Source organism: Methylobacterium nonmethylotrophicum (assembly GCF_004745635.1).
Lineage (GTDB): Bacteria > Pseudomonadota > Alphaproteobacteria > Rhizobiales > Beijerinckiaceae > Methylobacterium > Methylobacterium nonmethylotrophicum.
Map to the genome: position 1 here is coordinate 1 of NZ_SRLB01000008.1, position 55,892 is coordinate 55,892.

At 70.2% G+C, this 55,892-nt stretch carries 53 protein-coding genes (1 of these 53 running past the window's edge); 34 read left to right on the plus strand and 19 right to left on the minus strand.

Annotated elements, in window-relative coordinates; genetic code table 11:
- Positions 1-296: 296 nt before the first annotated feature.
- The 8 genes from thiL to EU555_RS12050 form a co-directional block, all read right to left on the minus strand.
- On the minus strand, positions 297-1,355 hold the full coding sequence (gene thiL / locus EU555_RS12015; protein ID WP_167858522.1) for a thiamine-phosphate kinase: 1,059 nt from the start codon (positions 1,353-1,355) through the stop codon (positions 297-299).
- Positions 1,345-2,532: a phosphotransferase gene (locus EU555_RS12020; RefSeq protein WP_135414889.1), complete on the minus strand. Its 1,188-nt coding sequence runs from the start codon at positions 2,530-2,532 to the stop codon at positions 1,345-1,347. The genes thiL and EU555_RS12020 overlap by 11 nt, the downstream gene beginning before the upstream one ends.
- A complete protein-coding gene (locus EU555_RS12025; protein ID WP_135414890.1) occupies positions 2,529-3,443 on the minus strand; it encodes a hypothetical protein in 915 nt (304 codons plus the stop codon). The genes EU555_RS12020 and EU555_RS12025 overlap by 4 nt, the downstream gene beginning before the upstream one ends.
- A gap of 299 nt (positions 3,444-3,742) precedes the next feature.
- On the minus strand, positions 3,743-4,786 hold the full coding sequence (locus tag EU555_RS12030) for an HD-GYP domain-containing protein (RefSeq protein ID WP_135414891.1): 1,044 nt from the start codon (positions 4,784-4,786) through the stop codon (positions 3,743-3,745).
- 173 nt (positions 4,787-4,959) lie between these two features.
- Entirely contained in the window at positions 4,960-5,394 is a 435-nt protein-coding gene (locus EU555_RS12035) for an RrF2 family transcriptional regulator (protein ID WP_245524288.1), read from the minus strand.
- 100 nt (positions 5,395-5,494) lie between these two features.
- Complete coding sequence (gene dut / locus EU555_RS12040; protein WP_135414893.1) at positions 5,495-5,974, minus strand: dUTP diphosphatase; 480 nt, start codon at positions 5,972-5,974, stop codon at positions 5,495-5,497.
- A gap of 25 nt (positions 5,975-5,999) precedes the next feature.
- Complete coding sequence (locus tag EU555_RS12045) at positions 6,000-6,869, minus strand: aldolase/citrate lyase family protein (RefSeq protein WP_135414894.1); 870 nt, start codon at positions 6,867-6,869, stop codon at positions 6,000-6,002.
- An 87-nt stretch (positions 6,870-6,956) separates the two neighbouring features.
- Positions 6,957-7,571, minus strand: coding sequence for a GntR family transcriptional regulator (locus tag EU555_RS12050; protein ID WP_245524270.1), 615 nt, complete (start codon positions 7,569-7,571; stop codon positions 6,957-6,959).
- A 148-nt stretch (positions 7,572-7,719) separates the two neighbouring features.
- Between EU555_RS12050 and EU555_RS12055 the strand changes: the two genes are divergently transcribed.
- From EU555_RS12055 to EU555_RS12070, 4 genes are read left to right on the plus strand one after another with little or no spacing between them, the layout of a single operon-like run.
- Positions 7,720-9,039 carry an MFS transporter gene (locus tag EU555_RS12055; RefSeq protein WP_135414895.1) on the plus strand — a complete coding sequence of 440 codons (1,320 nt, stop codon included), beginning with the start codon at positions 7,720-7,722 and terminating at the stop codon, positions 9,037-9,039.
- A gap of 14 nt (positions 9,040-9,053) precedes the next feature.
- The gene (locus tag EU555_RS12060) at positions 9,054-9,734 is read left to right on the plus strand and encodes a DUF2848 domain-containing protein (protein WP_135414896.1); all 681 of its coding nucleotides are present in this window, start codon (positions 9,054-9,056) and stop codon (positions 9,732-9,734) included.
- Between the two features lie 16 nt (positions 9,735-9,750).
- Complete coding sequence (locus EU555_RS12065) at positions 9,751-10,605, plus strand: hypothetical protein (RefSeq protein ID WP_245524271.1); 855 nt, start codon at positions 9,751-9,753, stop codon at positions 10,603-10,605.
- Positions 10,602-11,909 carry an amidase gene (locus EU555_RS12070; protein ID WP_135414898.1) on the plus strand — a complete coding sequence of 436 codons (1,308 nt, stop codon included), beginning with the start codon at positions 10,602-10,604 and terminating at the stop codon, positions 11,907-11,909. The genes EU555_RS12065 and EU555_RS12070 overlap by 4 nt, the downstream gene beginning before the upstream one ends.
- A gap of 235 nt (positions 11,910-12,144) precedes the next feature.
- Here the strand turns inward: EU555_RS12070 and EU555_RS12075 are convergent, their stop codons facing one another.
- Positions 12,145-12,330, minus strand: a complete 186-nt coding sequence (locus tag EU555_RS12075) for a DUF3606 domain-containing protein (RefSeq protein WP_135414899.1) — start codon at positions 12,328-12,330, stop codon at positions 12,145-12,147.
- A 213-nt stretch (positions 12,331-12,543) separates the two neighbouring features.
- On the opposite strand from EU555_RS12075, the gene EU555_RS12080 reads away from it, so the two are divergent.
- Complete coding sequence (locus EU555_RS12080; RefSeq protein ID WP_135414900.1) at positions 12,544-13,659, plus strand: asparaginase; 1,116 nt, start codon at positions 12,544-12,546, stop codon at positions 13,657-13,659.
- Between the two features lie 7 nt (positions 13,660-13,666).
- Here EU555_RS12080 and EU555_RS12085 read toward each other — a convergent pair whose 3' ends face one another.
- Positions 13,667-13,993: a hypothetical protein gene (locus tag EU555_RS12085; protein WP_245524272.1), complete on the minus strand. Its 327-nt coding sequence runs from the start codon at positions 13,991-13,993 to the stop codon at positions 13,667-13,669.
- A 102-nt stretch (positions 13,994-14,095) separates the two neighbouring features.
- Here EU555_RS12085 and EU555_RS12090 point away from each other — a divergent pair, with 102 nt between their 5' ends.
- Entirely contained in the window at positions 14,096-14,998 is a 903-nt protein-coding gene (locus EU555_RS12090; RefSeq protein WP_135414901.1) for a GGDEF domain-containing response regulator, read from the plus strand.
- Positions 14,999-15,068: 70 nt separating this feature from the next.
- Here EU555_RS12090 and EU555_RS12095 read toward each other — a convergent pair whose 3' ends face one another.
- The gene (locus EU555_RS12095; protein ID WP_135414902.1) at positions 15,069-15,848 is read right to left on the minus strand and encodes a helix-turn-helix transcriptional regulator; all 780 of its coding nucleotides are present in this window, start codon (positions 15,846-15,848) and stop codon (positions 15,069-15,071) included.
- A 103-nt stretch (positions 15,849-15,951) separates the two neighbouring features.
- On the opposite strand from EU555_RS12095, the gene EU555_RS12100 reads away from it, so the two are divergent.
- Together EU555_RS12100 and EU555_RS12105 are read left to right on the plus strand one after the other, a co-directional pair.
- The gene (locus EU555_RS12100; protein ID WP_135414903.1) at positions 15,952-17,067 is read left to right on the plus strand and encodes an alcohol dehydrogenase catalytic domain-containing protein; all 1,116 of its coding nucleotides are present in this window, start codon (positions 15,952-15,954) and stop codon (positions 17,065-17,067) included.
- A gap of 374 nt (positions 17,068-17,441) precedes the next feature.
- Complete coding sequence (locus EU555_RS12105) at positions 17,442-18,104, plus strand: response regulator transcription factor (protein WP_135414904.1); 663 nt, start codon at positions 17,442-17,444, stop codon at positions 18,102-18,104.
- A 15-nt stretch (positions 18,105-18,119) separates the two neighbouring features.
- Here EU555_RS12105 and EU555_RS12110 read toward each other — a convergent pair whose 3' ends face one another.
- Positions 18,120-19,349 carry a DNA topoisomerase IB gene (locus EU555_RS12110; protein ID WP_135414905.1) on the minus strand — a complete coding sequence of 410 codons (1,230 nt, stop codon included), beginning with the start codon at positions 19,347-19,349 and terminating at the stop codon, positions 18,120-18,122.
- 147 nt (positions 19,350-19,496) lie between these two features.
- Between EU555_RS12110 and EU555_RS12115 the strand changes: the two genes are divergently transcribed.
- The 4 genes from EU555_RS12115 (at position 19,497) to EU555_RS12125 (ending at position 22,612) form a co-directional block, all read left to right on the plus strand.
- Positions 19,497-20,663: a glycosyltransferase gene (locus EU555_RS12115; RefSeq protein WP_245524273.1), complete on the plus strand. Its 1,167-nt coding sequence runs from the start codon at positions 19,497-19,499 to the stop codon at positions 20,661-20,663.
- Complete coding sequence (locus tag EU555_RS12120; protein ID WP_135414906.1) at positions 20,663-21,310, plus strand: class I SAM-dependent methyltransferase; 648 nt, start codon at positions 20,663-20,665, stop codon at positions 21,308-21,310. Before EU555_RS12115 ends, EU555_RS12120 begins: the two co-directional genes overlap by 1 nt.
- An 87-nt stretch (positions 21,311-21,397) precedes the next feature.
- Positions 21,398-21,553: a hypothetical protein gene (locus tag EU555_RS36115; protein WP_167858520.1), complete on the plus strand. Its 156-nt coding sequence runs from the start codon at positions 21,398-21,400 to the stop codon at positions 21,551-21,553.
- Between the two features lie 48 nt (positions 21,554-21,601).
- On the plus strand, positions 21,602-22,612 hold the full coding sequence (locus tag EU555_RS12125) for an ABC transporter substrate-binding protein (protein ID WP_135414907.1): 1,011 nt from the start codon (positions 21,602-21,604) through the stop codon (positions 22,610-22,612).
- 232 nt (positions 22,613-22,844) lie between these two features.
- On the opposite strand, the gene EU555_RS12130 is transcribed toward EU555_RS12125, so the two are convergent.
- The 5 genes from EU555_RS12130 to EU555_RS12150 all read right to left on the minus strand — a co-directional run bounded on the left by EU555_RS12130 (position 22,845) and on the right by EU555_RS12150 (position 28,321).
- Positions 22,845-23,687, minus strand: a complete 843-nt coding sequence (locus EU555_RS12130; protein ID WP_135414908.1) for an ABC transporter permease — start codon at positions 23,685-23,687, stop codon at positions 22,845-22,847.
- On the minus strand, positions 23,684-24,607 hold the full coding sequence (locus EU555_RS12135) for an ABC transporter permease (protein ID WP_425375110.1): 924 nt from the start codon (positions 24,605-24,607) through the stop codon (positions 23,684-23,686). The genes EU555_RS12130 and EU555_RS12135 overlap by 4 nt, the downstream gene beginning before the upstream one ends.
- Positions 24,604-25,689 carry an ABC transporter ATP-binding protein gene (locus EU555_RS12140; RefSeq protein ID WP_135414909.1) on the minus strand — a complete coding sequence of 362 codons (1,086 nt, stop codon included), beginning with the start codon at positions 25,687-25,689 and terminating at the stop codon, positions 24,604-24,606. The genes EU555_RS12135 and EU555_RS12140 overlap by 4 nt, the downstream gene beginning before the upstream one ends.
- Positions 25,690-25,740: 51 nt before the next feature.
- Positions 25,741-26,916, minus strand: a complete 1,176-nt coding sequence (locus tag EU555_RS12145) for an ABC transporter substrate-binding protein (protein ID WP_135414910.1) — start codon at positions 26,914-26,916, stop codon at positions 25,741-25,743.
- 235 nt (positions 26,917-27,151) lie between these two features.
- Complete coding sequence (locus EU555_RS12150; RefSeq protein ID WP_167858523.1) at positions 27,152-28,321, minus strand: patatin-like phospholipase family protein; 1,170 nt, start codon at positions 28,319-28,321, stop codon at positions 27,152-27,154.
- Between the two features lie 348 nt (positions 28,322-28,669).
- Between EU555_RS12150 and ispG the strand changes: the two genes are divergently transcribed.
- The 5 genes from ispG to EU555_RS12175 all read left to right on the plus strand — a co-directional run bounded on the left by ispG (position 28,670) and on the right by EU555_RS12175 (position 34,298).
- A complete protein-coding gene (ispG, locus tag EU555_RS12155) occupies positions 28,670-29,986 on the plus strand; it encodes a flavodoxin-dependent (E)-4-hydroxy-3-methylbut-2-enyl-diphosphate synthase (RefSeq protein ID WP_135414912.1) in 1,317 nt (438 codons plus the stop codon).
- A gap of 196 nt (positions 29,987-30,182) precedes the next feature.
- Positions 30,183-32,153 carry a potassium transporter Kup gene (locus EU555_RS12160; RefSeq protein WP_135414913.1) on the plus strand — a complete coding sequence of 657 codons (1,971 nt, stop codon included), beginning with the start codon at positions 30,183-30,185 and terminating at the stop codon, positions 32,151-32,153.
- Between the two features lie 7 nt (positions 32,154-32,160).
- The gene (gene coaBC / locus EU555_RS12165; protein WP_135414914.1) at positions 32,161-33,381 is read left to right on the plus strand and encodes a bifunctional phosphopantothenoylcysteine decarboxylase/phosphopantothenate--cysteine ligase CoaBC; all 1,221 of its coding nucleotides are present in this window, start codon (positions 32,161-32,163) and stop codon (positions 33,379-33,381) included.
- 100 nt (positions 33,382-33,481) lie between these two features.
- The gene (locus EU555_RS12170) at positions 33,482-33,688 is read left to right on the plus strand and encodes a hypothetical protein (protein WP_135414915.1); all 207 of its coding nucleotides are present in this window, start codon (positions 33,482-33,484) and stop codon (positions 33,686-33,688) included.
- Between the two features lie 124 nt (positions 33,689-33,812).
- Entirely contained in the window at positions 33,813-34,298 is a 486-nt protein-coding gene (locus EU555_RS12175) for a DUF3429 domain-containing protein (RefSeq protein ID WP_135414916.1), read from the plus strand.
- Between the two features lie 34 nt (positions 34,299-34,332).
- Here the strand turns inward: EU555_RS12175 and EU555_RS12180 are convergent, their stop codons facing one another.
- Positions 34,333-36,228 (minus strand): sigma 54-interacting transcriptional regulator, encoded by a 1,896-nt coding sequence (locus EU555_RS12180; RefSeq protein WP_135414917.1) that lies wholly within the window; start codon positions 36,226-36,228, stop codon positions 34,333-34,335.
- 208 nt (positions 36,229-36,436) lie between these two features.
- On the opposite strand from EU555_RS12180, the gene EU555_RS12185 reads away from it, so the two are divergent.
- From EU555_RS12185 to cynS, 4 genes are read left to right on the plus strand one after another with little or no spacing between them, the layout of a single operon-like run.
- Positions 36,437-37,804 (plus strand): CmpA/NrtA family ABC transporter substrate-binding protein, encoded by a 1,368-nt coding sequence (locus tag EU555_RS12185; RefSeq protein ID WP_135414918.1) that lies wholly within the window; start codon positions 36,437-36,439, stop codon positions 37,802-37,804.
- 4 nt (positions 37,805-37,808) lie between these two features.
- The gene (ntrB, locus tag EU555_RS12190) at positions 37,809-38,657 is read left to right on the plus strand and encodes a nitrate ABC transporter permease (RefSeq protein WP_135414919.1); all 849 of its coding nucleotides are present in this window, start codon (positions 37,809-37,811) and stop codon (positions 38,655-38,657) included.
- Positions 38,658-38,662: 5 nt separating this feature from the next.
- Positions 38,663-39,619, plus strand: coding sequence for an ABC transporter ATP-binding protein (locus EU555_RS12195; RefSeq protein ID WP_205820894.1), 957 nt, complete (start codon positions 38,663-38,665; stop codon positions 39,617-39,619).
- A gap of 48 nt (positions 39,620-39,667) precedes the next feature.
- A complete protein-coding gene (gene cynS, locus EU555_RS12200) occupies positions 39,668-40,156 on the plus strand; it encodes a cyanase (RefSeq protein ID WP_135414921.1) in 489 nt (162 codons plus the stop codon).
- A 350-nt stretch (positions 40,157-40,506) separates the two neighbouring features.
- Here the strand turns inward: cynS and EU555_RS12205 are convergent, their stop codons facing one another.
- The gene (locus EU555_RS12205) at positions 40,507-41,160 is read right to left on the minus strand and encodes a glutathione S-transferase family protein (protein ID WP_135414922.1); all 654 of its coding nucleotides are present in this window, start codon (positions 41,158-41,160) and stop codon (positions 40,507-40,509) included.
- A gap of 255 nt (positions 41,161-41,415) precedes the next feature.
- Here EU555_RS12205 and EU555_RS12210 point away from each other — a divergent pair, with 255 nt between their 5' ends.
- The 13 genes from EU555_RS12210 to EU555_RS12270 form a co-directional block, all read left to right on the plus strand.
- A complete protein-coding gene (locus tag EU555_RS12210) occupies positions 41,416-42,465 on the plus strand; it encodes a 30S ribosomal protein S2 (protein WP_135414923.1) in 1,050 nt (349 codons plus the stop codon).
- Between the two features lie 147 nt (positions 42,466-42,612).
- Complete coding sequence (tsf, locus tag EU555_RS12215; RefSeq protein ID WP_135414924.1) at positions 42,613-43,536, plus strand: translation elongation factor Ts; 924 nt, start codon at positions 42,613-42,615, stop codon at positions 43,534-43,536.
- Between the two features lie 221 nt (positions 43,537-43,757).
- On the plus strand, positions 43,758-44,531 hold the full coding sequence (gene pyrH / locus EU555_RS12220; RefSeq protein ID WP_135414925.1) for a UMP kinase: 774 nt from the start codon (positions 43,758-43,760) through the stop codon (positions 44,529-44,531).
- Positions 44,532-44,671: 140 nt separating this feature from the next.
- Positions 44,672-45,235 carry a ribosome recycling factor gene (gene frr, locus EU555_RS12225; protein WP_135414926.1) on the plus strand — a complete coding sequence of 188 codons (564 nt, stop codon included), beginning with the start codon at positions 44,672-44,674 and terminating at the stop codon, positions 45,233-45,235.
- A 91-nt stretch (positions 45,236-45,326) separates the two neighbouring features.
- The gene (locus EU555_RS12230; RefSeq protein ID WP_135414927.1) at positions 45,327-46,154 is read left to right on the plus strand and encodes an isoprenyl transferase; all 828 of its coding nucleotides are present in this window, start codon (positions 45,327-45,329) and stop codon (positions 46,152-46,154) included.
- A gap of 23 nt (positions 46,155-46,177) precedes the next feature.
- A complete protein-coding gene (locus EU555_RS12235; RefSeq protein WP_135414928.1) occupies positions 46,178-47,035 on the plus strand; it encodes a phosphatidate cytidylyltransferase in 858 nt (285 codons plus the stop codon).
- Entirely contained in the window at positions 47,032-48,195 is a 1,164-nt protein-coding gene (gene dxr / locus EU555_RS12240; RefSeq protein WP_135414929.1) for a 1-deoxy-D-xylulose-5-phosphate reductoisomerase, read from the plus strand. The genes EU555_RS12235 and dxr overlap by 4 nt, the downstream gene beginning before the upstream one ends.
- A 130-nt stretch (positions 48,196-48,325) precedes the next feature.
- Positions 48,326-49,486, plus strand: coding sequence for an RIP metalloprotease RseP (gene rseP, locus EU555_RS12245; RefSeq protein ID WP_135414930.1), 1,161 nt, complete (start codon positions 48,326-48,328; stop codon positions 49,484-49,486).
- 332 nt (positions 49,487-49,818) lie between these two features.
- The gene (gene bamA / locus EU555_RS12250) at positions 49,819-52,356 is read left to right on the plus strand and encodes an outer membrane protein assembly factor BamA (RefSeq protein WP_135414931.1); all 2,538 of its coding nucleotides are present in this window, start codon (positions 49,819-49,821) and stop codon (positions 52,354-52,356) included.
- 151 nt (positions 52,357-52,507) lie between these two features.
- Positions 52,508-53,563, plus strand: a complete 1,056-nt coding sequence (gene lpxD / locus EU555_RS12255) for a UDP-3-O-(3-hydroxymyristoyl)glucosamine N-acyltransferase (RefSeq protein ID WP_135414932.1) — start codon at positions 52,508-52,510, stop codon at positions 53,561-53,563.
- A 151-nt stretch (positions 53,564-53,714) separates the two neighbouring features.
- A complete protein-coding gene (fabZ, locus tag EU555_RS12260; protein ID WP_425339871.1) occupies positions 53,715-54,170 on the plus strand; it encodes a 3-hydroxyacyl-ACP dehydratase FabZ in 456 nt (151 codons plus the stop codon).
- Positions 54,167-55,000, plus strand: coding sequence for an acyl-ACP--UDP-N-acetylglucosamine O-acyltransferase (lpxA, locus tag EU555_RS12265; RefSeq protein ID WP_135414933.1), 834 nt, complete (start codon positions 54,167-54,169; stop codon positions 54,998-55,000). The genes fabZ and lpxA overlap by 4 nt, the downstream gene beginning before the upstream one ends.
- 13 nt (positions 55,001-55,013) lie before the next feature.
- Positions 55,014-55,892, plus strand: the 5' portion of a protein-coding gene (locus EU555_RS12270; RefSeq protein ID WP_135415113.1) for an LpxI family protein. Its footprint extends 15 nt past the window's final position; 879 of the gene's 894 nt are visible here — the first part of the coding sequence; it begins with the start codon at positions 55,014-55,016; its stop codon lies beyond the right edge, outside the window.

Here is a 55,892-nt window from a genome sequence, read left to right on the forward strand (position 1 = left end):
CATGCCCCGTCTCCCGCTCCCGTCGTCAGGAGCAGGGAATCACGCCCTCGCCGCGCGTGCAATTTGCAAGGAAACCCGCTGACCCACGCCAAGCCCTTGCACACGCGAAGACGTGTGCATAACCAATCCGCGCGATCTTCCAACGATTTAGCCGTTCTTCACGGCCGACTAATTCTGTGGCATAGATGCGATTTCTAGGATACCAGAATTAACTTGGCGCCAACTTTTCTGCCAAACGGTATAATATCAGGTTTTGTTCCATTAGAATTTTTGCTGTATATTCATAATAAAATTTGTCATTTCGATGAATACATCGATGTAACAATATCCATTGCCGATCCGGAGAAATGCTGCCAGCCTTTGGTGGATATTTTTTCGATTTTATTGTTACGTTTCAAAACTACCTCGGGCGGCCCATCTTCTACTGTTCCGAATAGATGGACGCCAAGCTCACTTATTGCTGCATGACCAGTGATTGTTCCGACTAATTCCAAATCGAGACCAATGCCAAAAATAATTGTTTCGATGGGACATTTTATAAGTTCGGACACTTTTCGCACGGTCGGATGGATTGGTATCATATCATAGTCTATAACAATTTTAACTTGTGATGCTTGAACTAACTCTACGAGAGACTGATATAGTCCATCTGTTATATCCATACAAGAGGTGCAATCGCCTGACGCTGAAAGTTTCTGCCCAATGTCGATCTTCGCAATCGGTTTTATTAACTTGGATTTAAGCCATTCTTCTTCCGCAGGTTCAAGAGATAAACCCTGGCGCTTAGCTACTCCAAAGTAAGCCAAAGCAGCGCCAAAGCCGCCAACATTGCCGGTAACGAATAGTCTATCACCTACTTTTGCACCACTTCTCTTTATTTCGCGCCCTGATTCGATCGAACCAAAAGCTGTCGCCGAAAGGCAAATCGCGGAAGCCCAGCCTGTATCTCCCCCTACTACGGGAGTGTCCCATTCAGCTCCCCCAGCTACAAAGCCTTCGAAAAACGACCATAGATATGAAAGACTAAAATCATTCGGAAGAGCAAGTGTAGAAAGCAAGCCGAGTGGCTTTGCGCCCATTGCGCCCACGTCGCTTAGATTGACCATGGCCAAATATCGCCCATGATGGAAGGGATCCATTAATCCAAATTGGATCGATAGCAGATCCTCAGGAATTTTATCGCTGGATATAACTAGATGCTGGCCTGGAGGAAAATTAACAACAGCTGCGTCGTCGCCTACACCAACACGCAGCCGCGCGCTTTTGCTAAGTGGCGCGATAATTTCACGAATTATTCTCTTCTCACCCCAGTCTGAGACAGTCAGAGTGGCATCTTCGAGTTCTTTAGGGCGCATTTGATTTGAATCCACGCTCGACAAGAAACTGACCCATCTGTGCCAACGCAAGAGCGCAATTAGCAAATGGGTATCGTTCGATCCTCATCAATCCATATAACACAAGCGCTTGACATGCAATATAATCACAAATGTCAAAATTCGTTCCACAAGCTACCGCAGCGTGCTGTCTAATTCTTTGAGTTATTTTTGCACAACGTTCGATGTGAGCAATAGTTTCATTATCGACCGACAATACTATCAACTTAGCTTTAAGTTCGGAAATATCATCTTCTTCTAAATGCATAAAAGTATTATTTATATGATAGTTCGCCTCCCAGCTCAAATATTTAGGCAACATCAGGAAACGAATCGAACATTCCATAACAAGAAAGTCTTTTAAAACATGAGAAGACGGTCTACACCACGTAAAATCAAGCAGGTGCGGATTTCCTCTGATATCCAATACTACGTTAGAAGGATGAAGATCTCCGTGAACAACCGAAAGCGGCAGCATTCTTCTTGTTGCAAGTAATTCCTTAACTTTTATAAGAGGATTTTTAAATTTATAACCAAAAATATGGATTTCTGCTTCGGCATGCATATTTCCCAAGAAACATCGAAGCATTGGCTCGGTTACATTTTTTCTTATATACCACTCGTACTCTTCTCCCAATATGCGGCCCTCAACTGAGGTGGCAGCAAGCGCTCGCCCGCAACAACTTTTGTAAATGCCGTCGATGATTGAAAGAACTTCGTCGTGAGATTTAAAGTAGAACGCATCACTTCCTGGTGTTGCATCTGGGTTTTCTGATTTTGCAAATAAAAGATCTTTTAACTCTGTAACAGAGGGCAACCGCCCGTCGGCGCTGGCCGCACCAATTAAAGGAATCGCAATCATTCCTTCTGTATCATTTCTGACGTCGAAGGTGCGTTGGCCAGCGTCTTCATAATAATTGAAGGCAATTTTGAGACCTTCTATCTCTCGTTCGATGCCCCTGTTAGTATGTATCTTTCCAACATGCGGCCGCGAATTTTCACCGCTTGGAAAGAACATGAATACTTTTGCGCCAGAAAATCCTATGCGACCAAGCTGTTGGACAATAACATCATCGGAAAATGGCATATCTTCCAGACACTGCGCAAATAACTTCTCTTCTTCAGGTGAGAAGAAGCGCACAACAAAGCGATGCGTCATGGTATAGTCGCCGCCTGTTTCCAAGTGAGCATAGTTGCTGTCATGTCCTTCCAGCCAAACATTTTTTTCCAATCCCAAACGTCACGGCCCTGTTGAATGCAAATATATTTCCTTACAATTTGTGAAGGTATGTTTGTGCGATGCCATATGTAGCTCCCGTACCGATTTGAGTGGATAGCAAGATACTCATGATTTGAATATTGAATATGAGGCCATGGATTATATGCACTATATTCGCCCAGATCGCCAGATATGTCATTTATCAAGCGCAAAAAATCTAACTCTTGATCTGGAAACAAATGGAAATGAGCCCTTGTCACGCCGCATGCAAGCGAGTCAAAAAATGGCGACATTCCGTGCTCGAATAATATTGACTCGCCAAAAACCACTTGATGATTATTTATCATCGCGGTAATTTCATTTTCTGACCCAGGATACTTTAATATCAGAGATGAAATATTATTTACATATTCTCTACTAAAAACTACACAATGACCCAAGCTAAGAGGAGATAAAGTCGGCAATAAGCTCAATTTGCTTGATTCAATTAGAATCCGTCTGCAAAAGCCAGTTTTTTCGACGACGCTATTTGGTGCATCTCCGGTTGCAAGCTCACGCTCAATGTCTGCGCCAAGCGCCTGGAACGCGTCTGACGCTTCAGAAAGCAACACCATTTCTTGTCTCTTTGATAACAGATTCATCACCGGAGCCCCGGTCGGTGTTAGATCCAGCGCCTGATTGCACTGGATGCACGGGTTCGCTTCCATAACATGCGGACGATGGTGAGGGATGGCAAGAGAGATGCCGGGAATGAGAACGTCGCCGACACCATGCGACACCAGCGGGCGTTGGAAATATACTGACCGCCAGCCCACTACCTGCGCCCAGACGACACCGGACCCGGGCGCCATTGTGCCAGCCTATGGCGGTTCGTTGTACGAGTAAAAAGGCCGGATGCCTCATCTTGACGTGGTCGGCATGCACTGGCGGGCAGAGCGCGTGGCCTAGGCATCCCGAGCCCACCAGCGACCTTCGCGGCGCTCGCTGGTAATGTCGCGCGCCATGCCGGGCCGATGTACGTGTGCTTCGTCGGCGACAGGCAAGCCCTCCCCAACCGGGCGGCTTCCACGGCAGCCGGATTGCCGCGCAGATCAGCGGCCCGTTCAAGGGCGGCCCCGGCACAATAGGGTGGTGGGCGCTACCGCACCCCTCACGCCGCCCGATCCGCCGGCCGCTCCTCCACCAGCGCCACGACATCGTCCCACCGCGACAGGAAGGCCGCGACGCAGTCCGGGTCGAACTGGGCGCCGGACTGCTCCTCGAGGAAGCGCCGCGCCCGCTCGAGCGGCCAGCCCGGCTTGTAGACCCGCGCCGAGATCAGGGCGTCGAACACGTCGGCCACCGCCGTGATGCGGCCGGGCAGCGGGATCTCGGTGCCCTTGAGGCCTTGCGGGTAGCCGGCGCCGTCCCAGCGCTCGTGATGGGTGAGCGCGATCTCGGCGGCGAGGCGCAGGAGGCGGGACGGGCTGTCGTGGAGCAATTGGTAGCCGCGGAGCGCATGCTGCATCATCTCGAACCGCTCGGGCTCGGTGAGCGGCCCGGGCTTGCGCAGGATCGAGTCGGCGACGCCGATCTTGCCGATGTCGTGCATGGTCGAGGCCAGCGCGATGTCGTTGCCCTCCTCCTCCGACAGGCCGAGCCCATCCGCGATGGCGAGCACGCAGCCCGCCACCCGGGTCAGGTGGTCGCCGGCCTGGTCGTCGCGGAACTCGGCGGCCAGCATCAGCCGGCGGATGATCTCGCGCTCGCGCTCCTGGCTCTCGGCGGCCGCCCGCTCGACCTCGCGGGCGAGCGTCCGGGCCTGGCTCTCGACGGCGCCCTGCGCGCGGGCGAGCGCGATCAGGTTGCGGCCGCGCAAAGCCAGGTCCGAGGCGTCGAGCGGGGGCAGGACCACGTCGGTGGCGCCGGCCTCGAGCGCCCGGCGGCGGGTTTCCGCCGGGTCGTCGTCGGCGATGAGCAGGATCGCCGTGTGGGCGAGGTGCGGCCGCAGGCGCAGGGCGCGGATCAGCGCGACCGCATCGAGGCCGGGCCGGTCCTCGACCACCACGAGATCCGCGGCGCCGCGCGCGAGGGCGGCGAGCGCCTGGCTCCCCTCGGCCAGCGCCAGGGCCGGCGCCGCGAACAGCCGTGTCAGCCCGCCGGGATCGGGCCGGGCCGTGACGACCACGACGGCGGGATCGGCTGCGTTGGTCATGGTCCCGGCGATTCCTTTCCGCGCCCGATGATGCCTCAAACTGCCGCAATTTGATAAAGCGTTCTTTAAGCTTCGGTGCGGCGGGGCGGATCCGGAGCCCGTCCGCCGATCCGACGCAACATGCTGAGACGGCAACGATTTCTTCCCGGTCCCTGCGTACCGGGCGAGCGTGCCTAGATGGTGAAATCCGGGCCGGCCCGTGGGCCGGCGACCTGGGCGGCCTCGGCGCGCCCGCAGAGATCCTCCACCGTTACCGCATCGAGCGCCGCAAGATACGCCCCCGCCGCCTCCGCCACCAGGGGCGCGACCACGAGGCCGGCCAAGCCGGTGCCGGCCGAGCCGGTGACGGCCGAGCCGCCGTCGGCGGGATCGGGAGCCGCCGCGGCGCCCGGCCCCAGGACCGCCCGGGCGATGTCACCGGCGCTGATGCGCCGGCGCTCGCGGGCGAGCTCGTAGCCGCCATGCGGCCCGCGCAGGCCCTTGAGCAGGCCGTGATGCACCAGCGCCTGAAGCACCGCCTCGAGGTGCCGGGGCGGCAGGGCGTGGCGCGCCGCGAGCGCCTTGGCGCTCACCGGCTGGGGCCGCGCGTGGAGCGCGATGTCGACCATGGCGGCGAGCGCCAGGGCGAGGCGCGGCGGCGCCAGCGCCGAGGCCGGCTCGGGCCGGCGCGGGGAGGCCGGGGCTGGCGCGCGCGCGTCCAAGCGCGCGTCAGCCCCGGCCGGTGGAGCCGAAGCCGCCAGCACCGCGGCCGGCGGCTTGCGCATCCGGAAAGGCCTCGACGACCCGCAGGGACGGCCGCCCCACCCGGGTGAACACGGCTTGCGCGATGCGCTCGCCCGGCGCGATCCTGAGGGGCACGCTCCCCGGCGGGTTGCGGTTCCAGGCCGAGATCATCAGCGGGCCCTCGTAATCCGCGTCGATCACCCCGACGGTGTTGCCGAGGACGAGCCCCTCCCGGTGGCCGAGGCCCGAGCGCGGATAGACCATCGCGCACCAGCCGGGATCCCGGATCGCCAGGGCGAAGCCGGCCGGGATCAGGACCGGCGGTGCTTGCGGCGCCAGCTCCAGGGTCTCGTCGAGGCAGGCATGGAGGTCGAGCCCGGCGGCGAGCGCCGAGCCCCAGCGCGGAAACCCCCAGCCGGGCAGGCGGGGATCGAGGATCCGCACCGCGACGTCGAGGCCGCTCATGGCCTGTGTCCCGCGTCGAGGCCGCTCATGGCCTGTGTCCCGGGCGGGCCGCCACCGCCTCCGCGAGGCCGACGAGCCGGCGCGCCTCGTCGGCCTCCCGCCGCAGCACCGTACGGCCGAGATGGGCGACCCCCGCCTGGCCCCGTCCCGCCGGCGCGTCGAAGGCCGCGACGAGCGCCCGCGCGGCGGCGAGCGCGTCGGCATCGGGGGCGAAGGCCGCTTCGGCCCGGCGCGCGCCGGCCGGCGAGGCCACGACGGCCCCGTCGAAGCCGAGGCCGCGGGCGCGGCCGATGTCGAGGCGGTCGGCGGGGTCGAGGAGCACGTCGAGGTCGTGGGCGCGGGCGGCCGCCAGCGCCGTGGCGAGCCAGGCGAGGAGCGGCCCGGCCTCCGGCGCGCCCGGCGGCAGCCGGCCCTCGCGGGCGAGCGCGCCGGCATCGACCACCAGGCAGGCCAGCCGCGCGTCGACGTCGCGCACCGCGCTCGCCACCGCCTCGGCCGCCAGGATCCCGAGCGGCGTGTCGAGGCCGGCCCAGAGCCGGACTCGCTCCGGGGCGTGGAGGCGGCGCAGGCGGCTGCCGATCCCGGCCAGGTCCTCCGGCTCCTCGACCCGCGGCACCAGCACGGCGTCGGGGCCGCCTTCCGCCACCGCCGCGAGGTCGGCCTCGCCCCAGGGCGTGTCGAGGCCGTTGACCCGCACCACCACCTCGGCGGCGGCGAAGCCGCCCTGCGTCAGCCAGGCGGCGAGACGGGCGCGCCCCGCCTCCTTGTCGGCGGGAGGGAGCGAATCGGCGAGGTCGAGGATCAGGGCGTCGGCGGGCTCGGACCGCGCCCCCGCGAGGGCGGTCGCGGTGGCCGGCACCAGGAGGGCACTGCGGCGGGGGCGGATGTCGGTCATCGGTCGCGTGACTCCCCGGATGGCGGCGCATCTATGCCCCGGGGAGGGGCGGCATGGCTATAGGGCGCGTGCGGCCTCGCGCGCGCCTCAGCCGAGCCGCGACGCCAGGGTGCGGGCGAAGGACTCTATGTGGGCGCTCATCGCCGCCGCCGCCGCGTCCGGGTCGCGCCGCCGCAAGGCGTCGCGGATCACCGCATGCTCCTCGGCCACCTCGGCGAGGTGGTGGCCGGTGGCGAGCGACAGGGCCCAGAACCGCACCGAGCGGCCATGCAGCCCGGCCAGCACCTCGGCGAGCACCCGGTTGCCGGAAGCCTCGGCGATGAGCGCGTGGAAGCGGCGGTCCGCCTCGAGGATCGCATCGAGACCGTCCGGCCGGGCCGCCAGCACGGCGTCGAGCTGCGCCAGCGCCTCGGACCCGATCCGCCCGGCGGCGAGCGCGGCGCAGGGCGGCTCGGTCAGGCGGCGCACCTCGATCAGGTGGGCGAACTCGTCCATCGAGAGCGGCTGCACCAGCACGCCCTTGCGGGGCAGGATCCGCACCAGCCCCTCGTGCATCAGTCGGTGCAGGGCCTGGTTCACCGGCGTGCGGCCTAAGCCCAGCTCGGCGCAGAGGCCGGCCTCGTTCAGGGCGTCGCCGGGCTTCAGCCGCAGGGAGACGATGTCGTCCTTCAGCCGCCGGTAGGCGCGCTCGTTCTGCGACAAGGCTGGGCCCGAACCTGCTCGCGCTTCCGCCACCGAGACCGCTCCGCTCACTCGAGTTCCCTCTAGCACGGCTTGTGAAATATCACAGGCATGGTACTTGCAGAACCACACGCCGAAGCGGCCGCGAGCGGACCGCGGGAGAAGAGCGATGACGAGGGTGGACGAGGTGAGCGCGCACGCAGTGGACGAAGGCTATCGCAGGGCGACCCTGCGGCTGATCCCGTTCTTGGTCTTCCTGTTCATCCTGGCCTGGATCGACCGGGTGAATGTCGGCTTCGCCAAGCTGCAGATGCTGTCCGACTTGCAATTCAGCGAGGCGGTCTACGGCTTCGGCGCCGGCATCTTCTTCATCGGCTACTTCCTGTTCGAGGTGCCGAGCAACCTGCTGCTCGAGCGCATCGGCGCCCGCAAGACGCTGGCGCGCATCACCATCCTGTGGGGGCTCGCCTCGATGAGCCTCGCCTTCGTGCGTTCGGAATGGGCGTTCTACGCCATCCGCTTCCTGCTCGGGGTGTTCGAGGCCGGGTTCTTCCCGGGCGTGGTGCTCTACTTGACCTACTGGTTCCCGAGCGCGAGGCGCTCGCGCATCAACGGCCTGTTCATGACCTCGTTCGCCATCGCGGGCGTGGTCGGCGGGCCGCTCGCCGGGCTGATCATGGGCACGATGGGGGGCGTCGGCGGCATGGCCAACTGGCAGTGGCTGTTCATCCTCGAGGGCATCCCGTCGCTGGTCGCGGGCGCCGCCGTGCTCGCCTTCCTGCCCGACCGGCCGAAGGACGCGGCTTGGCTCTCGCCCGAGGTCGCCGCCGCGATGAGCGCACGGGTCGAGGCGGAAGGGCGCGCCGCCGGCAAGCAGGCGAGCTTCCGGGCGGCGCTCCGGGACGGCCGGGTCTGGCTCTGCGCGCTGATCTACTTCTGCATCGTCAGCGGCAACGCCACGATCGCGTTCTGGACGCCCTCGATCATCAAGGAGATCGGCGTGCAGGGCGCGATCGCGATCGGCTTCCTGGCCGCCGTGCCGTTCGTCGCCGGCACGATCGCGATGGTCTGGACGGGGGCCCATTCCGACCGCACCGGCGAGCGCCGGCTGCACTGCGCGGTCGCCAGCCTCGTCGCCGCCGCGGGCCTCGCCGCCACCGGGGCGCTGATGGGCCAGGCGGTGCCGGCCTTCCTGGCGCTCACCGTCGCGGCGATCGGCATCCTGGCGGCCTTCCCGGTCTTCTGGTCGCTGCCGCAGACCTTCCTGGCCGGCACGGCCGCCGCCGGGTCGATCGCGGCGATCAATGCGATCGGCAACCTCGCGGGCTTCGTCGCCCCCTATGTCGTCGGCCTGTCGAACACGCTGACCGGCGCCTCGACCAACGGGCTGTACGTCGTGGCCGGCCTCGAATTGCTGGCGGGCCTCCTGGTCCTCGGCTTCGCCCGCTGGCGCGAGGGTGCGGCCGCCGACCTGGCCGCCGCCGAGTGAACGGGAGAGTGACCATGCTGACCTTCCATCGCGAGGCCGCCGGGCGGCGGGACACGATCGCGCTCGCGCCCGAGGCGCTGGTGATCGCCGGCTGGGCCGGGCGGGACGAGGCGGCGATCCGCCACCACATCGAGGAACTCGCGGCGATCGGCGTGCCGCCGCCCTCCTCGGTCCCGGTCTATTACCGGGCCGCCGCCGCGACGCTGACGCAAGCGCCCCGCCTCGAGGTGCTGGGCCCCGATTCCTCGGGCGAGGCGGAGCCGGTGATCGTGTCGCTCGCCGACGGGCCCTGGCTCGGCCTCGGCTCCGACCACACCGACCGCAAGGCCGAGACCGTCGGCATCGCGCTCTCCAAGCAGCTCTGCGGCAAGCCGGTCGGTACCGGCCTGTGGCGCCTCGACGAGGTCGCGCCGCACTGGGACGACCTGATCCTGCGCGCCCACGCGACGATCGACGGCGAGCGGGTGCTCTACCAGGAGGGCCGGCTGACGGCTTTGCGCATGCCGGCCGACCTCCTGGCGCGCCGCCCCGGCGGGCCGGATCTGCCTCCCGGCACGGTGATGTTTTGCGGCACGCTCGGAGCGATCGGCGGCATTCGCCCGGCCTCGCGCTTCGAGATGGAACTCGAGGACCCGGTGCTCGGGCGGACGCTGACCCACGGCTACGACATCGCCGTGCTGCCGGTGGTGGCCTGAGCCCGCGATGGGGGTCGTGACCGCACTCGCCGGGATCGGGGACGCTGCCTTCTGGGCGGCGCTCCTCGCCAAGATGGGGGCGAGCGCCGCGATCGTGGTCCTCGCCTCGCTGGCGGTCGAGCGGGCCGGGCCCCTCGTCGGCGCGATGATCGCGACCCTGCCGCTCTCGGCGGGACCGGCCTACACCTTCCTGGCCCTCGACCACGACGCCGCCTTCCTGCGCGACAGCGCGGTGGCGAGCCTGCCGGCCATCGCCGCCACCGCCCTGTTCATCGCGACCTATGCGGGCGCCGCCCGCCGGCACGGCGTCGCGGCCTCGCTCGCGGCGGCGCTCGCGGTCTGGATCGCCGCGGCCCTTCTGCTGAACCGCCTCGGCGGCGGCCTGTGGATCGCGGGGCTCGTCACCACCCTGGTGATCCTCGCCTGCATCGGCGCCTGCCGCTCCTTCCGCGCGGGCGGCCCGCTGCCGGGGCGCCCGAAGCGGGCGGGCGACGTCCTGGTCCGGGCCGGCATCGTCATGGCCCTCGTCGTCGCGGTGGTGCTGGCCGGGCGGCTCGCGGGCCCGGGGGCCGCCGGCATCCTGGCCTTCGCGCCGGTGGTGATGGTGAGCCTGGCGGTGATCCTGCATCCGCGCATCGGCGGGGCGGCGACCGCGACGGTGCTGACCTTAAGCCTTCCGGGGCTTCTGGGCTTCGTGGCGGCCCTGGTCGCCCTCGCCCTCACGATCGAGCGGTTCGGGCCCGCCCTCGCCCTGCCGCTCGCCCTCGTGATCAATGTCGGCTGGAACGGCGGGATCCTGCTGGCCAGCCGCCCGCGCCGACGCCACGCTGTGCCCCCTCCCCGTCCGCCCTCCCTGGAGACCGATTCATGAGCACCGTTCGCCAAGATCATCCGATCAGGGACGACCTGGAACGCCGCCTCGCCCTGATCGAGGAGCCGGCGAGCCGCCACGTCTTCACCAAGCTCTACCCCGAGGCCGCCCGCGCCGCCGCCGACGCCGCCGACGCCCGGCGCAAGGCCGGCCTCACCCTCGGGGCGCTCGACGGCGCCATCGTGTCGATCAAGGACCTGTTCGACGTCCAGGGCGAGGCGACGACCGCCGGCTCCTCGATCCGGCGCAAGGCGGAGGCCGCTCTCCAGGACGCCCCGGTCGTCGCGCGCCTGCGCCGGGCCGGCGCGGTCATCTTGGCCAAGACCAACATGTCCGAGTTCGCCTTCTCGGGGCTGGGCCTCAACCCGCACTGGGGCAATCCCGGCAACGCCGCCGATCCGAGCCTGGTGCCGGGCGGCTCGTCCTCCGGCGCCGGCGTCTCGGCGGCCCTGGGCACCAGCGACATCGCCATCGGCACCGATACCGGCGGCTCGGTCCGCATCCCGGCGGCGCTCAACGGCGTGGTCGGGTTCAAGCCGACCGCCCGCCGGGTGCCGCTCGCCGGCGCCTTCCCGCTCTCGCCCTCGCTCGACTCGATCGGCCCGCTCGCCCGCAGCGTCGAGGCCTGCGCGGCGGCCGACGCCGTGATGGCGGGCGAGGACTATCGCCCCCTCAAGGCCGCGCCGTTGCGCGACCTGCGGGTCGGCGTGCCCCGCGGCCTTCTCTTCACCGAGACCGACCCGATGGTGGCGCAGGCCTTCGAGGCCGCCCTCTCCACCTTGAGCGCCGCCGGCGCCCGGATCGGCGAGACCCCCTTCGACGACCTCCTCGCCCGCATGGCCGAGGCGACGGCGGCCGGCCCGATCGCCGCGGTCGAGGCGGCGGAGGTCCATGCCGACTGGCTCGACGCCGAGGAAGCGGCCTTCGACCCGCGGGTCCACGCCCGGATCAGCCGCGGCCGCACCGTGACGGCCGCGGCCTATATCCGGATGATGCGCGCCCGCGTCGACCTGATCGCGGCCGCCGACGAGCGCCTCGCGCCCCTCGACGTGCTGGCCCTCCCGGCGACGGCGATCCCGGCCCCCAGCATCGCCTCCGTGGCCGACGACGACGCGGTCTTTACGCGGACCAACATCCTGATGCTGCGCAACACCATGGTGGGGAACCTGTTCGACCTCACCGGGATCTCGCTGCCGCTCCCGGGCCAGGCCAAGCCGGTCGGCCTGATGCTGCTCGCCCGCCACGGCCAGGACCGGCGGCTCCTCGAGATCGCCGCGGGGGTGGAGGCGGTCTTGCGGGGGTAAACCGGTCCCCGGTCTGTCCACCCGCACGGGAGAGGGAATCCCGAGCCTTGTTCGCATCGGAACAGATCAAGTGGAATTCGCATCGCGCGCTCCGGATGATCGACTCAGTTTCGCACTGGCTGCGAGCCTGAGCTGATGACCCGGAGGGTTGCGGATGCCTGTGCGCCGAACCGGCGGCGACGACAGAAGCGCCGCGGACCGTCTCCAGCCCGCGGCGCCCGATATCTGAACAAAACTACGCCGCCTGACGGCCGAGATGCGCCGCCACGGTCGAGACCCGGGAGCCGACGATCTTGACGGCGTCCCGAAGCTCCTCACCGGTCACCCCGAATTGTCCCGCCCAGTAGGCACGGTCATCGGGGCAGTGGATGTCGATGTGCTGCGCGAAGCGCGGCTTGAGAATGTCCTGAGTCTCGGACATGATTGTTTCCTGAGGCGTGGGGCTTGCCAGTATCCGCTGGTGCGGGACGCTCAGCGTCGCGTATCCAGAAAACGCCTGATTCTGGGAAAAGTTGCCGGTTCATCATCCCGGTCCCTGCGGCATGGCGCATCCCGGAGCGGCCGCGGCGCTGGCGGGGAACCGCCGGGTTTGATACCGGCTCGGATCGTCCGATCCCCGACGAAGGACCCGACCATGCGCCGTCCCGGCCCCACCCTCCTGCCCGCCCTCGCGGCCCTGCTGCTCGCCGGTCTGCCGCTCGCCGGCCCCGTCTTCGCCCGCGAGATGCCGACGACCGCGACGACCGCGCCGGCCTCCCCCCGAAAAGCCAACGTGGTGATCCTGGCCACCGGCGGCACCATCGCGGGCGCCGGGGCGGACGCCAGCAACAGCGCCACCTACCAGGCCGCCAAGGTGCCGGTGGACAAGCTGATCGCCGCCGTGCCGTCCTTGAGCGAGCTCGCCAACGTGCGCGGCGAGCAGGTGTTTCAGATCGCCTCCGAGAGCTTCACCAACGCGCAGCTGGTCCAGCTGGCCAAGCGCGTCTCGGCGCTGCTGAAGCAGGACGACGTCGACGGCGTCGTCATCACCCACGGCACAGACACCCTGGAGGAGACCGCGCTCTTCCTCGACCTCGTGGTCCGAAGCGACAAGCCGATCGTGGTCGTCGGCTCGATGCGGCCCTCGACCGCGCTCTCCGCCGACGGTGCCCTCAACCTCGCCGACGCGGTCGCCACCGCGGCGAGCCCGGCCTCTCGGGCCAAGGGCGTCCTTGTGACGATGAACGACGAGATCCAGGCCGGCCGCGACGTGACGAAGCGCGTCAACATCAAGCCGAGCGCCTTCTCGAGCCAGTGGGGCCCGCTCGGCATGGTGGTCGAGGGCAAGACCTACTGGTTCCGCGCGCCCGTGAAGCGCCACGGCACTGCGTCGGAGTTCGACATCGACGCGATCGACGCCCTGCCGGAGGTCGCGATCGTGTACGGCTCGGGCAACATGAACCCGGCGCCGTATACGGCCGCGGTGCAGGCCGGCGCCAAGGCGATCGTGCATGCGGGCACCGGCAACGGCTCGGTGGCGGGCTACCTCGTCGACACGCTCAAGGACCTGCGCGCCAAGGGCACGCTGATCATCCGGTCCGCGCGCGTCGGCGACGGCTTCGTGCTGCGCAACGCCGAGCAGCCCGACGACCAGTACGACTGGGTGGTGGCCCACGACCTCAACCCGCAGAAGGCCAAGATCCTGGCGGCGGTCGCGCTCACCAAGACCAGCGACACCAAGGAGCTGCAGCGGATCTTCTGGGAGTATTGAGGGCCGCTCACGCCTCGAGCGCGGCGAACCACGCCGCGTAGGGCGTGGTGCGGGCGAGGTGCCGGGTGTAGTCCGGCGCCCCGTCGGTCCACCAGGGCGGGCCGCGCTCGCCGAGGCCGTGCTTGGCGGCATCGACCGCGGCGCGGGCCTCGGCCAGGCCTGCGCCGCCCGCGGCCTTGGCGTCGCGCACGGCGCGGCGGGCCCGCATCAGGTCGTGCACCAGGGCCTCGCGGCGATCCGCCGGCAGGCCCGGATCGCTGCGCCGCCACAGCCGCCCGCGCACCACGATGTAGCGCCCGTCCGGCGTGACAGGGACCATCTTACGCTGCGTCATGATCAGTTCCGCGATTGCGCGCATCGCCTTGAGGCGGCGTTAAACTCTCGCGCGCAACGTGGGCGCGGGAAGCGGGGGCGGGTCTCCCTGCCGGGGGGCGTCATGCACATCGTCGTCGTCGATCCGAGCCGGGTGGTGCTCAAGGTCATCAGCGGGCTCCTGACACCCCGCGGGCATACCGTGGATGCGTTCACGGATTCGCGCGAGGCGCTCGATTTCATCACCGACAACGCGTCGGTCACCGCCCTGATCACCAGCCTCGAGGTCCGGCCGCTCAGCGGCCTCGAGCTGTGCTGGTCGGCCCGCCTCCTCGCGGACGCCCACCGGCCGCTCTACATCATCACCATGTCGTCGGCCCGCAACGCCCGCAACCTGGCGGAGGCGCTCGACAGCGGCTCGGACGACTTCATCGACAAGCCGCCGGGCCCGGAGGAGCTCTATGCCCGCCTGCGCGCCGCCGAGCGGATGACCGGGATGCAGCGCGAGCTGATCCGCTTCGCCGAGACCGACGCCCTGACCGGGCTCCTCAACCGCCGCGCCTTCCTGCAGCGGGTCGGCGAGGCGACCGACCGGGCCGGCGCCCACGGCCGGCTGTCGGTGATCCTGGTCGACATCGACCACTTCAAGGCCATCAACGACCAGCACGGCCACGAGGTCGGCGACACGGCGATCCGGGGCGTCGCCCAGGAGCTGCTGGCGGAAGCGGGCGGCATCGCCGGGCGCCTGGGCGGCGAGGAATTCGCCGTCGCTCTGCCCGGGCGCGGCCTGGAGGAGGCCGAGGCCGCCGCCGGGCGCCTGCGGCTGCGCTGCACGCAGCTGCGCTTCAAGGGCCAGCGCGGCCCGGTGCAGCTCACTGCGAGCTTCGGCGTCAGCACTTGGTCGGAGGGCGAGACCACCGGCGGCCTGCTCAAGCGCGCCGACATCGCGCTCTACGAGGCCAAGACCACCGGCCGCAACCGGGTCGTCTCGGCGGCCACCGACCTGATCCTGGCGCGGGCTGGCTGAGCCCGCGCGGTGCGGGCTGGCTGAGCCCGCACGGTGCGGGCCGACCGAAGCCCGCGCCGCCCCGAGCCGTCTACGGATCGCCCGGGACGTAGATCGCGAGCCTGAGGGCCGGATCGCCGTTCGCCTGGAAGGTCGCGTAGTCGAAGGCGAGCCGGCCGTGCCGCGGGTGGTGCAGCACCTTCCGCCCGGTCCCGCCGCCGCGCACCTCGTGCGCTTCCCACCAGGTCGCGAAGAGCGGGCACCCCTCCGCCAGGCGATCCAGGAGATCGATGAAGGCCGGGTCCGCCGCGGAGAGGTCGTGAGCGGCGCGGAACTGCGCCACCATGCGCTGCGCCTCCTCAGGCCAAGCCTCCCCGAACAGCGCCCGCGCCCGCGCGTCGGTGAGGACGAAGAGCAGGATGTTGCGCTCCGGTTCGGGCACGGCGTCGAATCCGAAGAGGTCGGCGGCAGCCGCGTTCCACGCCAGCAGGTCCCAGCGCCGGCCCGTGACGTAGGCCGGCTGGCGCATCTCGGCGACGAGGCGCCGGATCGTCGGTGGCACCTCCTCGCGCACGAAGGCGCCGGGCCTCACGCTGCGGGACAGGGCACGCAGATGCGCGTGCTCGGCCTCGTTCAGGCAGAGCGCCCGGGCCAGGGCGTCGAGGGTGGTGACGGAGGGGCTGACGTCGCGCCCCTGCTCCAGGCGCACGTACCAGTCGATGCCGATGCCGGCGCGCTGCGCCACCTCCTCGCGGCGCAGGCCCGGGGTCCGGCGGCGGCTGATCGAGGGCAGCGCGAGGGCGGCGGGATCGAGCTGCTCGCGCCGCGAGCGCAGGAAGTCGCCGAAGGCCTTCTGCCGGGGATCGCTCACGCGTGCCTCGCGAGGTGGGTCGCTTGATCCCAGGATCATACCAGTCCTTCTTCGCTGCGCGACAGGCCCCATCCTGCCCCGCGTTCCAGCGAGGGATCGAGAGATGCAGGCTGCCGTGCTCAAGGCGTTCGGATCGCCGCTCGTCGTCGAGGAGGTGCCGGATCCGGTGATCGGGACCGGCGAGGTGATCGTCGACGTCGTGGCCGCCCCGGTTCTGTCCTACGCCGACGAGGTCTTTTCTGGCGCGCGCCGGTACCTCCTGCCGCCGCCGGTCATCCCCGGCTGCGGCGCGGTCGGCCGGGTGCGCACGGTCGGGCCCGACGCGACGAAGCTCCGGGTCGGCGACTGGGTCTTCTGCGACCCGACCGTGCGCTCGCGCGACGACGCCGTGATGCCCGACATCGTGCTCCAGGGCTGGAGCGCGCGGGGCGAGGGCGGCCAGAGGCTCCAGGGCTATCACCGGCACGGCGCTTTCGCCGAGCAGGTGCGCGTGCCGACCGAGAACGCGATCCGCATCGGCGCCCTGACCCCGGAGGAGGCCGCGCCCTGGTGCGCGATCAACACCCTGCTCGTCCCCTTTGGCGGCCTGCTGGCAGCGAATCTCCAGGCGGGCGAGACGCTGCTGGTCAGCGGGGCGACCGGCCATTTCGGCAGCGCCGCGATCGCGGCGGGCCTTGCCATGGGGGCGGGCTGCGTGGTCGCCCCGGGCCGCAACGCGGCCGTCCTCGCCGACCTCGCCCGGCGCTTCGGCGACCGGGTCCGCCCCGTGAGGCTGACCGGCGACGCGGCGGCGGACCGGGCCAGGATGATGGCGGCGGCGCCTGCGCCGATCGACTGCGTGCTCGACATCCTGCCGCCCTCCGTCGACGCCGCGGTGGCGCGCGCCGCGGTGATGAGCGTGCGCCCCTACGGCCGCGTGGTGCTGATGGGCGGCGTCGGCATGCTCGGCGGGGACGACCTCGCGCTGCCCTATCCGTGGATCATGCGCAACGCCATCACGGTGCGGGGTCAGTGGATGTACCCGCCCGAGGCCGTGATCCGGATGGTCGGGCTCGTGCGCGCGGGTCTGCTGCGGCTGGAGGAGTACGCCGTGACGGCCTTCCCGCTCGCAGCCGTGAACGAGGCCGTCGCGCATGCCGCGGCGCAGGGCGGGCCGTTCCGCCTGGCCGTGCTGCGCCCGGGCGCCGAGGCCCCGCAGCCCTCGGCCGTGTCGCGGTAGGGGGCCAGCCCCCCCTGACGCCGTGCGGGCTTCGCGCCCCGGTTTCCGTTCACGCCGTACCGGGCCCTGCCGGTCGGCCTGTTCCTGGAAGAGGTCGTCCGGCCTGACCCATTGCGGGAAAGTGCCGAGGCCCGCGTTCCAAACTGGTTCGCGCGAAGAAGCCTCGTTCTCCCGGGCTCCGGGTTCCGACGGCCACGCTTTCGCGACATCCTGACGCGGAGTCGGTCTACCTAGGCACTCTTCCCCTCGGGCGTGGCCTCCCGGTGCCGCGGAGTCGCGCCGGGCCGCCGCCCCCCTGCGAAGATGGAACGGAGCTTGTTCCGAGTCCTCCGTGGACACCGCGCCTGTATCGCGCTGGGACGGAGGCAAGCGGCATGAGTGACGCCGTCAGGGTTCTGATCATCAACGAGCCGTCGGATCTGGGCGCTGCCTTCCGGGCGACGCTCGAACACACCCCGGCATTACGGACCGTCGGGGAGGAGGAGCTGAAGGACCAGGACACGACTTGCGTCGTCCTGGCCTTCGCGCCCGAATACGGGCCGGCGGCGGTGGCCTCCCTGCGCGAGCGGGCGCCCGGCGCCCGGATCCTGGTGGCGTTCCAGGCGGCGGATGCGGCGGAGATCGGCCGGCTCACGGCCGCCGGGGCCGACGCCTTCGTGGCCCGCTCCGCTGCGCCGGGCGACATCTGCGCCACGATCCTGGCGCTCGCCCACGGCCTGCCGCTGCACGAGGGCGACCCGGAGGCCCCGGCCCCCGAGGAGGTGGCGGCCGAGAGCCTGGGGCTCACCCCGCGGGAGGCCGAGGTGCTGCGCTTCCTCAGCGCGGGCTTCAGCAACAAGGAGGTGGCCCGCCGCCTCACCGTCAGCGTGCGCACCGTCGAGACCCACCGGCTCAACCTGCGCCGCAAGACCAAGACCGGCCGGCTCAAGGACCTGGTCCAGCTCGCGCGGCAGATCGGCCTCGCGCCGGTCCTCGAGGGCGAGGCCCGGCCCCTGCGGCGCATGAATCACGAGGCTCACCGCGCCGTCCCTCACTGAGGGGCGGCGCGGGGATCAGGCGGCCCTCCGGGCCGCCGTTTTTCTGTTCGATGATGTGGGGGTTCGGACCTTGGCATTCTTGGCCTTGGTCCCCTTGTCCTTGCGGCTCTTCGCTTCGCCGCTCTTGGCCGACCGCCCCGTCGCGGGCGTCGCCTCCAGCCGGGCGAGACGGCCCTGGAGCAGGCCGAGCACCGCCGTCTCCTCGGGCCGCAGGCGGGCGATCTCGTCGCGGAGCGCCGCCTCGACCTCGTCCTTGACCTGGAGCAGCAGCTCGCCCTCGAGGTAGCAGCCCAGGATCTCCGGGTGGATGTAGCATTTGCGGCAGATCGTCGGCGTGTTGCCGAGCCGCTCGGCCACCCGCTCGATCGCCGCCCGCACGTTGCGCTTGGCCACCGCCTGGCTGTCGAAGGCCTCGAACTCACGCAAAGCCATGGCGGCCAGCACCGTGCCGGACCAGGTGCGGAAATCCTTGGCGGTGATGTCGCGTCCGGTGATCTCGCGCAGGTACGCGTTCACGTCGGCCGAGGTCACGTCCCGCTGCACCCCGTCCTCGTCGAGGTACTGAAAAAGCTCCTGGCCGGGCAGGTCCTGGCAGGCCTTGACGATCTTCGCCACCCGGCGGTCGTGGACGGCGAGCTCCCAGACCTTGTTGCTCTTGCCCTTGAAGCGGAACTTCAGTTCCCTGCCCTCGATTTTCACATGTGGGTCGCGCAGGGTGGTGAGGCCGTAGCTCTTGTTCTGCTTGGCGTAATCGTCGTTGCCGACCCGGATCAGGGTGGTCTCGAGCAGGTGCACGACGGTGGCCAGCACCTTCTCCCGCGGCAGGCCGCGCCGGCCCATATGCTCCTCGACCGTCGCCCGGATGCCCGGCAGCACCTCGGCGAAGGTCATCATGTGGGCGAACTTGGTGCTCTCCCGGGCCTGGCGGAACTCGGGATGGTAGCGGTACTGCTTGCGGCCGCGGGCGTCGCGCCCCGTCGCCTGGATGTGGCCGTTGGCGTGGCGGCAGATCCACACGTCGGTGTAGGCCGGCGGGATCGCCAGGGACCTGATGCGTGCCAGAGCCGCCTCGTCCCGCACCCGCTCGCCCTTGGCATCGACGTAGGCGAAGCCGCGCCCGTTGCGCTTGCGGCGATAGCCCGGCTCCTCGTCGCTCACGTAGCGCAGGCCCGCCTCGCGGGCGGCGTCGCGGGTGTCGACGCGATCCTCGGCGGGACTCTCCGCCGTCTCGGGATCCGACAGCATGGGCTTCAAGACCTCACGGGGTTCCGGTCGAACTCAACCGGCGCGTGCCCGCGCGGGTTCCTGTGCGGGTTCCTGGCCGGCCGTTTCCCCGCGACGCCGGCGCCGCCGGGCTGTAGGGAGAACGGGATTTTGGCGGGGAGAGACCGGGTGCAGCCACGGGATGCGGCGGAACGGGCGGGAGAGGACGGGACGCGGCGGGCGCACGTCGCCTTCGTGGTCACCGAGGACTGGTTCTTCGCCTCGCACTTCCTGCCGATGGCCCGGGCGGCCGTGGCGGCCGGCCACCCGGTCTCGGTGATCACCCGGGTGCGGGCGCATCGCGAGGCCATCGCCGCGACCGGCGCCCGGGTGGTGGCGCTCGAGGCCGAGCGGTCGAGCCTGAACCCGATGGCGGCGGGCTATGCCGCCGGCCAGCTCGCGGCGATCCTCAAGGCGCTGAAGGCCGACATCGTCCACTGCATCGCGCTCCGCGGCATCCTGGTCGGCGGGGCGGCGGCGATGCTCGCCGGGATCCCGTCCCGGGTCTACGCGCTCACCGGCCTCGGGCTGATCGGCGCGCGGCAGGACCGGGCCGGGCTCCTCGCCCGGACGGCCTTGCGGCTCCTGATCCGCGGCCCGCTCGAGACCGCCCGGACCCGCTACCTGTTCGAGAACCCGGACGACGCGCGGCTGCTCGGCCTCGACCCGGAGAGCCCGCGGGTCACGGTCATCGGCGGCGCCGGCATCGACCCGGAGGCGTGGCCGGCGACGCCGCTGCCGCCGCACCCTCCCCTGCGGATCGCGCTCACCGCCCGGATGCTGTGGTCGAAGGGGATCGACACCGCCGTGCAGGCCGCCCAGCGCGCCCGGGCCGAGGGCGCGCACCTGGAGCTGTCCCTCTACGGCGCCCCCGATCCCTCGAACCGACGCGCGATTCCCGACGCCACCCTGCGCGACTGGTCCCGCGACGGCGTCGTCTGGCACGGCGCGACCGACGACGTCGCCGGGGCCCTCGCCCGAGCCCACGTCGCCTGCCTGCCGTCGCGGGGCGGGGAAGGATTGCCGCGGGCGCTGCTCGAGGCCGCCGCGAGCGGCCGGGCGATTCTCACCACCGACGTGCCGGGCTGCCGCACCCTGGTGCGAGACGGGATCGAAGGATTGATCGTGCCGCCGGACGACCCCGCCGCGCTCGCCGCCGCGATGGCGCGACTGGCCGCCGATCCCGCCCTCGTCGCCCGGATGGGGGCGGCGGCCCGCGCCCGGGTCATCACCGGCGGCTTCACCGAGGCCGCGGTGACCCGCGCCGTCCTGCGGCTCTACGCGGATCTCGCCTGATGGAGCCCGCCGCCTTCATCCGCGCCCATACCGCGTTGCGCCCGGTGCCGCACGCCCCGGCGATCCGCCTGCACGTGGCGGACGAGGCGACCGAGTTGTGGGGCCGCACCGAGGAGGAACTGGGCGAGATCGGCCTGCCGCCGCCGTTCTGGGCCTTCGCCTGGGCCGGCGGCCAGGCCCTCGCCGCCTACGTTCTGGAGAACCCCGGCATGGTGGCCGGCGCCCGGGTGCTCGACTTCGCCTCCGGCTCCGGCCTTGTCGCCATCGCGGCGGCGATGGCCGGCGCTGCCAGCGTCGAGGCGAGCGACCTCGACCCGTTCGCATTGGCGGCAATAAGCCTCAATGCGGCGGAGAACGGGGTCTCGGAGCGCATCACCGTGAAGGGCGCCGACCTGATCGGCCGCGACGACGGCTGGGACTGCGTGCTCGCCGCCGACATCTTCTACGAGCGCGACCTCGCCGCCCGGGTCGGCGACTGGCTCGCGGGGCTGCACGCCCGCGGCGCCCGGGTGCTGCTGGGCGATCCCGGCCGGGCCTACCTGCCGAAGGACCGGCTGGAGACCCTGGCGACCTACGCGGTGCCGGTGACGCGGGCGCTGGAGGATGCGGAGATCAAGCGGACGGGGGTGTGGCGGTTTCGGGGGTGAATCGATCAATCTCTCGGGTAGGAACCCGATCGGCTTGGCTGCACGAAGCGCGGCCTTCGACCCTTATTTGAATTCCAGAAGGTCCGCTTGCAGGCAATCAGCCCCAACGGGGTGACCCCCGACGGCCTTCCCGTTCAGGCGCCAACCAGTTTCGAGATCGCGGTCAATCTCAGGACCGCCAAGGCGCTCGGCCTCGCAATCCCGCCCTCGCTCCTGGCCCGCACCGACGAGGTGATAGAGTGAGCGAGGGGAGTTAGATTGGATGTCTTCGCCCGACGAGGGGCCGCTCACATGCGACGACGCGACGTTCTGAGTCTGACCGCGGCCCAGGTCGCCTCTGTGCTCTGGTCACGAGATGCGACATCGGCTGACAAGCTCCCGCGAGTCGTGTTCGTCACGCCCCTCGGCCGTTTCGTCGGCGCCCAGGACGGAGATGCCTGGAAAGGGCTCGTGACAGCCTTCCTCCAGGGTCTCCGTGAACTCGGCTATGTCGACGGCAGCACGATGAAGTTCGAGTTCTATTCGGGGGACGGCAAGGTCGGGCAAATCGACGAGATCGCGGCCCGCGTCCTTGCGACCTCGCCCGATGTCGTCCTAGCAGGGGGCGGCGGCGCCAACGAGGTTGCGCACGCCTTCAAGCGCCTGACGCGAACGGTGCCGATTGTCATGGCGAACAGCTCGGATCCCGTCCTGCAAGGCCTCGTGGCCAACCTGGCCCGCCCGGGCGGCAATGTCACGGGCTTCACTGGCAACACCGGGCCTGACTTCGAGGTCAAGAGGCTGGAGCTTTTGAGGGAGGTCGCTCCGGACGCTTCCCGGGTCGGCTACCTGGGACTGAAGATCGACTGGGAGAGCCCGGCTGCGGTTGCTGTCCGGAACGCCGCGGAGAAGCTCGGCGCAACGGTGATACATGCCGAGCACAGGTCCCTGGATTACGAGGGCGCCTTCGCGCACATCGCGCGGGAACAGTTGCGCGGCGTGTTGGTCGCACGAAACCCTTGGAACTTCTCGAACCGGCAGGCCATCACCGCCTTCGTGGCGAGCCGCCGGATCGCCGCGATCTACCCGACTCGGGAGTTCATCGAGGTTGCGGGCCTGATCTCGTACGGGCCGAGCCTGTTGGACCTCTATCGTCGCGCCGCGCGGTACGTCGACAAGATCCTGAAGGGCGAGAAGCCGGCCGACCTGCCCGTCGAGCAGCCGACCAAGTACGAGCTGGTCATCAACTCGAAAGCCGCCCAGCAGATCGGCATCGCCCTTCCAGCCTCCCTCCTCGCCCGCGCCGACGAGGTGATCGAGTAAGACGGCGTGACACAACCAGCCTGCTTTGCGCCTTGGCGCTGGCCGGGACAATTCAGGCGCACGCGGCGGGCAGCACCAGAGAGGGCGCAAAGCCGAAGATCCGCTTCCAGCCGATGAGCCAACTGCCGCTTTCCACCCCTTTCGAACCTTCGCACGGTCGAGCCGATCGGTCTCGACCCCGAAGCCCGACCCCATTCCGAGTCCGGAACGGGGTACAGGTCGGGAACCGGCCTCAATGGGCGCTCTGCTGCTTCGCCCGCGCCACGATCTGCGTCGGGTTGACGAACCTGAGCGCGATCACCAGCCAGACCAGCGTCACCGCCATGTAGACCACCGCCATCGCGTCGATCGACTGACCGGCCCGCACGCCGGCGGCGAAGACGGCGTAGTAGAGCGCCACGACGAGCGTCTGGCTCGTCGGCCCGGCGACCAGGAAGGTCAATTCGAACATCGCGATGGTGCGCACCAGCACCAGCAGCAGGGCGGCCAGGATGCCGGGGATCAGGAGCGGCAGGAGGATCCGCAGGAAGAGCTGGCGGGTGCCGGCGCCGAAGACCCGGGCCGCCGCCTCGATGCGCGGGTCGATCTGCTCGATGAACGGGATCATCACCAAGACCACGAAGGGCACGCTCGGCACGAGGTTGGCCAGCACCACGCCCCAGAGCGTGCCGGCGAGGCCCGCCTGGTAGAGCACCGTGGCGAGCGGGATGCCGTAGGTGATCGGCGGCACCAGCAGCGGCAGCAGGAAGACCAGCATCACCAGCCGCTTGCCCGGGAAGTCGCGCCGCGCCAGGGCGTAGGCCGCGGTGACGCCGAGGAGCCCGGAGAGGAAGACCACCAGGAACACGACCTGGAGCGTCACGATCAGCACCTCGCCGAGCTGGAACTCGTCCCAGGCCGAGGCGTACCAGCGCGTGGTGAAGCCAAGCGGCAGCCAAGTGCCGAGCCAGCGCGTGGCGAAGGAGTTGAGCACCACCGCGGCGATCATCGCCAGGAGGTTGAGGCAGAACAGCAGCGTGACGGCCCAGACCGCCATCCGCCACAGGCGCGAGCCGAGGCCGGTGTCGCGGATCATCCCTTGGTGCCTCCGACCGGGCCGGTATAGAGCAGGCTGCGCCCCCAGAGCAAAGCCGCCACGATGGCGAGCTGAACCGCGCCCATGATCATCGCGATCGCCGAGGCCAGGGAGTAGTCGTATTCCTCGAACGCCGCCTGGTAGGCCGCGATCGAGATCACCCGCGTGGCGCCCGCGGGTGCCCCGAGCAGCACCGCGGAGGGAAACACCGAAAAAGCCTGGACGAAGGACAGGCAGAAGGTGACGGCGAGGCCCGGCAGGATCAGCGGCAGGATCACCTTCGTGAAGCGCTGCCAGGCATTGGCCCCGTGGGTCGCCGCCGCCTGCTCGAGCGCCGGGTCGATGCCGGTGACCGAGGACAGCGTCAGCAGGAACGCGAACGGGAAGCCGGTGATGAGGAGCGAGGCGAAGACACCCCAGTAGTTGTTGGTGAGCTTGAGCGGACCCGCGATCACCCCGAGCCAGACGAGGGTGCGGTTGAACCAGCCCTGCGGCCCGAGGAAGTTGAGCAGGCCCTCCGCCACCAGCACGGTGCCGAGCGTGATCGGCAGGACCAGGATGGTGGTCAGCAGGCGCTGGCGGCGCATCAGCCGCACGCGCAGCGCGATCGGCACGGCGAGCGCCAGGTTGAGCACCGTGACCGGGAGCGCCAGGCGCAAGGTCGCGCCGATCGTGTCGTACAGGAACGGATCGGAGAAGAAGCGGGCGTAGTTCGCCCACCAGGCGCCGGCCTTCGGCTGCAGCGACAGCACGAGCCCGTAGGCGAAGGGATAGACGAACAGCCCGAGGATCGCGACGAGCGCCGGCAGCACCAGGAGCGTGGTGCCGTCGAGGCCGCGGGCGGACAGCCGCACCGAGAGCGGCGGCCTCTCGGCGGGGGATGCGGCCGGCGCCGCGGCGGGAAGCGAGGCGGACCTCACGCGGCCTCCCCGGGGAAGACCAGCACGCGGGGCGAGGCGGCGGCGAGGCGCAGGGCCTCGTCCTGCGCCACCAATCGGTCGGAGCGGAAGAACAGCTCGGTCCCGTCCTGGGTCACGGCGGTGCCGAAGAAGGCCCGCCCACGGTACTCCACGCTCGCGACCCGGGCCGGCAGGCCCTCGGAAGCGGGCGTCAGGTCCTCGGGGCGGATCGCCGCGACCGCCGGGGCGCCGGGGCTCAGGCTCTCCCGCAAGGTGCCGGAGAGGCGGGTGCCGCAGATCTCGACCTCGGCCCGCGCGCCCTCCACCGCGACCGTCCGGCCGCACAGGCGATTGCGGAAGCCCATGAAGTCGGCGACGTCCGGATGGGCCGGGCGCTCGTAGAGGTCTTCCGGCGTGCCGACCTGACGGATGCGCCCGTCGCGCATCACCACGACGCGGTCGGCCATCGAGAGGGCCTCGTCCTGGTCGTGGGTGACGTAGATCGTGGTGGAGCCGATGGCGTCGTGGATGCGGCGGATCTCGGCCCGCATCTCGAGGCGGAGCTTGGCGTCGAGGTTCGACAGCGGCTCGTCCATCAGCACCACCGGCGGCTCGATCACGATCGCCCGGGCGATGGCGACCCGCTGCTGCTGGCCGCCGGACATCTGGCCCGGGAGCTTTCCCGCCTGCGACTGCAGCCGCACGAGGGCGAGCGCGTCGTCGACGCGCCGCGCCGCCGCCTCGCCCTTGATGCCCCGCATGGCGAGGCCGAAGCCGACATTCTTCGCCACGTTCATGTGAGGGAACAGGGCGTAGCTCTGGAAGACCATGCCGAAGCCGCGCTCCTCGGGCTTGAGCCGGTCGATGCGGCGCTCGCCGAGATGGATCGACCCGCCGGTGAGGGGCAGGAGCCCGGCGATGCAGTTGAGCGCCGTCGACTTGCCGCAGCCCGACGGCCCGAGGAGGGCGATGAACTCGCCCCCCCGGATCGTCAGGTCGAGCCCGTCGAGGGCGGTCATCGCGCCGAACCGGCGGCTCAGGCCGCTCAGCCGCAGATCCTGCGGCGCGCGCAGATCCTGCGGCGCCTCGTGGTGGCGTGGCATCCGGTTCCTCTCCTGCCGCGTCGCGCCTCTTTCGGTCTCCGGACGCGGTTGCTATCGCTTCTTGCCGGAGCCGACCTGCTCGTCCCAGCGGCGGAAGGCCACCACCAGCTTGTCGGGGTCGAGCGGCATCTCGATCGGGGTCTCGGCGATCATCCGGTCGTATTCCGGCCGGCCGAACTCCTTGAGCGCGGCGCGGCTCTCGGGCGGGGCCATGTCGAGGGTGACGCCCTTCACGGCGGGGCCCGGATAGAAGTAGCCCTCGTCGTAGGTGTAGGCCTGCTGCGCCGGCTGGAGCAGGAAGGCCATCAGGTCGAGGATGACCGCGAGCTTCTCGTCCGGCACGCCCTTCGGCACCGCCATGTAGTGGGCGTCCGCGACCCAGCGGAACCCTTTGAGCGTGCCGACCTTGGCCTCCGCAGGCACGACGCCGAGCACCCGCGGGTTGATGTCCCAGCCGGTGGTCGAGACGATGATGTCGCGGCTCCCTTCGCCGAGCTCCTTCATCGTCTGCGAGGTGCCGCCCGGATAGTAATCGACCGTCTCGCCGATCGCCCTGAGGTACTCCCAGGTCCTGTCCCAGCCCTTGTCCGGGTCGGTCGGATCCTTGTCGCCGAGGATGTAGGGCAGGCCCATGATCCAGGTGCGGCCGGGGCCCGAATTGGCCGGGCGGGCATACATGAACTTGCCCTTGTTCTGGCGCGCCCAGGCCAGAAGCTCGTCCGCCGTGGTCGGCACGGCCTTCACGCGGTCGGGCATGTACTCGATCAGCGGGCCCGACGGATACCAGGCGACGCACAGGCCCTGGTCCTGCGCCAGGCCGTTCAGCCGGAGCGCGGCGGGCTGGTAGATCTCGGCGGGCTTCGGCAGCTGGCCGGCATGGGGCTTCAGGTCGACCCACAGCTTCTGCTCGATGCCGGCGGCGATGCCGTCGGTGCCGGTGAGCACGAGGTCGATGTCGACCCGGCCCGCGGCCTGCTGCGCCTTGAGCTTCGAGGGCAGCTCGGGCGCCGGCGCCTTGGTGAAGGCGAAGCGCGAGACGATGCCGGGCCGCGCCCGCCGATAGGCCTCGATCGCCTTCTGGGTCAGGGCGAGGTTGCCGGCGACGTCGACCACCGTCACGACGACGGGCGACTTCGGCAGGGCGAGCTGGGCCCGGGCCTGCCCGGCGACGGCGAGCCCCGCCCCGGCCGCGAGCCCCGCGACCGCGCTGCGGCGTGTGATCGTCATGTTTCCCCCGTTGGCTCTCGCGCGGGCTCTGCCGGCCCCTGATCGGCGACGGATCGGACCGTCGCCGGCACCTTACGGGAATCGCCCGCCAGTGCCACGGCGCGGCTGCCCCGCATCATGCCGCGCATTGGTGCACTAATATTTCAGCCCGTCAAGCCTGCCGCTGCGGGAGGGCGACCGTCACACGAACCTGAACCCTCCCCCGCCGAGGGGGGCAGGGTTCAAGCGGCGCGTCTCAGGTATACATCGCCTTCAGGTCCAGGGTGCTCTCGCGCCCGACCGCATCGTAGTTCTGCTCCAGCCACGCCTTCGCGGATTCGCGACCGGCGTCGCGAAGTTCCAGGAAGAACGGCCACTGCGCCCGCAGGCGCGAGGAGGCCGAGGCGTCGTCGAGGGCGCCGCCGCTGCCGTCGATGCGGTGGAGCAGCACCTGCTTGTAGGCGTTGGAGCGCCCGAGCACCCCGTCGTCGATCAGGCCGTCGACGAAGTCGATCGCCCGCAATTCGCGCAGCAGGTTGGCGTTGAAGGTGATCTCGTTGAGCCGGTCGCGGATCTCGGTCGGGCTGCGGGGCGTCTCGCGGCGCTCGACCGGGTTGATCTGGACGAGCAGGATGTCGCGCGACCGGGCGCCGTGATAGAGGGGATAGAGCGGCGGGTTGCCGAGATAGCCGCCGTCCCAGTGCGGCACGCCGTCGATCTCGACCGCCTGGAAGACCGTCGGCAGGCAGGCCGAGGCCATCAGGTGGTCGACCGTGAGGTCGGGGCGCTCGAACACCGCCATCTTGCCGGTCCAGACATTGGTGGCCGAGATGAACAATTCGGCCGGTCCGTCGCGGCGCACCGCCTCGAAATCGACCGTGTCGGCGAGCGCGCGCTTGAGCGGATTGATGTTGAGCGGGTTCGACGTGTAGGGGCTGGCGACGGCGTTCCAGAAGGCCCCGACGGGCGTCGTCTTCCAGAAGCTCATCACCCCGTCGACGACGGTCTGCTGCGCCTGCGGCAGGTCGGCGTCGAAGCTGACCTCGCGCCAGAACGCCTCGAGCCGCGCGCGTGCGCCGTCGGGGCCGCCGCGCAGCCAGCCATCGACCAGGACGACGGCGTTCATGGCGCCGGCGCTCGCCCCGGTGATCGCCTCGAAGGCGAGGCGGCCATCCTCGATCAGGGCGTCGAGCACGCCCCAGGTGAAGGCGCCGTGGGCGCCGCCGCCCTGGAGCGCGAGGGCGATCGCCTTCTCGGCCCGGGGGCCGACGAGGCCGCGACCCAGGGGCCCGGAGGCCGCCTGGGGCCCGGAGGGGGCGTGTGGGCCGGAAGCGGCCTGCGGGCGGGAGGCGCGGTCATCCGCGCTCCGGTCCGTGTCGTGGAGTGAGGCTGAGTCCGTCATGGACGGGAATGTGGCGTGTTGCATCGCAAAAGCAAATGGTGCGGTGCAACGTCGCGCTGCGGAACCCGGGCGTGGCCTTCCCGGTGTCACGTGCCGGTGTCACGCGCTTGACGCGCGCGGCCGGCATCCTCAGCTAAGGCGCGGCTCGGACGCGCGGCGGGGTTATTCCCCGGCGAGGAAGCCCGGGACAGGAATTCGGCAAGGATGTCGCGGCTTTTCCCTCAGGACCGACGTAGCCCGTTGATCACGCCGGGCTTTCATGCAGGGGAGGCGATTTCCACCGCGGCCGGAAATGCTCTAGACGGGTGGCACGCCGCGACCGACGCGACCCCGTCACACGACCCTCTGCGAACGACCCCCTGAAGGTATCCGATGGAAGCCATGGAAGCCCTCGCCCCGGCAGACGCCGCTCCCGAGATCGCCGGCCCGAGTCCCCGGCACCGCACCGTCGGCGTCCGGATCGGCGAGGGCGAGGGCGCGGTGGTGATGGGCGGCGGCGCCCCGATCGTCGTGCAGTCGATGACCAACACCGACACGGCCGACGTCGACGCCACGGTGGCGCAGGTGGCGGCCCTCGCGCGGGCCGGCTCCGAGGTCGTGCGCATCACCGTCGACCGCGACGAGGCCGCCGCCGGCGTGCCGAGGATCCGCGAGCGCCTCGACCGCATCGGGGTCACCGTCCCGCTCGTCGGCGACTTCCACTATATCGGCCACAAGCTCCTGACCGACCATCCGGCCTGCGCCGAGGCGCTGGCCAAGTACCGGATCAACCCGGGCAATGTCGGCTTCAAGGAGAAGAAGGACCTGCAGTTCGGCACCATCGTCGAGCTGGCCGCCCGCTACGGCAAGGCCGTGCGGATCGGCGCCAACTGGGGCTCCCTCGACGAGGCGCTCCTCACCCACATGATGGACGAGAACGCCCGCTCGGCTCGTCCCCGCGACGCCCGCGCCGTCATGCGCGAGGCGATGGTGCAGTCCGCCCTCCTCTCCGCCGACCGGGCGGTGGAGATCGGCCTGCCGAAGGACCGGATCGTGCTCTCCGCCAAGGTCTCGGCGGTGCAGGACCTGATCGCGGTCTACCGCGAGGTGGCGCGCCGCTCCGACTACGCCATCCATCTCGGCCTGACCGAGGCCGGCATGGGCTCGAAGGGCATCGTGGCGGCCTCCGCGGCGATCGGCGTGCTGCTCCAGGAGGGCATCGGCGACACGATCCGCTACTCGCTCACCCCGGAGCCCGGCGGCGACCGCACCGTCGAGGTGAAGGTGGCCCAGGAGCTGCTCCAGACGATGGGCTTCCGCACCTTCGTGCCGCTGGTGGCCGCCTGCCCGGGCTGCGGGCGGACCACCTCGACGGTGTTCCAGGAGCTCGCCCGCGACATCCAGAACTGGATCACCACCTCGATGCCCGAGTGGCGCAAGACCTATCCGGGGGTCGAGGGGCTGAACGTCGCCGTGATGGGCTGCATCGTCAACGGACCGGGCGAGTCGAAGCACGCCGATATCGGCATCTCGCTACCCGGCACCGGCGAGACCCCGACCGCCCCGGTCTTCATCGACGGCAAGAAGGCGATGACCCTGCGCGGCCCGACGCTCGCCAAGGACTTCGAGGGCATCGTCATCGACTACATCGAGCGCCGCTTCGGCAACGGGTCCGACAAGGGACTGGGCCGCCGCAGCGCCGCCGAGTGAGGCGGTCGACCGCCCGAATCCGGTTACGGAGGGGCAGGCGCGCCGCCTTGCGCGCCCCCGGGCCCGTGCTACAATCTTGCCACATTCGAGCCCGGCGGACGCGCCGGGCCGAGAAGGATTCGAGCCCGCCCCCCGGCCCAGCAGCGCGCTTGGCGGCATTACTCCCGGCCGCCCGCGGGCGCATCCCCGAACAGACATGACACAGTCAGCCGCACCCACGGGCGGACCCGTCGCGCCGCCCGATTCCGTGACCCCGCCGAGCGGCGGCCCGCCGACCAAGGCGGGCAGCGTCGACGAGGCCGAGGGCCACGGACATGCCCAGGCGAGCTTCTGGACGCTCTTCCTCGGCTCCGTCGGCGTCGTCTACGGCGACATCGGCACGAGCCCGCTCTACGCCTTCCGGGAGGCCCTCGCCCCCGGCAGGGCCGACGGCGTGCTCACCAGCGAGGAGGTGCTCGGCACCGTCTCGCTGCTGCTCTGGGCCCTCGTGCTCATCGTCACCATCAAGTACGTCCTGCTGCTCCTGCAGATGGACAACAAGGGCGAGGGCGGCATCCTCTCGCTGATGGCGCTCGCCCGCAAGGCGCTGGGCGGCTCGCACATCGTGTTCATGCTGGGCCTGTTCGGCGCCGCCCTGTTCTACGGCGACGCGATCATCACCCCGGCGATCTCGGTCCTGTCGGCGGTGGAGGGCCTGAAGCTCGTCACGCCGGCCCTCGAGCACTACGTGCTGCCGATCACCATCGCGATCATCCTGCCGCTGTTCCTGGTCCAGAGCCGGGGCACCGCCCGGATGGCGACGTTCTTCGGCCCGATCATGCTGGTGTGGTTCTCGGTGCTGATGCTGGCGGCGCTGCCGCACATCGCCCGCACGCCGCAGGTGCTGTGGGCGCTCAACCCCTGGCACGCGGTGCACTACCTCCTCGGCCACGGCACCGGGGCGCTGGTGGCGCTCGGCGCCGTCTTCCTGGCGGTGACCGGGGCCGAGGCCCTGTTCGCCGATCTCGGCCATTTCGGCCGCCGGCCGATCCAGACCGCCTGGATCGCCCTCGTCGGCCCGGCGCTGGCGCTCAACTATCTCGGCCAGGCGGCCCTCGTGCTGTCGAACCCCGACACGACCGACCCGTTCTACCAGCTCGTGCCGGAATGGGGCCTGCTGCCGATGGTGCTGCTCGCCACCGCGGCCACCGTCATCGCCAGCCAGGCGGTGATCACCGGCGCCTTCTCGCTCTCGCGCCAGGCGGTGCAGCTCGGCCTGCTGCCGCGGCTCGAGATCCGCCACACCTCGGAGGCGCATTCGGGCCAGATCTACCTGCCGCAGATCAACACCCTGCTGATGTTCGGCGTGGTCATCCTGGTGGTGCTGTTCCGCTCCTCCTCGGCGCTGGCCTCGGCCTACGGCATCGCCGTCACCGGCACGATGCTGATCACCGCCGGCCTCGCCTTCCTGGTGCTGTGGCGGGTCTGGAAGTGGTCGCCGCTGGCCGCCGGCGCCGTCATGGTGCCGTTCATCACCGTCGAACTGCTGTTCCTGGTCTCGAACCTGCTGAAGGTCTTCGAGGGCGGCTACATGCCGCTGCTGCTCGCCGGCGTGCTGGTGGTGCTGATGTGGACCTGGGTGCGCGGCGTCACCATCCTGTTCAACAAGACCCGCAAGACCGACGTGCCGCTGACCGAGCTCGTCGCCATGCTGGAGAAGAGCCCGCCGCACCACGTCCGCGGCACGGCCGTGTTCCTCACCAGCGACCCTCAGACGGCGCCGGCGGCGCTGTTGCACAACCTGAAGCACAACAAGGTGCTGCACGAGAAGAACGTCGTGCTCACCGTCAAGACCATCGACCTGCCGCGCCTCAACGATGCCGACCGGGTCCGGATCGAGCCGATGGGGCCGCATTTCTGGAAGGTCGTGATGAAGTTCGGCTACATGGAATCGCCGAACATCCCGAAGGGCCTGGCGCTGCTGCGCAAGCAGGGCTTCAAGTTCGACATCATGGCGACGTCGTTCTTCCTGTCGCGGCGCTCGATCCGCCCGGCGGCCCAGTCCGGCATGCCGCTGTGGCAGGACCGGGTGTTCATCACGCTGGCCCGCAACGCCAACGATGCGACGGACTTCTTCCAGATCCCGACCGGGCGCGTGGTCGAGGTCGGCACCCAGGTGACGGTGTAGCCGCCGGATGGGTGCGCTTGCCGGCAAACGGGTGCTCCTCGTCATCGGGGGCGGGATCGCGGCCTACAAGTCCCTCGACCTGATCCGGCGCCTGCGCGAGCGCGGCGCCGCGGTGCGCTGCGTGCTGACGAAGGGCGCGCAGGAATTCGTGACGCCGCTGGCCGCCGCCTCGCTCGCCGGGCAGCGCGCCCATACCGACCTGTTCGACCGGGCCGACGAGGCCGATATCGGGCACATCCGGCTCGCGCGCGACGCCGACGCCGTGGTGGTGGCGCCCGCCACCGCCAACCTGATGGCGCGGCTGGCCGGCGGCCACGCCCCCGATCTCGCCTCGACGGTGCTCCTCGCCACCACCCTGCCGATCCTGATCGCTCCGGCGATGAACGTGCGGATGTGGCTGCACCCGGCGACGCAACGCAACCTGGCGGTGCTGCAGGGCGACGGCGTCGCGGTGGTGGGGCCGAATGTCGGGCGGATGGCCGAGGCCGAGACGGGCCCGGGCCGGATGGCCGAGCCCGAGGAGATCGCGGACGCCGTCGAGGCGCTGCTGGCGAGGTCGAACGGCGAGAAGCCGCTCGCGGGCCGCCACCTCCTCGTCACCTCGGGGCCGACCCACGAGCCGATCGACCCGGTGCGCTACCTCGCCAATCGCTCCTCGGGCAAGCAGGGCCACGCCATCGCGGCCGCCGCCGCGGCGGCCGGTGCCCGCGTGACGCTGGTCTCGGGCCCCGTGACCCTGGCCGATCCCCCCGGCGTCACGGTCGTGCGGATCGAGAGCGCCCGCGAGATGCTGGCGGCGGTGGAGGCGGCGTTGCCCGCCGACATCGCGGTCTTCGCCGCCGCCGTCGCCGACTGGCGCCCGGCCGCCTTCGGGGGCGAGAAGATCAAGAAGGGGCCGGAGGGCCCCCCTCCCCTGACGCTGACCGAGAATCCCGACATCCTGGCCACCATCGCGCGCCGTACGGAGGGCCGTCCGCCCCTGGTGGTGGGCTTTGCCGCCGAGACCACCGACGTGATCGCGCATGCCCGAGCCAAGATCGCCCGCAAGGGCTGCGACCTCATCGTCGCCAACGACGTCTCGGCCGCGACCGGCGTGATGGGGGGCGACCGCAACAGCGTCCACCTGATCGGCCGCGACGGCAGCCTCGAGACCTGGCCGACGCTCGCCAAGGACGAGGTGGCGCGCCGCCTCGTCGCGCGGCTCGCCGAGCTCGTCCCCTCCCCCTGAGGCAAGATATCGCCGGCTCGGCGGTGGGCGCGCGGCGATCCGGCATTATCTCTCCTCCTCCCCAATGGGGAGGCCGCTCCCCCGCACCCGGGAGGCCGCCTTGCCCACCATCCTCGTCGTCACGCTGATCTGCGCCTCCTCCCTGGCGGCAAAGGACTGCACCCGCGACACCGCCCAGGACGTGATGACCCACCCGGCCCACTCGCCGCAGGAATGCATGCTGCTCGGCCCCGCCATCGCGGCCGGCACCGGCCGCGGCACCGAGGCCGGAACTTATGTGAAGACGCTCTGCGAGCGGCGGCGCTGAGTCGGAACGGCCTCGATGCGCGCCGCATGGTCGCGCTCACCACTCCCCCGGACCGACGTTGATACTCGTGCCAGTATTTGACGCGGTCGCGGCGACGCGGATCGCAGCAGCGGGGACGGTGACGATGCAAGACGACGCGACCGGGCGCACGCTCACCGTCCACGAGCCGCGGGCCGTGCCGTGGCTCAGCGTCGCGCTGGGCTTCGGCCCGATGCTGCCCTTCGTGGCGGGGGCTTTGGCCGCCTGGGTGCTGGGAGGCGATCTCGGCCGGATTGCCGTCACGCTGACGCTCCTGTGGGGCGCCGCGATCCTGCTGTTCTTCTCCGGGGTCCGCCGCGGGGTCAGCTTCCGCACCGAGGGCGGCGCGACGGCGGCGCAGATCGCCACGATGATCGCGCTGTTCGTCCTCGGCCTCGGCGCCGTGCTGGCGGTGGCGCTGGTACGCGAGGCCGCCGCCGCCCTGCTCCTGATCGCCGGCTTCGTCCTGGTCGCGGTGCTCGACCCGATCGCGGCGCGGCGCGGGGAGGCGCCCCTGTTCTTCGCGCGCCTGCGCCCGATCCAGATGCCGATCGCGGTCGTGAGCCTCGTCGCGCTCCTCGCCTGCCTCTGAGCGGACGCGCGGACAGGCCCGGCAGGGGAGGCGGTCACCGGGCCGGACCGGCCGCCCGGATCCCCATCGCCTTCATCCGCGAGGCGAGCGTCGTCGGCTTGAGGCCGAGCAGGGCGGCGGCGCCGTTCGGGCCGGAGACCCGGCCGCCGCAAAGCGCCAGCGCCTGCACGATGGCGGCGCGGTCGCGGGACCGGCGCTCGGCCTCGGTCGGCGGCGCCTCGGCGGGTGGGGCCGAGGCCGGTGCCGGCCCGGCGGCGAGGGGGGCGTCGGCGTCCGGCAGATCGAGGCGCAGGCGCCCGCGGGTCGACAGGATCGCGGCGCGCTCGATCACGTTCTCGAGCTCGCGCACGTTGCCGGGCCAGGCATAGGCGGTGAGCCGCCGCCCGTCGCCCTCGGTCAGGCGCAGGTCGGCCAAGTTGAGGCGGCGGCCGACCCCACGCAGCACGTGCTGGGCGATGAGGACGATGTCCTCCGGGCGGTCGCGCAGGGGCACCGCCGCGACCGGGAAGACGTTCAGCCGAAAATACAGATCCTCGCGGAAGCGCCCGCGCCGGACCTCCGCCGCGAGGTCGCGGTTGGTGGCGGCGATCAGCCGGACGTCGACGCGGCGGGTGCGCTCGTCGCCGACGCGCTCGAACTGGCGCTCCTGCAGCACCCGCAGAAGCTTGCCCTGGAGGTCGAGGGGGATCTCCCCGACCTCGTCGAGGAAGAGGGTGCCGCCATCGGCGAGCTCGAAGCGCCCGACCCGGTCGCGCAAAGCCCCCGTGAAGGCGCCCTTGGCGTGGCCGAAGAACTCGCTCTCGAACAGCTCGCGCGGCACCGCCGCGCAATTGACCCGGATCAGGGGCCGCTCGCGGCGCCGGCTCGCCTCGTGGATCGCCCGGGCGATCAGCTCCTTGCCGGTGCCGGATTCGCCGGTGACCAGCACGGTGGCGTCGGTGCCGGCGACGAGGTCGATCTGGCGCCGGGTGCGCTCGATCGCCGGGCTGCGGCCGATGATGCCCTGGTGGTGGCTCTCCTGGCGGATCTCCTCCTTCAGGTAGGCATTCTCGAGTTCCAGGCGCCGGCGCAGGGTCTCGACCTCGGCGAGCGCCGAGCGCAGGCGCTCCTCGGCCTCGCGGCGATGGGTGATGTCGCGAAACACGATCACCGCGCCGAGGAGCCGGCCGCGGTCGCGGATCGGCGTCGAGGTGTACTCGACGTGGATCGGCGTCCCGTCGCGGCGCCAGAACACCTCGCTGTCGACCTGATGCACGGCGCCGTCCCGGAAGGCGGCGTAGATCGGGCAGGCGTGGTGGGGGTAGTGGCTGCCGTCCTGGTGGCTGTGGTGGACGGTGGCGTGCATGTCGCGCCCGACGAGGTCGGCGGCGCTCCAGCCCAGCATCCGCTCGGCGGCCGGGTTGATGAAGGTGGTGATGCCGTCGGCGTTGACGCCGTAGATCCCCTCCCCGGCCGCCCGCAGGATCAGCTGGTTCTCGCGCTCGATATCGCGAAAGATCCGCTCCATGCGCTGCCATTCCGGGATGCCGGCCCGCATGTGCCGGTCGGCCTCGGCGTCGATCAGGCGGCGGCGGCGCTCGTCGAGGTCCGCGAGCTGGATCAGCAGCCCGGCCCGGCCGCCGAGGTCGATCGGCGCCGCCTCGTATTCGAGGTGCAGGGCGTGGCCGGCGGCGTGGCGCGGCGTCAGCGCGTGGGTCCAGGCGCGCCCCTGGGCGAGGGCCCCTTGGGTGAACACGATCAGGCCCGGGAGCTGATCGGGGTGGAGCGCGCTCGCCCGCATCGCCCGCAAGGCATGCCGGTCGTAGCCGAGCAGGCGCTCGGCCGCCGGGTTGGCGTCCAGCACCGCGTCGGCATCGGGATCGAGGATCAGCATCGCCTCGGGCGCGGCCTCGAAGGCCGGGCCGGGGGAGAGACGGGTGGGCTGCGCCATGACGGGCTGGCTTTCGGGCGGCGGGACCGCATCGCCGCGGGATACGAGATCTCGTCAATCCTGTCACGACTTTTCGTCAATGACGATTTCTCGCGAGTCGCGGGCATTTCGGTTAAGCGACTGCGACAAGACGCGTTTTCAGTTCCGCCACGTCTGGCACGCCCCTTGCCAAACCGTTAACGAGCAACCCGGCCGGGCGAGGTCATCCATGGCGCTGTTCGACGATCCCTTCGAGTCCCGCACCCGTCTGTCGCGCCGGGGCTGCGCCTGCGGCCGGCACGAGAGCCAGGCCGCGCACGACGCGGCGCAGGTGCCCCCCTCGGGCGACGCGCAGGTCGAGCGGGTGGTCGAGGGCGCGATGATGCGGGCCCTGTTTCCCCGCGACGCGACCCGCCGGGCCTTCCTCACGGCGGTCGGCGCCGGCACGGCGCTGGCCGCCCTCAAGGAGGCGCTGCCCCTCGGCCTCATCGGCGAGGCCTTCGCGCAGGCGGGCGCCCCGGAGAAGAAGGACCTGAAGGTCGGCTTCATCCCGATCACCTGCGCGACGCCGATCATCATGGCGTCGCCGATGGGCTTCTACGCCAAGCAGGGCCTCAACGTGGAGGTCGTCAAGACCGCCGGCTGGGCGGTGGTGCGCGACAAGACCCTCAACCGCGAATACGACGCCGCCCACATGCTGGCGCCGATGCCGCTCGCCATCACGCTCGGCCTCGGCTCGAACCCGATCCCCTTCGCGGTGCCGGCGATCGAGAACATCAACGGCCAGGCGATCTGCCTGTCGCTCAAGCACAAGGACAAGCGCGACCCGAAGGACTGGAAGGGGTTCAAGCTCGCAATCCCGTTCGACTACTCGAACCACAACTACCTGCTGCGCTACTACCTGGCCGAGCACGGGATCGACCCCGACACCGACGTGCAGTTGCGCTCGGTGCCGCCGCCCGAGATGGTCGCGAACCTGCGGGCCGACAACATCGACGGGTTCCTGGCGCCCGACAACGTGGTGCAGCGCGCGGTCTATGACGGCGTCGGCTTCATCCACATCCTGTCGAAGGAGATCTGGGACGGGCATCCCTGCTGCGCCTTCTCGGTGGCGCAGGACGTGGTGCGTGAGATGCCGAACGCCACCGCGGCCCTCATGCGCGCCATCATCGAGGCGACCGCCCACGTGGCGAAGCCTGAGAACCGCAAGGCGGTGGCCGAGGCGATCGCCCCGGCGAACTACCTCAACCAGCCGGTGACGGTGGTGGAGCAGGTGCTCACCGGCACCTTCGCGGACGGCCTCGGCAAGGTGCGCAAGGACCCGAACCGCATCGGCTTCGACCCCTTCCCGTGGGAGAGCTTCGCGGTCTGGACGCTGACCCAGATGAAGCGCTGGGGCCAGATCAAGGGCGACATCGACTACCAGGCGGTGGCCCGCCAGGTCTACCGCGCCACCAACGCCGAGACGCTGATGCGCCAGGCCGGCCTCACCCCGCCGACGGCCACCACCAAGACCTTCGTGGTGATGGGCAAGACCTTCGATCCGGCCAAGCCGAAGGAATACCTCGAGTCGTTCAAGATCAGGCGGGCGGGCTGACGTCATGCGCCGGCCCGCCTCCTCCCTCGCCTTGCGCGCCGCGATCCTGTCGGTCGGGTTCCTCGCCGCCTTCCTGCTGGTCTGGCAGGTCGCCACCCACGGCGTCGGCCGGACCGAGGCGATGGATCCCGACTACGCCGCGCTGATGGGCCAGACCGCCACCACCGGCAAGTCGGCGATGCCGGGCCCGGCGGAGGTCGGCGCCACGATCTGGCGCCACCTCAAGGACCCGTTCTACGACCGCGGGCCCAACGACAAGGGCATCGGCATCCAGCTCGCCTACTCGATCGGCCGGGTGGCGCTGGGCTACGGCCTCGCCGTGCTGGTGGCGATCCCGATCGGCTTCCTGATCGGCATGTCGCCGCTGATCGGCCGGGCCCTCGACCCGTACATCCAGCTCCTCAAGCCGGTCTCGCCCCTCGCCTGGATGCCGCTCGCCCTCTACACGATCAAGGATTCCGGGCTCTCGGCGATCTTCGTGATCTTCATCTGCTCGCTGTGGCCGATGCTGATCAACACCGCCTTCGGGGTCGCGTCGACCCGCAAGGAATGGCTCAACGTCGCCCGCACCCTCGAGGTCGGCCCCTTCCGCCGCGCCGTCACCGTGGTGCTGCCGGCCGCCGCCCCCACCATCCTCACCGGCATGCGGATCTCGATCGGCATCGCCTGGCTGGTCATCGTGGCGGCCGAGATGCTCGTGGGCGGCACCGGCATCGGCTACTTCGTCTGGAACGAGTGGAACAACCTCTCGATCACCAACGTGATCACGTCGATCCTGGTGATCGGCCTCGTCGGCATGCTGCTCGACCAGGGGCTCGCCCGGGCGCAGCGCCTCGTCACCTTCCCGGAGTGACGCGCATGGCGGCCCTCATCCCGTTCCGCCCCGCCCCCTCCCCCGGGCTTCGCGCCATCCCCGGACACAGACCCATGTCGGACGACAAGTACATCTCGATCGAGGGGATCGCCCGCCGCTATCCCGCCCCCGGCGGCGGGCGGACCACGGTGTTCGAGGATTTGTGGCTGCCGATGCGGCGGGGCGAGTTCGTCTGCATGATCGGCCATTCCGGCTGCGGCAAGACGACGGTGCTCAACATCCTGGCCGGCCTGGAGGCGCCGAGCGAGGGCGTGGTGATCGCCGCCGGCCGGGAGATCACCGGCCCGAGCCTCGATCGCGCGGTGATCTTCCAGGGCCACGCCCTGCTGCCCTGGCGCACGGTTCTGGGCAACGTCGCCTACGCGGTGTCCTCGCGCTGGCGCAAGGCCGGCAAGGCCGAGGTCGAGGAGCGGGCGCGGGCCGCCATCGCGACGGTCGGCCTCGCGGGCTCGGAGCACAAGCGGCCGGCGGAGCTGTCGGGCGGCATGAAGCAGCGCGTCGGCATCGCCCGGGCGCTCGCCATCGCCCCCAAGATGCTCCTGATGGACGAGCCGTTCTCGGCCCTCGACGCGCTCACCCGCGGCACGCTGCAGGACGAGGTGCGGCGGATCTGCCTCGAGACCGGCCAGACCGTGTTCATGATCACCCATGACGTCGACGAGGCGATCTACCTCGCCGACCGGATCGTGCTGATGACCAACGGGCCGGGCGCCCAGGTGGCGGAGATCGTCGAGAACCCGCTGCCCAAGGCCCGCGACCGCGCCGCCCTGCACCACGCCCCCGGCTACTACGCGTTGCGCAACCACCTGATCGACTTCCTGGTGACGCGCAGCCGCAGCTTCAAGGATGCGCGGCCGGCCGATTACGACCCGCGCCACCCGCCGGTCGTGCGCCCCACCCTCTCGGATTCCGACGCCGCCGCGATCGCGGCCTCGGCGTGATCGCCGCGATCGCGGCCAGACCCCCTTCACCCCACGGGAGAGACCCCCATGAAGCGCGCAGACCTCACGGAAAAGCTCCTCGACATCAAGCGCGAGAAGGGCTGGACCTGGAAGTACATCCAGGACGAGATCGGCGGCATCTCGCCGATCCTGATCACCGCCGCCTGCATGGGCCAGATGAAGCTGCCCAAGGCCCAGGCCGCCAAGGCCGCCGCCCTGTTCGGCCTCAGCCAGGCCGAGGAGCGGATGCTGAACGAGGCGCCCTATCGCGGCTCGATCCCGCACATGCCGCCGACCGATCCCCTGATCTACCGCTTCTACGAGCTGGTGATGGTCTACGGCACCACCTGGAAGGAGCTGATCCAGGAGGAGTTCGGCGACGGCATCATGTCGGCGATCGACTTCAACATGACCATGGAGCGCGAGCCCAACAACAAGGGCGACCGCGTCAAGATGCAGATGTCGGGCAAGTTCCTGCCCTACAAGTATTACGGCAACGAGGAGGGCGTGCCGGAATACGGCTTCAAGGAGCCGTAGCAACCGGGCCGGGTCGCCTGACCCCATGAGGGCGACCAATGAAGGAAGATAAAGGAAGTGGCACTCCTCCCCTCTCCCGTGTGGGAGAGGGGCCGGGGGATCGAAGATCCCGCACGGGCCTGCGGCCCGCGTGAGGGTGGCGCGCTTCCGACTAAAGCTCAGACCGTCGAGCTGGCAGCGGGAAGTTCAGTGTTTGATACTGAACCGTCTCCACCCTCGCGCGATCTGCGATCGCCCCTACCCCTCTCCCACACGGGAGAGGGGATCTCGCGCCACATACTTCTATTTTCCTGCTTCTATTCTTCCGGCGCTTTTCCCGGACCGCGCGCGGCGATCCGGCGTCCCCAGGCTCACCCCGCCGCCGCCGCGTGCTCCGCCGCCAGCGCAGCGTCCCGGGCGGCGACCCGGGCCACCGCCGGCCGGGCGGCGTGGCGGGCGACGTAGGCCTTGATCTCCGGGGTCTGGGGCACGAGGCCGAACTGCGTGGTCCAGGACAGGGCCATGCCCCACAGGAGGTCGGCGGCGCTGAAGCGCTCGCCGAGCAGGTAGGGACCCTGGCGGAGCTGAGCGTTGACCGTCTCCATCACGGTCTCGTAGCGGCCGTAGGGCGACATCGCCAGAGGCGGCGCGTCGAGGTTCCGGGCCCGGTCGACCACCGCCGGCTCGAAGCAATTGCCGTAATACACCATCCAGCGCAGATACGGCCCGCGCAGCGGATCGCCGATGGCCGGCGCGAGGCCCGCCGCCGGGAAGAGGTCGGCGAGGTAGAGGGCGATGGCGGCCTGCTCCGTCACCAGGGCGTCGCCGTGGCGCAGGGCCGGCACCTTGCCCATCGGGTTGACCGCCAGGTAGGCGGCGCCGCGCTGCTCGCCCGCCTTCATGTTGAGCACCAGGACGTCGTAGGGCGCCCCGATCTCCTCCAGGAACAGGAGGGCGCCGGACGAGCGGGTATTGGGCGAATGGTAGAGGGTGAGGCGATCCGCGCTGCTCTGATCCTGGCTCATCCGGCGTCTCCGTGATTCGCGGGCGGACAGGGTGGGGTCCGGGGCGCCGACCCGGCAAGGGGCAGGCGAGCGCCGGGCGCCGCCTTGCCTTCGGGGGCTCGATCGGATAAAGGCCCGCCCATCCCACACGCGGAGCCGGCCTCATGCCTGAATGAGGCGTTTCCGGTGGCCGGCTTCCTGGCCCTGTCTCTCGGCAAGGTCCTCGTTGCGCCGGTCGCTTCCTCCGCGGCGGATCAACCGGAGAGAACAACGATCATGGCCCTTCCCGACTTCACCATGCGCCAGCTGCTCGAGGCCGGCTCGCATTTCGGCCACCAGGCGCACCGCTGGAACCCGAAGATGCAGTCGTACATCTTCGGCACCCGCAACAACATCCACATCATCGACCTCGCCCAGACCGTGCCGGCCCTGCACCAGGCGCTGCAGGCGGTGAGCGACACCGTCGCCAAGGGCGGCCGGGTGCTGTTCGTCGGCACCAAGCGCCAGGCGGCCGACACGATCGCGGACGCGGCCAAGCGCTCGGCCCAGTACTACGTGAACTCCCGCTGGCTCGGCGGCACGCTGACCAACTGGAAGACCATCTCGGGCTCGATCCAGCGTCTGCGCAAGGTCGACGAGATCCTCGCCGGCGGCGGCCAGGGCCTCACCAAGAAGGAGCGCCTGATGCTGTCCCGCGAGAAGGACAAGCTCGAGAAGGCGCTCGGCGGCATCAAGGACATGGGCGGCGTGCCCGACCTGCTGTTCGTGATCGACACCAACAAGGAGCAGCTGGCGATCAAGGAGGCCAACCGCCTCAAGATCCCGGTGGCGGCGATCGTCGACACCAACTGCAACCCGGACGGCATCACCTACGTGGTCCCGGCCAACGACGATGCCGGCCGCGCCATCGCGCTCTATTGCGACCTCGTCGCCCGGGCGGCGATCGACGGCATCTCGCGCGGCCAGGGCGCGCTCGGCATCGACCTCGGCGAGTCCGACGAGCCGATGGCCGAGGAGCTGCCGCCGGTCGCCAACGAGCCCGAGGTCGCCGCGATCGACATCTCGGAGCCCTATGTCGGCGAGCCCTTCGAGCTCCTGGCCGCCCCGCGCGGCGCGCCGGACGACCTGACCAAGCTCACGGGCGTCGGCCCGCAGCTGGTGCAGAAGCTCAACGACGCGGGCATCTACCACTACTGGCAGGTCGCCGCGATGTCGGCTGAGGACATCGCCAAGGTCGACGGCGAGCTGAAGCTCAACGGCCGGATCGACCGCGACGGCTGGGTGAACCAGGCCCGCGGCTTCGTCGAGGCCGCTGCCGCGGCTTAAAGCACCGGCACGGATCCCGCGCGGGCCGCGTTGTCCCGCCGACCTGACGACCTTTCACAGCCCGGCGCCGCCATGGCGCCGGGCTCCCTTTATCCGCCGACCGGCGCCTCTCGGGCGCGCCGGGGCGACAATCGAGAGGAACCCACGATGGCCAACATCACGGCAGCGATGGTCAAGGAGCTGCGCGAGAAGACCGGCGCGGGCATGATGGACTGCAAGTCGGCCCTCAACGAGACCGCGGGCGACCTCGAGGCGGCCGTGGACTGGCTGCGCAAGAAGGGCCTCGCCAAGGCCGCCAAGAAGGCCGGCCGCGTGGCTGCCGAGGGCCTGGTCGCGGTCGAGTCCGCCGGCCACCACGCCGCGGTGGTCGAGGTGAACTCCGAGACCGACTTCGTCGCCCGCAACGACAGCTTCCAGGCCTTCGTGCGCGAGGCGGCGAAGCTGGCGCTCAACGCCCAGGGCAGCGTCGAGGCCCTCGAGGCGGCCCGCTTCCCCGGCTCCGAGACCACCGTCAAGGACAAGCTGCAGGAGCTGATCGCCACGATCGGCGAGAACATGACCCTGCGCCGCGTCGCCAAGCTCCAGGTCGAGAAGGGCCTGATCGCGTCCTACGTGCACAGCCAGGTCTCCGAGGGCCTCGGCAAGATCGGCGTGCTGGTCGCCCTCGAGTCGCCCGGCGACGTCGGCTTCCTCGGCCAGCTCGGCCGCCAGATCGCCATGCACGTCGCGGCGACGAACCCGGTGGCGCTCGACGCCTCGGGCGTCGATGCCGCCACGGTCGAGCGCGAGAGCAACATCCTGCGCGAGAAGAACGCCGGCAAGCCGGACCACGTGCTGGCCAAGATCGTCGAGAGCGGCCTGAAGAGCTACTACAAGGAGGTCACCCTCCTGGAGCAGCCCTTCGTGCACGACACCTCGAAGACGGTCGCCCAGGTGCTCAAGGAGGCCGAGGGCAAGGCCGGCGGCTCGCTGAAGCTCACCGGCTTCGTGCGCTACGCGCTGGGCGAGGGCATCGAGAAGGAAGAGGCCCCGGACTTCGCCGCCGAGGTGGCGGCGGCGGCCAAGGGCTGATCGCGAGGGCCGGTCGCGCTCACACGCGAATCAAGCGAGACAGGGGGGCCCGCCGGTGCGGGTCCCCCTTTTTCGTACCCGCGCCTCATGCTTTCGGGCCGCCGATTCCGGCCGGCCGGCGCCTCGACGGGCCCGGATCGACAGGCTAGAAACCGGCCGACTCGCCATTGACACAAGACGCCGACGGCGGCCGCCCCTCGCGGGCGGCCAGAGGAGCGCCCATGTCGGAATACCCCCTGCCGGACCATTCCCTGCCGGAGCCAGCCCTGGCGAAACCCGGTCTGACCCCGTTCCGCCGCGTGCTGGTGAAGCTCTCCGGCGAGGCCCTCGCCGCCCCGGACGGCTACTGGCTGCATCCGCCGACCCTGGCGGCGCTCGCCGACGACATCGCGCTGGCGGTCCATCGCGGTTTCCAGATCGCCCTGGTGGTCGGCGGCGGCAACGTCATCCGGGGCGCCCGGGTCTCGGCCGCGGGCTGGATCGACCGGGCCACCGGCGACTCCCTCGGCATGATGGCGACCGTTATGAACTCGCTGGCGCTCGAGACGGCGCTCAACGCCGCGGGCGTCACCGCCCGCACCATGTCGGCGGTCTCGATGCCGACGATCTGCGAAACCTATGCCCGCCAGCCGGCCCTGCACCACCTCGACAAGGGCCAGGTCGTGGTGCTGGCCGGCGGCACCGGCAACCCGTACTTCACCACCGACACCGCCGCGGTCCTGCGCGCCGCCGAGCTGAAATGCGACGCGGTGCTGAAGGCCACCCAGGTCGACGGCGTCTATTCCGCCGACCCGAAGACGAATCCGGACGCGGTGCGCTACGAGCGCCTGAGCCACGACGAGGCGATCGCCCGCGACCTCAAGGTGATGGACACCGCCGCCTTCGCCCTCGCCCGCGACGGCGGGCTGCCGCTGATCGTCGGCTCGGTCCACGCCCCGAGCTCGGTGACGGCGATCCTCACCGGAAGCGCGCCCTCGACGCTCGTGGCGCCTTGAAGCTCCGCGGAGGCGGGCGGGACTCCGCTCCTGACGATTTGCGGCAGGTCGGGTTTTGGTTCATTGAAGCCGGATCAGGGTGGACCCGTCGCGGGCGCCACCCTCCCCATTCTCCTCAAGACGCCTCGGGACGCGCAGGAATGGCCACTCCCTCCTTCGATCTCAACGACCTCAAGCGGCGCATGCAGGGCGCCCTGAACTCGCTCAAGCACGACCTCGGCTCGCTGCGCACCGGGCGGGCCAGCCCGTCGCTGCTCGACCCGATCCAGGTCGACGCCTACGGCGCCGCGATGTCGATGGCGCAGGTCGCGACCATCAGCGTGCCGGAGCCGCGCCTCCTCAGCGTCTCGGTCTGGGACCGCGGCATGGTGTCGGCGGTCGAGAAGGCGATCCGCGAATCCGACCTCGGCCTCAACCCGATGACCGAGGGCCAGACCATCCGGCTGCGCATCCCCGAGATGAACGAGCAGCGCCGCAAGGAGATGGTCAAGGTCGCGCACAAATACGCCGAGGAGGCCCGCGTCGCGGTCCGCCACGTCCGCCGCGACGGCCTCGACCTCCTGAAGAAGCTCGAGAAGGACGGCGCGATCAGCCAGGACGACGAGAAGCGCCAGGCCGACCAGGTGCAGAAGGCGACCGACCAGCACATCGCCGAGGTCGATCAGACCCTGGCGGCCAAGGAGAAGGAGATCATGCAGGTCTGAACGCCCAGGCCGGCATGACGGGCCGGGTCAAGTGGACGAGCGCGTGGGGAGCGCGGGGCCGGACACCGGCTCCGCCGGGGTCGGGGCCACAATGGCAGGCGACAGCGAGACGGTGACCCTGCTGGACGCAGGCCAGGCCGAGGACCCGCAGGCGGCGTGCCCCGGGCCGCTGCCGGGCGGCACCGTGACGGACGGGGCCGCCCCCGGACCGATGCCTCGGCACGTCGCCATCATCATGGACGGCAACGGCCGCTGGGCCGCCCGCCGCGGGCTGCCGCGGGTCGAGGGCCATCGCCGCGGGGTCGAGGCGGTGCGCCGGGCGGTGCGCTCGGCGATCGACCTGCGGATCCCGTTCCTCACGATCTACAGCTTCTCGTCCGAGAACTGGCGCCGGCCCGCCGCCGAGGTGGCGGACCTGATGGGCCTGCTCAAGCTGTTCGTGCGCCGCGACCTCGCGGAGCTGCACGCCAACGGCGTCCGGGTGCGGATCATCGGCGAGCGCGAGGGCCTGCCGGGCGACATCGCGGGCCTCCTGCGCGAGGCCGAGGAGCGCACCGCCCGCAACACGCGGCTGACCCTGGTGGTGGCGTTCAACTATGGCGGGCGCCAGGAGATCCTGCGCGCGGTGCGGACCCTCGCCGCGGCGGTGGCGGCGGGGCGCCTCGCCCCCGACGCCATCGACGCCGCGGCGCTCACCCGGGCCCTCGACACCGACGGCATCCCCGACCCCGACCTCGTGATCCGCACCTCCGGCGAGCAGCGGGTGTCGAACTTCCTGACCTGGCAGACCGCCTATTCCGAGTTCGTGTTCGTGCCGGATTTCTGGCCGGACTTCGACCACGCCACCTTCCTGGCGGCGATCGGCGAGTACCAGAACCGCGACCGCCGCTTCGGCGGCCTCAGCGCCCGGGCGGGCTGATGGCGGGCCGGGACCGCACCAACATGCCCCGTCCGAACACGCCCGGCACGGGCCGCCCGGCCTGGCCGGCGACGGAGCTCGGCGCCCGCACGGTGTCGGGCATCGTGCTCGGCCTCCTGGTGCTCGGCGCGACCCTCAACGGCGGCTGGATCTTCGCGGTGATCTGGTTCCTCGCCGGCCTCGCGGTCGTCGGCGAGTGGCTCGCCATCACCCGCACCGCACCCCACCGGCCGCTCCTGGCGCTCGCCGGCCTCGTCCTCGCCGGCGTGGTGGCGGGGGCGCGGCTCGCCGCTCCCCTCCCCTGGCTCCTCGGCGCCGTCGCGGCCGGCCTCGCCCTGCTGGCGCTCCTCGCCCGGCCGGCCGCGGGCCGGGTCTGGGCGCCGGCGAGCCTCGCCTGCGCGCTCGTCGTCGCGCTGGTGCCGGTCGCCTTGCGCGACGATCCCCGGATCGGGCTCGCCGGCCCGCTCTGGCTATTCGGCGTGGTCTGGACCACCGACATCGCCGCCTACTTCACCGGCCGCGCCTTGGGCGGGCCGAAGCTGTGGCCGGCGGTGAGCCCCAAGAAGACCTGGTCGGGCTTCTGCGGCGGCCTCCTCGGGGCGACGATCGTCGGGGGCGCGGTCGCGACGGGCGCCCGCCATCTCGGCGCCACCGAGGCCCTGTCGCTGCCCTTAGCCTGCGCCCTCTCGGCGCTGGGCTCGGTGATGAGCCAGGGCGGCGACCTCGCCGAATCGGCCCTCAAGCGCGCCTACGGCGCCAAGGATTCCGGCCGCCTGATCCCGGGCCACGGCGGCGTGATGGACCGCCTCGACGGCTTCTTCGCCGCGGCCCTCCTCGCCGGCCTCCTGCTCGTCGGCCTCACTCTCAACGGATCGTCATGACCCTCACCGTCTCCGTCCTGGGCGCGACCGGCTCGATCGGGCGCTCGACCGCCGACCTGCTCGACCAGCACCGGGACCGCTTTCGGGTCGGCGCCGTGGCGGGCGGCCGCGACGCGGTGGCGCTGGCCCGCGTCGCCCGGGAGCTGAACGCCGATTTCGCGGCGATCGCCGACCCCGACGGTCTCCCGGCCCTGCGCGACGCGCTGTCGGGCTCCGGCATCGCCAGCGGCGCAGGCCCCTCGGCGGTGATCGAGGCGGCGACCCGGGACGCCGACCTCGTGGTCGCGGCAGTGAGCGGGGCGGCGGGCTTGAGCCCCACCTGCGCGGCGATCCGCCAGGGCCGCACGGTGGCGCTCGCCAACAAGGAGAGCCTGGTCTGCGCCGGCGACGCCTTCATGCGCGACGCCAGGACATACGGCGCACGCATCCTGCCGATGGATTCCGAGCACAACGCCCTCGCGCAAAGCATCGGCGAGGGCCGGATCGACGACATCACCCGGATGACCATCACGGCCTCGGGCGGGCCGTTCCGGACCGCGACCCGGGAGCGGATCGCCGCCGCCACCGCCGCCGACGCCGCCGCCCACCCGACCTGGTCGATGGGCATGAAGATCAACATCGATTCGGCCACCCTGATGAACAAGGGGCTGGAGCTGATCGAGGCGCACCACCTGTTCGGGATCGAGGCGGAGCGCCTCGACGCCGTCGTCCATCCGCAATCGATCGTCCACGCCCTCGTCACCTGGCGCGACGGCGCCGTGACGGCCGGGCTCTACCTGCCGGACATGCGGGTGCCGATCGCTCACTGCCTGGGCCTCGGCGAGCGCCTGTCCATCGCCCGCGGCCGACCTCTCGACCTCGCGGCGACCGGCAGCCTCACCTTCGAGCGGCCGGACGAGGAGCGGTTCCCCTGCCTGCGCATCGCGAAGGGCGCGCTCGCCGCCGGCGGCGCGCAGCCGACCGTGATGAACGCGGCCAACGAGATCGCGGTCGCGGCGTTCATCGCCGGCAAGATCGGCTTCTACGACATCGCCACCCTGGTCGAACGGGCCTGCGAGCACTTCGCGGCGCGCCTGAGGGAGGCGCCCGCCGATGTCGAGGAGGCGCTCGCGATCGACGCCGAGGTGCGCCGCTGGAGCGAGGCGGCGCTCGCGGCCTAGACCTCCCGCCGGGTTAACCCTCGGCCGAGTCGCGGTCTGTTCGCAGGCCGGCGGACCCTGTATGAATGAGGTCCGGCAAGGCGGCCGCGACGGGCCGAGGGAGAGCCCGCCGCGCCGCATCGAGGTGACCATGGATCTGCTCAACGTCGTGGGTGGGGCGACGACGAACCTGCTCGGCTACATCGTGCCGTTCCTGTTCGTCCTCACCGTCGTGGTCTTCATCCACGAGCTCGGCCACTTCCTGGTCGGGCGCTGGTGCGGCGTCGGGGTGACCAGCTTCTCGATCGGCTTCGGGCCCGAGATCGTCGGCTTCAACGACCGCCGCGGCACCCGCTGGAAGCTCTCGGCGATCCCGCTCGGCGGCTACGTCAAGTTCGTCGGCGACATGAACGGCGCCAGCGTGCCGGACCCGGACGCGATGGCGCGCCTGAACCCGTCCGACCGGGCGGTGAGCTTCCACGCCCAGAACGTCTGGAAGCGGGTCGCCATCGTGGCGGCGGGGCCGATCGCCAACTTCCTCCTCGCCATCGCGGTCTTCGCCGGCGCGGTCTATGCCACCGGCCGCTACGAGGTGGCGCCCCGGGTCTCGGCGGTGCAGCCCGGCAGCGCCGCCGAGCGCGCCGGCTTCCAGCCCGGCGACGTGGTGCTGACGATCAACGGCAGCGCGATCCACAACTTCGCCGACATGCAGCGCACCGTCTCGGGCGCCGCCGGCGATGCGCTCGCCTTCACGGTCGATCGCGGCGGCGTCACCACGCCGCTCACCGCCACGCCGGACACCTTCGAGGAGAAGACCCCGTTCGGCACCCAGCGGATCGGGCGGCTCGGCATCCAGGGACCGCGCGACGCCGCCGAGGTCAAGCTCGTGCGCTACGGCGCGCTCGATTCGCTGAAGATCGGGGTCACCGAGACCTACTTCGTGGTCGACCGCACCTTCAACTACATCGGCAAGCTGATCACCGGCCGCGAATCGGCCGACCAGCTCTCGGGCCCGATGGGCATCGCCCGGGTCTCGGGACAGGCCGCGAAGGTCGGGGGCATGGGCGCCCTGGTCGGCCTGATCGCGGTGCTGTCGGTCTCGATCGGGCTGATCAACCTGTTTCCCGTCCCGATGCTCGACGGCGGCCACCTCATGTTCTACGCCGTCGAGATCGTGCGCGGCCGGCCCTTGAGCGAGCGGGCGCAGGAGATCGGCTTCCGCATCGGCCTCGCGCTCGTGCTGATGCTGATGCTGTTCGCGACCTGGAACGACATCCTGCATATCGGCGCCTCGTTCAACCGCGGCACCTGAGGCGGGGCGCGCTCCTGCTTGGGGACCGTTCGCCGGAGGCGGGCGGTCCTTCGCCGATTCCAGCCAATTTTCCTAAAATTTGTTCCATTCCGGGGCGTCCGCCCCGGCGTGCGATTCACCCTGCGCTGACCCTGCGGCGTGAAAAGCTTGGCCGCAGCCCGTGACAGGAAGGCCACGTCTGGGCAAAATCCCGGTCGGCTGGGAGCGTGGCGTTTGCTTCGCCAGGGAATCCCGATAGAAGCGGACTAGGACCAGGGGACCTTCGCCCCTCGCGAGAGGGCGTTCGTCTGCGGGTGCAAACCCGTGCCGACAAAAATGAGACGGGCCATTTGATGATGTCGATGACGGGTAAGCGCCGGCGTGCGTCGGTGAAGGGCGCCATTGTCATGGCCGCCACCATCGCCGCCAGCGGCAGCGCCTTCGCGCAGCAGATCGTCGTTCAGGGCAACAGCCGGATTGACGCGGAGACCGTCCGTTCCTACGTGGTCGGGGTGTCGCCCGAGGAGGGCCGCCGCAACCTGATCGCCAGCGGCATGTTCTCGGACGTGCGGGTGTCGCATTCGGGCGGGCGCATCATCGTCTCGGTGCGCGAGAACAACACGATCAACCGGGTCGTCTTCGAGGGCAACAAGAAGGTCGAGAAGGGCACGCTCGAGAGCATCGTCGAGTCGAAGTCCCGCGGCCCCTACAGCCAGGCGACCGTGAATTCCGACCTCGAGCGTATCCGCGAGGTCTATCGCCGCGCCGGCCGCGGCCTGGCCAAGGTCACGGTCCGCACCGTCGACCTGCCGAACGGCCGCGTCGACGTGGTCTACACCGTCGACGAGGGCGACAAGACCGGCGTCAAGGAGATCCGCTTCGTCGGCAACCAGGTCTACTCGGACGGCCGGCTGCGGGACCTGATGACGCTGTCGGAGATGAACCTCCTCAGCTTCGTCAAGACCTCGGACGTCTACGACCCCGACCGGCTCGCCAACGACCTCGACCTGATCCGGCGCTACTACCTGAAGAACGGCTATGCCGACTTCCGGGTCGCCTCGGCGGATGCCCGCTTCGACGACGCCGCCGGCGGCTGGATCATCACCATCACGGTCGAGGAAGGCCAGCAGTACCGCGTCGGCGCGGTCTCGGTCGATTCGCGCATCCCGGGCGTCGACGGCACCGTGCTGCGCGACGAGCTGCGCACCGGCGTCGGCGACGTCTACAACGCCGAGGACGTCGAGAAGACGCTGACCGGCGTCACCACCTCGGTGGCCCGCGCCGGACATCCCTTCGCCCAGGTCCGCCCGACCGGCGAGCGCGACCGCGCCACCGGCACCGTCGCCCTCGGCTACATCGTCGAGGACGGCCCGAAGGTCTACATCGAGCGCATCAACGTCCGCGGCAACACCCGCACCCGCGACTACGTCGTGCGGCGCGAGCTCGACCTCACCGAGGGCGACGCCTACAACCGCGTCCTGGTCGACCGGGCCGAGCGGCGCCTGAACGGGCTGGGCTTCTTCAAGAAGGTGCGGTTCTCCAACGAGCCCGGCTCGGCCCCCGACCGGGTGATCGTGAACATCGACGTCGAGGATCAACCGACCGGCTCGTTCTCGGTCGCCGGCGGCTACTCGACGGCGGACGGGATCATCGGCGAGGTCTCGGTCTCGGAATCGAACTTCCTCGGCCGCGGCCAGTACGTCCGCCTCGCCGGCACCGCCGGCCAGTACACCCGCGGCGTCGACTTCTCGTTCACCGAGCCGTACTTCCTCGGCTACCGCCTGGCCGCCGGATTCGACGTCTTCAACAAGTACAGCGACCAGACCCGCTACTCGCGCTACGTGACCGACGTGGTCGGCGGCCAGCTCCGCCTCGGCCTGCCGATCACCGAGGAGTTCGGCATCACGCTGCGCTACTCGATCTACAACACCGACCTGAAGATCCCGAACACGCTCAAGCGGCCGTACAACGACTGCTCGATCCCGATCCCGGGCTACACCGCCACCTACGATCCGGGCACGATCATCAACGGCCAGAACGTCGGCGGCTTGGCGAAGTATCCGAACTGCGCCTATGACGGCGAGGCCTCGATCGCCCTCAAGGAGGCAGTCGGGTCGACCCTGACCTCGCTCGCCGGCGTCACCCTGGCCTACTCGACCCTCGACAACCTGCAGTTGCCGCGCAACGGCTTCTACGGCGAGGTGAAGCCCGAATATGCCGGCATCGGCGGCGACTCGAAGTTCTTCCGCGTCACCGGCGAGGCCCGCTACTACAAGGAGCTGTGGGAGGACGTCGTCGGCTTCGTGAAGTTCCAGGGCGGCCACGTCCTGCCGACCGAGGGCAACACGCTCCGCGTCACCGACCAGTTCTTCCTCGGCCCGTCGCTGGTGCGCGGCTTCGCGCCGAACGGCATCGGCCCGCGCGACGTCGGGTCGGGCGACGCCCGGTCGAACGCGGTCGGCGGCACGACCTATGTCGGCGCCTCGGTCGAGGTGCAGTTCCCGATCTGGGGCCTTCCCCGCGACCTCGGCCTGAAGGGCGCGCTGTTCGCCGATGCCGGCACGCTGTTCGGCTACAAGGGCCGCCGCGCCTTCGACGTCAACGGCGACGGCTTCATCAACGGCTACAGCGCCACGGGCTGCAACTTCAGCGCCTATAGCATCGGCGTCGAGCCGGAATGCGTGAACGTGCGCGACAAGCAGACGATCCGCTCGTCGATCGGCGCCTCGATCCTGTGGAACTCGCCGCTCGGCCCGATCCGCTTCGACTACGCCTATGCCCTCTCCAAGGACGAGGGCCAGAAGGTGTACGGCCCGGACGGCACGTTCTTCGGCAAGGTCGGCAAGGACCAGACGCAGGCCTTCCGCTTCTCGGGCGGCTCGCGCTTCTAAGACCAGGGGGCGCTCGCCCCCTCCTCCATCGACGGCCGCGGGATCGCCCGCGGCCGTTTTCGTTTGTGCCCCTCCGCGCAACCCGCTAGTCCGGGCGCCCTCCCCTCCGCGGGCCGTGTCATGGCCCGGCGGGCCCCAGCGGATGCGCGTGATGTCGGAACCGGTCTTCTTCCCCCTCGCGGGCCCCGTCTCGTTGCGCGAGGTCGCGGCGCTCTCCGGCGCGGCCCTGCCGCCGGAGGCCGACGGCGAGGCGGTGATCCGCGCGGCGAGCCCCCTCGAGAGCGCCGGGCCCGACGACCTCGCCTACATGGACAATGCCAAGTACGCCGAGGCGCTGACGGCGACCCGGGCCCGCGCCTGCCTGGTCTCGCCGCGCTTCGCCGCCCGGGTGCCCGCCGGTACGATCGCGCTGGTGACGCCCCAGCCCTATCGCGGCTTCGCGAAGGTGCTGGCCCGCCTGTTCCCGAGCGCGGCGCGCCCGACCTCGCTCTTTGCCGCCACCGGCATCTCCCCGGGCTCCTTCGTCCATCCGAGCGCCCGGCTCGAGCCCGGCGTGGTGGTCGATCCCGGCGTGCTGATCGGCCCCGGGGCCGAGATCGGCACCGAGACGGTGCTGGCGGCGGGCTGCGTCGTCGGGCCGGGGGTGCGGATCGGGCGGGGCTGCGCCATCGGCCCGGGCGCCTCGGTGCTGCACGCCTTCCTGGGCAACCGGGTGATCGTCCATGGCGGCGCCCGGATCGGCCAGGACGGGTTCGGCTTCGCCATGGGGCCGGGCGGCCACCTCAAGGTGCCGCAGGTCGGTCGGGTCATCATCCAGGACGACGTCGAGATCGGCGCCAACACCACGATCGACCGCGGCGCCAGCCGCGACACCGTGGTGGGCGAGGGCACCAAGATCGACAACCTGGTGCAGATCGCCCACAACGTCGTCATCGGCCGCCACTGCGTGATCGTCGCCCAGGTCGGCATCTCGGGCTCGACCACGCTCGAGGACTACGTCGTGCTCGGCGGACAGGTCGGGGTGGTGGGCCACCTGCGCATCGGCATGGGCGCCCAGATCGCCGGATCGAGCAACGTCAACAAGGACGTGCCGGCGGGCGCGCGCTGGGGCGGCACCCCGGCGAAGCCCGTGCGCGAGTGGTTCCGCGAGATGACGACGCTCAAGAAGCTCGCCGCGCGCGGCCGCGACGAGGCCGGCGAGGGCTGAAGGCGCGCGGAGCGCGCCTGCCGCGCTCCCGCCGCAAAAGGCTTGCATCCGCGCGTCTTCTCGCCAAAGACGACGCACCGTCGACGCGACCGGATCGCACCGGTCCGGCGGCCATGAAGCAGCCATGAGGGAGCCTGACACCATGACCGAGATGCCTGCCGAGCTGGGTACGGCCGACATCCTGCGGGTGATGGAGCTCCTGCCCCACCGCTACCCGTTCCTGATGATCGACAAGATCGTGCAGATCGACCGGGACGAGAGCTGCATCGGCATCAAGAACGTCACGATCAACGAGCCGCACTTCACCGGCCACTTCCCGGCCGCCCCGGTCTTCCCGGGCGTGCTCCTGATCGAGGGCATGGCCCAGACCGCCGGCGCGATCTGCTGCGCCCACAAGCTCAAGGGCGACGCCAAGCCGAGCAAGGTCTTCTTCATGACCATCGACAAGGCGAAGTTCCGCAAGCCGGTGGTGCCGGGCGACGTGGTCGAGTACCACATGCGCAAGACGAGCAACCGCCGCTTCATGTGGTGGTTCAAGGGCGAGGCCAAGGTCAACGGCACGCTGGTCGCCGAGGCCGAGATCGGTGCCATGCTGGTGACCGAATGAGCGAGATCCAGACGAGCGAGGGTGCGGAGACCCGCATCCACCCGAGTGCGGTCGTCGAGGACGGCGCGGTCCTCGGCGCCGGCGTCGAGGTCGGGCCGTTCTGCCATGTCGGGCCGCAGGTCGTGCTCGGTGACGGCGTCCGGCTCGTCAGCCACGTCGCGGTGGCGGGGCGCACCACGGTCGGGCCGCGCACCCGGATCTACCCGTTCGCGTCGATCGGCCACCCGCCGCAGGACCTGAAGTATCGCGGCGAGGACTCGACGCTCACGGTCGGCGCCGACTGCCAGATCCGCGAGGGCGTGACGATGAATCCCGGCACCGCCGGCGGCGGCCTCGCCACGGTGGTGGGCGACGGGTGCGCGTTCCTCGCCAACAGCCATGTCGGCCACGATTGCCGGGTCGGCAACCACGTCGTGTTCTCCAACAACGTGATGCTGGCCGGCCATTGCCAGGTCGGCGACTACGCGATCCTCGGCGGCGGCGCCGCGGTGATCCAGTTCGCCCGGGTCGGTCCGCACGCTTTCGTGGGCGGGCTCTCGGGGCTCGAGAACGACCTCATTCCCTACGGGATGGCTGTGGGCAACCGCGCCCACCTGTCGGGGCTCAACATCATCGGGCTGCAGCGCCGCGGCTTCTCGCGCGAGGAGATCCACGCCCTGCGCCGCGCCTATCGCCTGCTCTTCGCCCTCGAGGGCACCCTGATGGAGCGGGTCGAGGACGTGGCGGCGGAGTTCGACCAGCATCCGATCGTGCAGGAGATCCTGGCCTTCATCCGCGAGGGCGGCAAGCGCTCGGTCTGCACGCCGCGCGAGGCGCCGGGGGCCGCCTGATGTGCGCGGCGTGATGGAAGCCGCGGCGGCGACAACCGCGCCGGCCCCGAGCCCGGCGGGCCCGGTCGCGATCGTGGCCGGGGCCGGGCGGCTGCCGCTCCTCATCGCCGCCGCCCTCGAGCGGGCCGGGCGCTCCTGCCGCGTGCTGGCGATCCGGGGCTTCGCCGATCCGGCGACCCGGCGGCGGGCCGATGCCACGGTCGACCTCCTCGACGTGCGCGGCGCCCTCGAGACCTTGAGCGCCTGGACGCCCGCCGGGGTGACGCTGGCCGGCGCCGTGGCGCGGCCGAGCCCGGCCGCCCTCCTCAACACGCTCGCCGCCTACCGCAACCGCGAGGCCCTGCGCTCGCTCGCCTCGGGCGGCGACGACCACCTGCTGCGCGGCGTCCTCGCCCTCCTGGAGGAGCACGGGCTGCCGGTGCTCGGCGTGCGCGAGCTCGCGCCGAACCTGATGGCGCCGGCCGGCCGCTTCGGCGCCCTCGTGCCCGACGAGACGGCGCAAGGCTCGGTCGCGGCCGGCCGCGCCCTCCTCGCCAGCCTGTCGCCGCACGATGTCGGACAGGCCGCCGTGGTGGCGGGCCGGCGGGTGCTGGCGGTCGAGGGGCCGGAGGGCACCGACCGGATGCTCGCCCGGGCCCGGGCGCTCGCCCGGCGCCCCCTGGGCTTCGGCCGCCCGCCCGCCGGGATGGTGCTGGTGAAGCTGCCCAAGGACGGCCAGGACCTGCGCGTCGACCTGCCGGCGATCGGCCCGCGCACGGTCAAGCGCGCCGCGGAGGCCGGCTGCACCGGCCTCGCGGTCGGGGCCGGCGACACCCTGGTCCTCGACCGGCCCGAGACGGTGGCGCTCGCCGACCGGCTCGGCCTCTTCCTCCTCGGCCTGACGCCCGATCCG

Excerpts from the sequence above, each read along its gene's own strand:
- EU555_RS12085 (WP_245524272.1), bottom strand. The coding sequence starts at position 13,993 with ATGACGCAGCGTAAGATGGTCCCTGTCACGCCGGACGGGCGCTACATC.
- EU555_RS12030 (WP_135414891.1), bottom strand. The coding sequence starts at position 4,786 with ATGACCAACGCAGCCGATCCCGCCGTCGTGGTCGTCACGGCCCGGCCC.
- lpxD (WP_135414932.1), top strand. The coding sequence starts at position 52,508 with ATGTCGGAACCGGTCTTCTTCCCCCTCGCGGGCCCCGTCTCGTTGCGC.
- EU555_RS12140 (WP_135414909.1), bottom strand. The coding sequence starts at position 25,689 with ATGCCACGCCACCACGAGGCGCCGCAGGATCTGCGCGCGCCGCAGGAT.
- EU555_RS12060 (WP_135414896.1), top strand. The coding sequence starts at position 9,054 with ATGCTGACCTTCCATCGCGAGGCCGCCGGGCGGCGGGACACGATCGCG.
- EU555_RS12070 (WP_135414898.1), top strand. The coding sequence starts at position 10,602 with ATGAGCACCGTTCGCCAAGATCATCCGATCAGGGACGACCTGGAACGC.
- dxr (WP_135414929.1), top strand. The coding sequence starts at position 47,032 with ATGACCCTCACCGTCTCCGTCCTGGGCGCGACCGGCTCGATCGGGCGC.
- EU555_RS12020 (WP_135414889.1), bottom strand. The coding sequence starts at position 2,532 with ATGACGCATCGCTTTGTTGTGCGCTTCTTCTCACCTGAAGAAGAGAAG.
- EU555_RS12025 (WP_135414890.1), bottom strand. The coding sequence starts at position 3,443 with ATGGCGCCCGGGTCCGGTGTCGTCTGGGCGCAGGTAGTGGGCTGGCGG.
- EU555_RS12160 (WP_135414913.1), top strand. The coding sequence starts at position 30,183 with ATGACACAGTCAGCCGCACCCACGGGCGGACCCGTCGCGCCGCCCGAT.
- bamA (WP_135414931.1), top strand. The coding sequence starts at position 49,819 with ATGATGTCGATGACGGGTAAGCGCCGGCGTGCGTCGGTGAAGGGCGCC.
- rseP (WP_135414930.1), top strand. The coding sequence starts at position 48,326 with ATGGATCTGCTCAACGTCGTGGGTGGGGCGACGACGAACCTGCTCGGC.
- ntrB (WP_135414919.1), top strand. The coding sequence starts at position 37,809 with ATGCGCCGGCCCGCCTCCTCCCTCGCCTTGCGCGCCGCGATCCTGTCG.
- EU555_RS12110 (WP_135414905.1), bottom strand. The coding sequence starts at position 19,349 with ATGCTGTCGGATCCCGAGACGGCGGAGAGTCCCGCCGAGGATCGCGTC.
- ispG (WP_135414912.1), top strand. The coding sequence starts at position 28,670 with ATGGAAGCCATGGAAGCCCTCGCCCCGGCAGACGCCGCTCCCGAGATC.
- EU555_RS12195 (WP_205820894.1), top strand. The coding sequence starts at position 38,663 with ATGGCGGCCCTCATCCCGTTCCGCCCCGCCCCCTCCCCCGGGCTTCGC.
- fabZ (WP_425339871.1), top strand. The coding sequence starts at position 53,715 with ATGCCTGCCGAGCTGGGTACGGCCGACATCCTGCGGGTGATGGAGCTC.
- frr (WP_135414926.1), top strand. The coding sequence starts at position 44,672 with ATGGCCACTCCCTCCTTCGATCTCAACGACCTCAAGCGGCGCATGCAG.
- dut (WP_135414893.1), bottom strand. The coding sequence starts at position 5,974 with ATGAGCGGCCTCGACGTCGCGGTGCGGATCCTCGATCCCCGCCTGCCC.
- EU555_RS12090 (WP_135414901.1), top strand. The coding sequence starts at position 14,096 with ATGCACATCGTCGTCGTCGATCCGAGCCGGGTGGTGCTCAAGGTCATC.
- EU555_RS12180 (WP_135414917.1), bottom strand. The coding sequence starts at position 36,228 with ATGGCGCAGCCCACCCGTCTCTCCCCCGGCCCGGCCTTCGAGGCCGCG.
- EU555_RS12175 (WP_135414916.1), top strand. The coding sequence starts at position 33,813 with ATGCAAGACGACGCGACCGGGCGCACGCTCACCGTCCACGAGCCGCGG.
- EU555_RS12100 (WP_135414903.1), top strand. The coding sequence starts at position 15,952 with ATGCAGGCTGCCGTGCTCAAGGCGTTCGGATCGCCGCTCGTCGTCGAG.
- EU555_RS12055 (WP_135414895.1), top strand. The coding sequence starts at position 7,720 with ATGACGAGGGTGGACGAGGTGAGCGCGCACGCAGTGGACGAAGGCTAT.
- EU555_RS12185 (WP_135414918.1), top strand. The coding sequence starts at position 36,437 with ATGGCGCTGTTCGACGATCCCTTCGAGTCCCGCACCCGTCTGTCGCGC.
- EU555_RS12105 (WP_135414904.1), top strand. The coding sequence starts at position 17,442 with ATGAGTGACGCCGTCAGGGTTCTGATCATCAACGAGCCGTCGGATCTG.
- EU555_RS12230 (WP_135414927.1), top strand. The coding sequence starts at position 45,327 with ATGGCAGGCGACAGCGAGACGGTGACCCTGCTGGACGCAGGCCAGGCC.
- pyrH (WP_135414925.1), top strand. The coding sequence starts at position 43,758 with ATGTCGGAATACCCCCTGCCGGACCATTCCCTGCCGGAGCCAGCCCTG.
- EU555_RS12075 (WP_135414899.1), bottom strand. The coding sequence starts at position 12,330 with ATGTCCGAGACTCAGGACATTCTCAAGCCGCGCTTCGCGCAGCACATC.
- cynS (WP_135414921.1), top strand. The coding sequence starts at position 39,668 with ATGAAGCGCGCAGACCTCACGGAAAAGCTCCTCGACATCAAGCGCGAG.
- EU555_RS12205 (WP_135414922.1), bottom strand. The coding sequence starts at position 41,160 with ATGAGCCAGGATCAGAGCAGCGCGGATCGCCTCACCCTCTACCATTCG.
- tsf (WP_135414924.1), top strand. The coding sequence starts at position 42,613 with ATGGCCAACATCACGGCAGCGATGGTCAAGGAGCTGCGCGAGAAGACC.
- EU555_RS12035 (WP_245524288.1), bottom strand. The coding sequence starts at position 5,394 with ATGGTCGACATCGCGCTCCACGCGCGGCCCCAGCCGGTGAGCGCCAAG.
- EU555_RS12150 (WP_167858523.1), bottom strand. The coding sequence starts at position 28,321 with ATGCAACACGCCACATTCCCGTCCATGACGGACTCAGCCTCACTCCAC.
- EU555_RS12080 (WP_135414900.1), top strand. The coding sequence starts at position 12,544 with ATGCGCCGTCCCGGCCCCACCCTCCTGCCCGCCCTCGCGGCCCTGCTG.
- EU555_RS12210 (WP_135414923.1), top strand. The coding sequence starts at position 41,416 with ATGGCCCTTCCCGACTTCACCATGCGCCAGCTGCTCGAGGCCGGCTCG.
- EU555_RS12130 (WP_135414908.1), bottom strand. The coding sequence starts at position 23,687 with ATGATCCGCGACACCGGCCTCGGCTCGCGCCTGTGGCGGATGGCGGTC.
- EU555_RS12125 (WP_135414907.1), top strand. The coding sequence starts at position 21,602 with ATGCGACGACGCGACGTTCTGAGTCTGACCGCGGCCCAGGTCGCCTCT.
- EU555_RS12045 (WP_135414894.1), bottom strand. The coding sequence starts at position 6,869 with ATGACCGACATCCGCCCCCGCCGCAGTGCCCTCCTGGTGCCGGCCACC.
- thiL (WP_167858522.1), bottom strand. The coding sequence starts at position 1,355 with ATGCGCCCTAAAGAACTCGAAGATGCCACTCTGACTGTCTCAGACTGG.
- EU555_RS12235 (WP_135414928.1), top strand. The coding sequence starts at position 46,178 with ATGCCCCGTCCGAACACGCCCGGCACGGGCCGCCCGGCCTGGCCGGCG.
- EU555_RS12120 (WP_135414906.1), top strand. The coding sequence starts at position 20,663 with ATGGAGCCCGCCGCCTTCATCCGCGCCCATACCGCGTTGCGCCCGGTG.
- coaBC (WP_135414914.1), top strand. The coding sequence starts at position 32,161 with ATGGGTGCGCTTGCCGGCAAACGGGTGCTCCTCGTCATCGGGGGCGGG.
- EU555_RS12145 (WP_135414910.1), bottom strand. The coding sequence starts at position 26,916 with ATGACGATCACACGCCGCAGCGCGGTCGCGGGGCTCGCGGCCGGGGCG.
- lpxA (WP_135414933.1), top strand. The coding sequence starts at position 54,167 with ATGAGCGAGATCCAGACGAGCGAGGGTGCGGAGACCCGCATCCACCCG.